The sequence below is a fragment of the Pseudomonas sp. FP1740 genome, from assembly GCF_030687165.1.
In the GTDB taxonomy this organism is placed as follows: domain Bacteria; phylum Pseudomonadota; class Gammaproteobacteria; order Pseudomonadales; family Pseudomonadaceae; genus Aquipseudomonas.
The window spans coordinates 2373293-2430465 of the sequence record NZ_CP117461.1 but is presented as its reverse complement, the minus strand read 5'-3'; the positions used below and the strand labels follow the sequence as shown (position 1 = coordinate 2430465).

At 59.2% G+C, this 57173-nt stretch carries 53 protein-coding genes and 5 tRNA genes (2 of these 58 running past the window's edge); 26 read left to right on the top strand and 32 right to left on the bottom strand.

Going from position 1 to position 57173, the window contains the following annotated elements; all coding sequences use genetic code 11:
• The 7 genes from PSH69_RS10965 to leuC form a co-directional block, all read right to left on the bottom strand.
• Positions 1 to 882 carry the 5' end (the start) of a FimV/HubP family polar landmark protein gene (locus PSH69_RS10965; protein ID WP_305411996.1) on the bottom strand. Its footprint begins 1776 nt before the window's first position, so 882 of the gene's 2658 nt are visible here — the first part of the coding sequence; its start codon is at positions 880 to 882; its stop codon lies beyond the left edge, outside the window.
• Positions 883 to 1090: 208 nt separating this feature from the next.
• Complete coding sequence (locus tag PSH69_RS10960; RefSeq protein WP_305411995.1) at positions 1091 to 2101, bottom strand: aspartate-semialdehyde dehydrogenase; 1011 nt, start codon at positions 2099 to 2101, stop codon at positions 1091 to 1093.
• 132 nt (positions 2102 to 2233) lie between these two features.
• Positions 2234 to 3346, bottom strand: a complete 1113-nt coding sequence (gene asd / locus PSH69_RS10955; RefSeq protein ID WP_007935182.1) for an aspartate-semialdehyde dehydrogenase — start codon at positions 3344 to 3346, stop codon at positions 2234 to 2236.
• A gap of 68 nt (positions 3347 to 3414) precedes the next feature.
• A complete protein-coding gene (gene leuB, locus PSH69_RS10950; RefSeq protein WP_064616990.1) occupies positions 3415 to 4497 on the bottom strand; it encodes a 3-isopropylmalate dehydrogenase in 1083 nt (360 codons plus the stop codon).
• Between the two features lie 51 nt (positions 4498 to 4548).
• Positions 4549 to 5316, bottom strand: a complete 768-nt coding sequence (locus PSH69_RS10945; protein WP_007935188.1) for a class I SAM-dependent methyltransferase — start codon at positions 5314 to 5316, stop codon at positions 4549 to 4551.
• Positions 5317 to 5403: 87 nt separating this feature from the next.
• Positions 5404 to 6048: a 3-isopropylmalate dehydratase small subunit gene (leuD, locus tag PSH69_RS10940; protein ID WP_018928097.1), complete on the bottom strand. Its 645-nt coding sequence runs from the start codon at positions 6046 to 6048 to the stop codon at positions 5404 to 5406.
• Positions 6049 to 6059: 11 nt separating this feature from the next.
• Positions 6060 to 7478 (bottom strand): 3-isopropylmalate dehydratase large subunit, encoded by a 1419-nt coding sequence (leuC, locus tag PSH69_RS10935; RefSeq protein WP_258673278.1) that lies wholly within the window; start codon positions 7476 to 7478, stop codon positions 6060 to 6062.
• Between the two features lie 159 nt (positions 7479 to 7637).
• Here leuC and PSH69_RS10930 point away from each other — a divergent pair, with 159 nt between their 5' ends.
• A complete protein-coding gene (locus PSH69_RS10930) occupies positions 7638 to 8528 on the top strand; it encodes a LysR family transcriptional regulator (RefSeq protein WP_018928099.1) in 891 nt (296 codons plus the stop codon).
• 83 nt (positions 8529 to 8611) lie between these two features.
• Positions 8612 to 11890, top strand: coding sequence for an EAL domain-containing protein (locus tag PSH69_RS10925; protein WP_305411994.1), 3279 nt, complete (start codon positions 8612 to 8614; stop codon positions 11888 to 11890).
• A gap of 254 nt (positions 11891 to 12144) precedes the next feature.
• Here PSH69_RS10925 and PSH69_RS10920 read toward each other — a convergent pair whose 3' ends face one another.
• The 11 genes from PSH69_RS10920 to uvrB form a co-directional block, all read right to left on the bottom strand.
• Positions 12145 to 12591: an Hsp20 family protein gene (locus tag PSH69_RS10920; RefSeq protein WP_019582116.1), complete on the bottom strand. Its 447-nt coding sequence runs from the start codon at positions 12589 to 12591 to the stop codon at positions 12145 to 12147.
• Between the two features lie 132 nt (positions 12592 to 12723).
• Positions 12724 to 13683: a tRNA-dihydrouridine synthase gene (locus PSH69_RS10915; protein ID WP_064616984.1), complete on the bottom strand. Its 960-nt coding sequence runs from the start codon at positions 13681 to 13683 to the stop codon at positions 12724 to 12726.
• A gap of 97 nt (positions 13684 to 13780) precedes the next feature.
• Positions 13781 to 14218, bottom strand: coding sequence for a thioesterase family protein (locus PSH69_RS10910; RefSeq protein ID WP_305411993.1), 438 nt, complete (start codon positions 14216 to 14218; stop codon positions 13781 to 13783).
• Between the two features lie 48 nt (positions 14219 to 14266).
• A complete protein-coding gene (locus tag PSH69_RS10905; RefSeq protein ID WP_305411992.1) occupies positions 14267 to 15100 on the bottom strand; it encodes an alpha/beta fold hydrolase in 834 nt (277 codons plus the stop codon).
• A 31-nt stretch (positions 15101 to 15131) separates the two neighbouring features.
• Positions 15132 to 15671 carry a TetR/AcrR family transcriptional regulator gene (locus PSH69_RS10900; protein WP_019582113.1) on the bottom strand — a complete coding sequence of 180 codons (540 nt, stop codon included), beginning with the start codon at positions 15669 to 15671 and terminating at the stop codon, positions 15132 to 15134.
• A gap of 182 nt (positions 15672 to 15853) precedes the next feature.
• Positions 15854 to 15929, bottom strand: a tRNA-Glu gene (locus PSH69_RS10895).
• An 80-nt stretch (positions 15930 to 16009) separates the two neighbouring features.
• Positions 16010 to 16085, bottom strand: a tRNA-Ala gene (locus PSH69_RS10890).
• A 53-nt stretch (positions 16086 to 16138) separates the two neighbouring features.
• Positions 16139 to 16214: transfer RNA gene (locus PSH69_RS10885), tRNA-Glu, on the bottom strand.
• 79 nt (positions 16215 to 16293) lie between these two features.
• Positions 16294 to 16369 (bottom strand) — tRNA-Ala (locus tag PSH69_RS10880).
• 189 nt (positions 16370 to 16558) lie between these two features.
• Positions 16559 to 18040, bottom strand: a complete 1482-nt coding sequence (gene gltX / locus PSH69_RS10875) for a glutamate--tRNA ligase (RefSeq protein WP_018928106.1) — start codon at positions 18038 to 18040, stop codon at positions 16559 to 16561.
• 189 nt (positions 18041 to 18229) lie between these two features.
• The gene (uvrB, locus tag PSH69_RS10870) at positions 18230 to 20245 is read right to left on the bottom strand and encodes an excinuclease ABC subunit UvrB (RefSeq protein WP_019582112.1); all 2016 of its coding nucleotides are present in this window, start codon (positions 20243 to 20245) and stop codon (positions 18230 to 18232) included.
• A 336-nt stretch (positions 20246 to 20581) separates the two neighbouring features.
• Here uvrB and PSH69_RS10865 point away from each other — a divergent pair, with 336 nt between their 5' ends.
• Both PSH69_RS10865 and PSH69_RS10860 read left to right on the top strand, forming a co-directional pair.
• Positions 20582 to 21778, top strand: coding sequence for an amino acid aminotransferase (locus PSH69_RS10865; protein ID WP_305411991.1), 1197 nt, complete (start codon positions 20582 to 20584; stop codon positions 21776 to 21778).
• Between the two features lie 140 nt (positions 21779 to 21918).
• The gene (locus tag PSH69_RS10860) at positions 21919 to 22119 is read left to right on the top strand and encodes a hypothetical protein (RefSeq protein WP_007935214.1); all 201 of its coding nucleotides are present in this window, start codon (positions 21919 to 21921) and stop codon (positions 22117 to 22119) included.
• On the opposite strand, the gene PSH69_RS10855 is transcribed toward PSH69_RS10860, so the two are convergent.
• Positions 22116 to 22346 (bottom strand): hypothetical protein, encoded by a 231-nt coding sequence (locus PSH69_RS10855; RefSeq protein ID WP_105346689.1) that lies wholly within the window; start codon positions 22344 to 22346, stop codon positions 22116 to 22118. The two genes, PSH69_RS10860 and PSH69_RS10855, sit on opposite strands and share 4 nt — an antisense overlap.
• A gap of 227 nt (positions 22347 to 22573) precedes the next feature.
• On the opposite strand from PSH69_RS10855, the gene PSH69_RS10850 reads away from it, so the two are divergent.
• Positions 22574 to 22649 (top strand) — tRNA-Asn (locus tag PSH69_RS10850).
• 103 nt (positions 22650 to 22752) lie between these two features.
• On the opposite strand, the gene PSH69_RS10845 is transcribed toward PSH69_RS10850, so the two are convergent.
• Positions 22753 to 24270 (bottom strand): nucleobase:cation symporter-2 family protein, encoded by a 1518-nt coding sequence (locus tag PSH69_RS10845; protein ID WP_305411990.1) that lies wholly within the window; start codon positions 24268 to 24270, stop codon positions 22753 to 22755.
• A gap of 254 nt (positions 24271 to 24524) precedes the next feature.
• Between PSH69_RS10845 and PSH69_RS10840 the strand changes: the two genes are divergently transcribed.
• Both PSH69_RS10840 and PSH69_RS10835 read left to right on the top strand, forming a co-directional pair.
• Positions 24525 to 24794, top strand: coding sequence for a BrnT family toxin (locus tag PSH69_RS10840; protein WP_305411989.1), 270 nt, complete (start codon positions 24525 to 24527; stop codon positions 24792 to 24794).
• Positions 24791 to 25135, top strand: coding sequence for a BrnA antitoxin family protein (locus PSH69_RS10835; protein ID WP_305411987.1), 345 nt, complete (start codon positions 24791 to 24793; stop codon positions 25133 to 25135). Before PSH69_RS10840 ends, PSH69_RS10835 begins: the two co-directional genes overlap by 4 nt.
• Before the next feature lie 67 nt (positions 25136 to 25202).
• On the opposite strand, the gene PSH69_RS10830 is transcribed toward PSH69_RS10835, so the two are convergent.
• The 4 genes from PSH69_RS10830 to PSH69_RS10815 form a co-directional block, all read right to left on the bottom strand.
• Positions 25203 to 26042: an arylamine N-acetyltransferase gene (locus tag PSH69_RS10830; RefSeq protein WP_305411985.1), complete on the bottom strand. Its 840-nt coding sequence runs from the start codon at positions 26040 to 26042 to the stop codon at positions 25203 to 25205.
• A gap of 113 nt (positions 26043 to 26155) precedes the next feature.
• Positions 26156 to 26956 (bottom strand): exodeoxyribonuclease III, encoded by an 801-nt coding sequence (gene xth, locus PSH69_RS10825; RefSeq protein ID WP_305411984.1) that lies wholly within the window; start codon positions 26954 to 26956, stop codon positions 26156 to 26158.
• A gap of 84 nt (positions 26957 to 27040) precedes the next feature.
• On the bottom strand, positions 27041 to 29626 hold the full coding sequence (locus PSH69_RS10820; RefSeq protein ID WP_305411983.1) for an EAL domain-containing protein: 2586 nt from the start codon (positions 29624 to 29626) through the stop codon (positions 27041 to 27043).
• Between the two features lie 188 nt (positions 29627 to 29814).
• Positions 29815 to 31386 carry a GGDEF domain-containing protein gene (locus PSH69_RS10815; protein ID WP_305411982.1) on the bottom strand — a complete coding sequence of 524 codons (1572 nt, stop codon included), beginning with the start codon at positions 31384 to 31386 and terminating at the stop codon, positions 29815 to 29817.
• Between the two features lie 192 nt (positions 31387 to 31578).
• Between PSH69_RS10815 and PSH69_RS10810 the strand changes: the two genes are divergently transcribed.
• Positions 31579 to 32061 carry a hypothetical protein gene (locus PSH69_RS10810; protein ID WP_018928117.1) on the top strand — a complete coding sequence of 161 codons (483 nt, stop codon included), beginning with the start codon at positions 31579 to 31581 and terminating at the stop codon, positions 32059 to 32061.
• A 3-nt stretch (positions 32062 to 32064) separates the two neighbouring features.
• Here PSH69_RS10810 and PSH69_RS10805 read toward each other — a convergent pair whose 3' ends face one another.
• Positions 32065 to 33816: a murein L,D-transpeptidase gene (locus PSH69_RS10805; RefSeq protein WP_305411981.1), complete on the bottom strand. Its 1752-nt coding sequence runs from the start codon at positions 33814 to 33816 to the stop codon at positions 32065 to 32067.
• An 81-nt stretch (positions 33817 to 33897) separates the two neighbouring features.
• Between PSH69_RS10805 and PSH69_RS10800 the strand changes: the two genes are divergently transcribed.
• From PSH69_RS10800 to PSH69_RS10760, 9 genes are all read left to right on the top strand, one after another.
• Positions 33898 to 34605 carry a murein L,D-transpeptidase catalytic domain family protein gene (locus tag PSH69_RS10800; RefSeq protein ID WP_018928119.1) on the top strand — a complete coding sequence of 236 codons (708 nt, stop codon included), beginning with the start codon at positions 33898 to 33900 and terminating at the stop codon, positions 34603 to 34605.
• Positions 34606 to 34751: 146 nt separating this feature from the next.
• Positions 34752 to 36584: a copper resistance system multicopper oxidase gene (locus PSH69_RS10795; protein ID WP_305411979.1), complete on the top strand. Its 1833-nt coding sequence runs from the start codon at positions 34752 to 34754 to the stop codon at positions 36582 to 36584.
• A 10-nt stretch (positions 36585 to 36594) separates the two neighbouring features.
• A complete protein-coding gene (locus PSH69_RS10790; RefSeq protein WP_305411978.1) occupies positions 36595 to 37482 on the top strand; it encodes a copper resistance protein B in 888 nt (295 codons plus the stop codon).
• 55 nt (positions 37483 to 37537) lie between these two features.
• On the top strand, positions 37538 to 37921 hold the full coding sequence (gene copC / locus PSH69_RS10785; protein WP_018928122.1) for a copper homeostasis periplasmic binding protein CopC: 384 nt from the start codon (positions 37538 to 37540) through the stop codon (positions 37919 to 37921).
• A gap of 3 nt (positions 37922 to 37924) precedes the next feature.
• Positions 37925 to 38848 carry a copper homeostasis membrane protein CopD gene (gene copD, locus PSH69_RS10780; protein ID WP_305411977.1) on the top strand — a complete coding sequence of 308 codons (924 nt, stop codon included), beginning with the start codon at positions 37925 to 37927 and terminating at the stop codon, positions 38846 to 38848.
• A gap of 154 nt (positions 38849 to 39002) precedes the next feature.
• Positions 39003 to 39344, top strand: coding sequence for a hypothetical protein (locus PSH69_RS10775; RefSeq protein WP_019582098.1), 342 nt, complete (start codon positions 39003 to 39005; stop codon positions 39342 to 39344).
• A 228-nt stretch (positions 39345 to 39572) separates the two neighbouring features.
• Positions 39573 to 39977 carry a hypothetical protein gene (locus PSH69_RS10770; protein WP_305411976.1) on the top strand — a complete coding sequence of 135 codons (405 nt, stop codon included), beginning with the start codon at positions 39573 to 39575 and terminating at the stop codon, positions 39975 to 39977.
• Between the two features lie 94 nt (positions 39978 to 40071).
• Positions 40072 to 40275: a DUF2933 domain-containing protein gene (locus PSH69_RS10765; protein WP_018928127.1), complete on the top strand. Its 204-nt coding sequence runs from the start codon at positions 40072 to 40074 to the stop codon at positions 40273 to 40275.
• A 140-nt stretch (positions 40276 to 40415) separates the two neighbouring features.
• Positions 40416 to 41207: a transporter substrate-binding domain-containing protein gene (locus PSH69_RS10760; protein ID WP_305411974.1), complete on the top strand. Its 792-nt coding sequence runs from the start codon at positions 40416 to 40418 to the stop codon at positions 41205 to 41207.
• A gap of 139 nt (positions 41208 to 41346) precedes the next feature.
• On the opposite strand, the gene PSH69_RS10755 is transcribed toward PSH69_RS10760, so the two are convergent.
• The gene (locus tag PSH69_RS10755; protein ID WP_019582096.1) at positions 41347 to 41544 is read right to left on the bottom strand and encodes a hypothetical protein; all 198 of its coding nucleotides are present in this window, start codon (positions 41542 to 41544) and stop codon (positions 41347 to 41349) included.
• A gap of 506 nt (positions 41545 to 42050) precedes the next feature.
• On the opposite strand from PSH69_RS10755, the gene PSH69_RS10750 reads away from it, so the two are divergent.
• The 4 genes from PSH69_RS10750 (at position 42051) to tal (ending at position 47967) form a co-directional block, all read left to right on the top strand.
• Positions 42051 to 42509, top strand: coding sequence for a hemerythrin domain-containing protein (locus PSH69_RS10750; protein WP_305411973.1), 459 nt, complete (start codon positions 42051 to 42053; stop codon positions 42507 to 42509).
• Between the two features lie 397 nt (positions 42510 to 42906).
• Positions 42907 to 45387, top strand: a complete 2481-nt coding sequence (locus PSH69_RS10745; protein WP_370695238.1) for a hypothetical protein — start codon at positions 42907 to 42909, stop codon at positions 45385 to 45387.
• A gap of 285 nt (positions 45388 to 45672) precedes the next feature.
• On the top strand, positions 45673 to 46683 hold the full coding sequence (gene dusA, locus PSH69_RS10740; RefSeq protein WP_305411970.1) for a tRNA dihydrouridine(20/20a) synthase DusA: 1011 nt from the start codon (positions 45673 to 45675) through the stop codon (positions 46681 to 46683).
• Positions 46684 to 47040: 357 nt separating this feature from the next.
• Positions 47041 to 47967 carry a transaldolase gene (gene tal, locus PSH69_RS10735; RefSeq protein ID WP_019582092.1) on the top strand — a complete coding sequence of 309 codons (927 nt, stop codon included), beginning with the start codon at positions 47041 to 47043 and terminating at the stop codon, positions 47965 to 47967.
• A gap of 142 nt (positions 47968 to 48109) precedes the next feature.
• Here the strand turns inward: tal and rssC are convergent, their stop codons facing one another.
• Together rssC and rssB are read right to left on the bottom strand one after the other, a co-directional pair.
• Positions 48110 to 48592: an anti-sigma factor antagonist RssC gene (rssC, locus tag PSH69_RS10730; protein WP_007935262.1), complete on the bottom strand. Its 483-nt coding sequence runs from the start codon at positions 48590 to 48592 to the stop codon at positions 48110 to 48112.
• Entirely contained in the window at positions 48592 to 49773 is a 1182-nt protein-coding gene (gene rssB, locus PSH69_RS10725; protein ID WP_018928140.1) for a two-component system response regulator RssB, read from the bottom strand. Before rssB ends, rssC begins: the two co-directional genes overlap by 1 nt.
• 276 nt (positions 49774 to 50049) lie before the next feature.
• On the opposite strand from rssB, the gene PSH69_RS10720 reads away from it, so the two are divergent.
• Positions 50050 to 50349 (top strand): PilZ domain-containing protein, encoded by a 300-nt coding sequence (locus PSH69_RS10720; RefSeq protein WP_007935265.1) that lies wholly within the window; start codon positions 50050 to 50052, stop codon positions 50347 to 50349.
• 72 nt (positions 50350 to 50421) lie between these two features.
• On the opposite strand, the gene PSH69_RS10715 is transcribed toward PSH69_RS10720, so the two are convergent.
• Entirely contained in the window at positions 50422 to 51111 is a 690-nt protein-coding gene (locus PSH69_RS10715; RefSeq protein ID WP_305411967.1) for a VacJ family lipoprotein, read from the bottom strand.
• Positions 51112 to 51310: 199 nt separating this feature from the next.
• On the opposite strand from PSH69_RS10715, the gene PSH69_RS10710 reads away from it, so the two are divergent.
• The gene (locus PSH69_RS10710; protein ID WP_305411966.1) at positions 51311 to 51931 is read left to right on the top strand and encodes an HAD family phosphatase; all 621 of its coding nucleotides are present in this window, start codon (positions 51311 to 51313) and stop codon (positions 51929 to 51931) included.
• 109 nt (positions 51932 to 52040) lie between these two features.
• Positions 52041 to 52304, top strand: coding sequence for a DUF4404 family protein (locus PSH69_RS10705; protein WP_019582089.1), 264 nt, complete (start codon positions 52041 to 52043; stop codon positions 52302 to 52304).
• A gap of 85 nt (positions 52305 to 52389) precedes the next feature.
• Here the strand turns inward: PSH69_RS10705 and queF are convergent, their stop codons facing one another.
• Together queF and PSH69_RS10695 are read right to left on the bottom strand one after the other, a co-directional pair.
• Positions 52390 to 53220, bottom strand: coding sequence for an NADPH-dependent 7-cyano-7-deazaguanine reductase QueF (queF, locus tag PSH69_RS10700; protein ID WP_305411965.1), 831 nt, complete (start codon positions 53218 to 53220; stop codon positions 52390 to 52392).
• Between the two features lie 61 nt (positions 53221 to 53281).
• Positions 53282 to 53818, bottom strand: a complete 537-nt coding sequence (locus PSH69_RS10695; RefSeq protein WP_305411964.1) for a cupredoxin family protein — start codon at positions 53816 to 53818, stop codon at positions 53282 to 53284.
• A 154-nt stretch (positions 53819 to 53972) separates the two neighbouring features.
• On the opposite strand from PSH69_RS10695, the gene PSH69_RS10690 reads away from it, so the two are divergent.
• Positions 53973 to 54653, top strand: coding sequence for a heavy metal response regulator transcription factor (locus PSH69_RS10690; RefSeq protein WP_019649412.1), 681 nt, complete (start codon positions 53973 to 53975; stop codon positions 54651 to 54653).
• Positions 54653 to 55999, top strand: coding sequence for a heavy metal sensor histidine kinase (locus PSH69_RS10685; RefSeq protein ID WP_305411963.1), 1347 nt, complete (start codon positions 54653 to 54655; stop codon positions 55997 to 55999). Before PSH69_RS10690 ends, PSH69_RS10685 begins: the two co-directional genes overlap by 1 nt.
• Before the next feature lie 118 nt (positions 56000 to 56117).
• Here the strand turns inward: PSH69_RS10685 and PSH69_RS10680 are convergent, their stop codons facing one another.
• Positions 56118 to 57173 carry the 3' portion of a lipoprotein-releasing ABC transporter permease subunit gene (locus tag PSH69_RS10680; protein WP_018928148.1) on the bottom strand. It continues 189 nt past the right edge of the window, so the window shows 1056 of its 1245 coding nt (coding positions 190-1245); the start codon falls outside the window, past its right edge; it ends in the stop codon at positions 56118 to 56120.

Below are 57173 nucleotides of genomic sequence, written 5' to 3'. Positions count from 1 at the left end.
GGCGGCACCTTTGCCACGGCCCTTGCCGGTGTCGGCAGAGACCAGGCTCAGCTTGTCCGTGGCGACTTGCGACGAAGCGCCGTCACCGCGAGCACGCTTGGTGGCATCGAGTTGCTGCTGCCCGCTTCCGGGCTTCGCCACATAGCGGCGACCGTGGCGCCATGCAGAGTTCTGCGCCGCGACTTCAGCGATGGCCTTGGGTTGCGGCAGGCTGGCGCTTTGCACCTGATCCGGCAGACGCAGCACCTGGCCGGTTTTCAGCCGGTTGATGTTGCCGTCGATAAAGGCATCCGGGTTCAGCGCCTGGATGGCCAGCATGGTTTGCTGGATCGATCCACCGCTACGCGCCTTCGCGGCGATTTCCCATAGGGTATCGCGCGACGTGGTGGTGTATTGCGTCGATTTGGTCGCGCCGGTGACTGGCGCGGTCACCGCCTGGGCTGGCGCCGGTTGCGCGGCGGCATCGGCGGTTTGCGGCGAGAATTTGGACGGATCGAGCAGCACGCTGTAATCACGCAGCAAACGACCGCTTGGCCACATCACCTGAACCAGGAATTTCACCATCGGTTCGGACAGCGGTTTGCTGGAGGTGATGCGCAGGATGCTTTTGCCGCTGGCGTTAAGCACCGGCGTGAAAGTCAGGTCGTTGAGGAACGCCTGACGATCGACACCGGCCTTGGCGAAATCTTCGGGCGAGGCCAGGCTCGGCACCACTTCGGCAGCCGTGAGGTCCTTGACGTCGAGCAACTCGATTTCTGCTACCAGAGGCTGGTTCAGCGTCGATTTCAGGGTCAATTCCCCAAGCCCGAGGGCATGCGCCATACCGGAGGACAGCGCCGAGGCGGCCGCTATTGCTAACACCAGTTTGCGAACTTGAACCATAGCCTCATCCTTTGTTTGAACATTCCTCGGCCAGCGAGAAGGTGTTGATTGCCGCTGCCGTAAGGCGTTGCGCGCGACGGCGAAGGGTCGTCGCGCGCGATCGTTTCATTCATGCGACGAAAGCCCTGCGGGATGGCTCGCCTCAAGCATTCCAGCCAAACATGGTGTTCGGCTGGAACCACTAGAAAAAATTGTTGCCAAGTATCTTTTACAGCAGGTCTTTTATCAACAATTCAGCCACCTGCACAGCATTGAGCGCGGCGCCTTTGCGTACGTTATCTGACGTCAGCCACACGTTAAGTTCCGCCGGGTCGTCGATCCCGCTGCGAACCCGACCAACGTAAACCACGTCCTGCCCTACCGCATCGCCTACCGGAGTCGGGTAATCGCCCGCCTCGACCAGCTCGATACCGGGCGCCGCTTCCAGTGCCGCGTTGACTTTCGCCAGGTCGACAGCGCTCGATGACTGCAAGGTCACGCTATAGCTATCGCCAAAAAACACCGGGGCTTGAATGCAAGTGACGGAAATCTTTAATAAAGGCAGCGACAAGACCTGACGCAGCTCGCGCACCAGACGCTTTTCCAGCAACGTGTGGCCCTGAGCATCGGGCGCACCGACTTGCGCCAACAGGTTAAAAGCCATCTGCCGATCGAAGAAAGCCGGCTCCAGCGGACGCACGTTGAGCAGTTCGGCGGTTTGCCGGGCCAGCTCGCTGACCGCTTCGCGACCCTGGGCCGATACCGCCAGGCAAGCCGTCAGGCTGATGCGTTGCAGGTCGAGCAAGTCGAGCAGCGGCGCCAGCACCACCGCCAGCGCAGTCGCCGAAGGGCTTGGGCTGCTGACCTGGAAGGGCTTTTTCAGGCCGGCAAGAATTGCAGCATTGGCCTCGGGCACCACTTGCGGCGCCTGATCGGCCGGCAACGCGCCGGACAGGTCGATCAGCGAGCAACCGGCGGCCGCAGCGCGCGGGGCGAAACTGAGGGTCACCGCCGGGCCGGCGGCGAAGAACACCAACTGGACTTTGCTGAAGTCGAACTCATCGACTTCGCGCACCCGCACGTTCTTGCCGCGAAACGGCACCGAGTGTCCGGCCGATTCACTGCTCGCCAGCAGGTGCAGATTGCCGACCGGAAAGTCGCGCTCTTCGAGAATCTGGACGAGTGTTTCGCCGACAGTACCGGTGGCGCCGATCACGGCAATATCGAAGGACTGGCTCATGGTTCTACCTCTGGCGAAACGGGGGGAGCGGCACTTTACCGGGTGGTTGGCGGTGAGGCAATTCGCGCCATCGGTGGGCAAAAAAAACCCGCACCTTTTTCAAGGCACGGGTTCTGTCATTGCATCAATCGATCAACGCTCAAGCAGGATCCGCAGCATACGACGCAGCGGCTCGGCCGCGCCCCACAGCAGTTGGTCGCCGACGGTGAAGGCACCGACGAATTGCGAACCCATGTTCAGCTTGCGCAGACGACCGACCGGCACGTTCAGGGTGCCGGTGACTTTCGTCGGGCTCAGCTCCTGCATGCTGATTTCACGGTTGTTCGGCACCAGCTTGACCCAAGGGTTGTGCTGGCTGATCAGCCCTTCGATGTCGGCGATCGGCACGTCTTTGTTCAGCTTGATGGTCAGCGCCTGGCTATGGCAACGCATGGCGCCGATGCGCACGCAGATGCCGTCCACCGGGATCGGGCTCTTGAAGCGACCGAGGATCTTGTTGGTTTCGGCCTGGGCCTTCCACTCTTCACGGCTCTGGCCGTTCGGCAGTTCCTTGTCGATCCACGGGATCAGGCTGCCGGCCAGCGGTACGCCGAAGTTTTCGGTCGGGTACGCGTCGCTGCGCATGGCTTCGGCAACACGGCGGTCGATGTCGAGGATGGCGCTGGCCGGATCGGCCAGTTGATCGGCGACAGCGCCGTGAGTCACACCCATTTGCTTGATCAGCTCACGCATGTGCTGCGCGCCGCCACCGGAGGCCGCCTGATAGGTCATGGCGCTCATCCACTCCACCAGGCCGGCTTCGAACAGGCCGCCCAGGCCCATCAGCATCAGGCTGACGGTGCAGTTGCCGCCGATGTAGTTCTTGGTGCCCGCGTCGAGCTGCTGGTCGATGACCTTGCGGTTCACCGGGTCCAGCACGATCACCGCGTCATCCTGCATGCGCAGGCTGGAAGCGGCGTCGATCCAGTAACCCTGCCAGCCGGCTTCGCGCAGCTTCGGGAACACTTCGCTGGTGTAGTCGCCACCCTGGCAGGTCAGAATCACGTCGAGGGTTTTCAGCTCTTCAATGCTGTAAGCGTCCTTGAGCGGAGCAATGTCCTTGCCCACGGACGGGCCTTGGCCACCGACATTGGAAGTGGTGAAAAACACCGGCTCGATAAGATCGAAATCCTGCTCTTCCAGCATCCGCTGCATGAGCACGGAACCGACCATGCCGCGCCAACCGATCAGACCTACACGTTTCATCGCAACTACACCTTCTTGAAAAGTGGGCCGCTGCTTTCAAGGTTGAAAATTGCAGCGGGCCAGAGAGATTACAGATTCCGCAGCGCGGCGACTACTGCGTCGCCCATTTCCTGCGTACCGACCTTGGTGCAACCAGCCGACCAGATGTCGCCCGTACGCAGGCCCTGATCCAAAACCAGGCTCACGGCCTTCTCGATGGCATCGGCCGCATCCTGCAGATTGAAGCTGTAACGCAGCATCATCGACACCGACAAAATGGTCGCCAACGGGTTGGCTATGCCCTTGCCAGCGATGTCCGGCGCCGAACCGTGGCACGGCTCGTACATGCCTTTGTTGTTGGCATCCAGCGACGCCGACGGCAGCATGCCGATGGAACCGGTGAGCATCGACGCTTCGTCGGAAAGAATGTCGCCGAACAGGTTGTCGGTGACGATCACGTCGAACTGTTTCGGTGCACGCACCAGTTGCATGGCGGCGTTGTCGACGTACATGTGGCTCAGTTCGACGTCCGGGTAGTCCTTGGCCACTTGCTCGACGATTTCACGCCACAGCTGGCTGGAGGCCAGCACGTTGGCCTTGTCCACCGAGCACAGCTTCTTGCCGCGTACGCGGGCCATGTCGAAACCGACACGGGCGATACGGCGGATTTCAGTTTCGCTGTATGGCAGCGTGTCGTAGGCCTGACGCTCGCCGCTCTCCAGTTCGCGCACGCCACGTGGCGCACCGAAGTAGATACCGCCGGTCAGTTCACGGACGATCAGGATGTCCAGGCCGGCAACGATTTCTGCCTTCAGGCTGGAAGCCTCGGCCAGTTGCGGGTACAAGATCGCCGGACGCAGGTTGCCGAACAGGCCCAGTTGCGCACGGATTTTCAGCAGACCGCGCTCAGGGCGGATGTCACGCTCGATGGTGTCCCATTTAGGGCCGCCCACGGCGCCCAGCAGCACAGCATCGGCTGCGCGTGCACGGGCCAGGGTTTCATCGGCCAGCGGCACGCCGTGCTTGTCGATGGCGGCGCCACCGATCACGTCATGGCTCAGTTCGAAGCCCAGGCTGTACTTGTCGTTCGCCAGCTCCAGCACCTTGACCGCTTCGGCCATGATTTCCGGGCCAATACCGTCGCCTGGGAGAATCAGAATCTGCTTGCTCATGCTTTCCTCATGTCATCAGTCGGCGCACTCGCGAGTGCGCCCGGAAAAATTCTATCGTTCAGCCATCAGCACCAGCACATCGGTGCTGAACGAACCATCGGCTTCAATCTCAAAATATTCGCGCACTTCGTTGCCCATCGATTGCTGCAACTCGAGGATCGCCGCGCGCATCACCTGCGGCGTGCGCATGCGCTCGACCCAGGAGGTGTACTCCAGGCGCAACCGTTGACGCGTGGTGCTGCGGGTATGCAACCCCGCTTCGCTGACCTGACGCAACCACTCGCCCGCAGAATAATCGCGCACATGGCTGGTGTCGCGCAGCACTTCGACGCTTTGCAGGTAAGTGTCGAACAACGGGCTGCCCGGCGACAACACATCGATGAACGCCGCCACCCCGCCCGGTTTCAGCACCCGGCGAACTTCGCGCAGGGCCACACCGAGGTCGCTCCAATGGTGCGCCGAATAGCGACTGAAGACGAAGTCGAACTCGCCATCGGCGAACGGCAGACGCTCGGCGGCGCCGTTGACCGTGGTCACATTGCTCAAACCCCGGTCGACAGCGGCGGCGGCGACCACATCGAGCATCTGCTGGGACAGGTCGTAAGCGACGACTTCCTTGACCAGCGAGGCCACATGAAAACTCACATGACCGGCGCCGCAACCCAGGTCCAGTACCCGGGCATCGCCCTGCCCCGCCAGTTCAGCCTGTAGCAGCGCGAACTCGGTGCCTTGAGCGTGTACGGCGCTGCTCAGATAGGCCGAGGCCTGTTCACCGAATTGCTTTTGGACTACCTGGCTGTGCTGGGCGGTGCTGGTCATCGGGACTTCCTTTTTAGGTTTAACCTTGCGCTGTCTGGACCTGCCCGCGAAGAGGCCGGCCCTGATTACATCGATTCCAGATCAATCTCAGGCGTCGCGAAACAACCATGGCTGGCTCGCGCGGTGCTTGGCTTCAAACGTGGCAATCGCCTCGTGATCCTGCAAAGTCAGGCCGATATCGTCCAGGCCATTGAGCAGGCAGTGCTTACGGAAGGCATCGATCTCGAAACTCAGCACTTTGCCGTCCGGACGGGTCACGGTCTGGGCCTGCAAATCGATCTGCAACTGGTAGCCCGGGTTCGCTTCAACCTGCTTGAACAGCTCATCGACTTCAGCGTCGCTCAGGATGATCGGCAGCAAGCCGTTCTTGAAGCTGTTGTTGAAGAAGATGTCGGCGTAGCTCGGCGCGATGATGCTGCGAAAACCGTACTCTTCCAGCGCCCACGGCGCGTGCTCGCGGCTGGAGCCGCAACCGAAGTTCTCGCGGGCCAGCAACACGCTGGCGCCTTGATAACGCTCGGCGTTGAGGACGAAGTCCTTGTTCAGCGGGCGCTTGGAGTTGTCCTGATACGGCTGGCCAACGTCCAGATAACGCCATTCATCGAACAGGTTCGGACCGAAACCGGTGCGTTTGATCGACTTCAAGAACTGCTTCGGGATGATCTGGTCGGTGTCGACGTTGGCACGATCCAAAGGCGCGACAAGACCAGTGTGCTGGGTAAAAGCTTTCATGCTGCGCTCCTTTAGATCAATTCACGGACGTCGACGAAACGACCGTTCACAGCGGCGGCGGCGGCCATGGCCGGGCTGACGAGGTGGGTACGGCCACCGGCGCCCTGACGGCCTTCGAAGTTACGGTTGGAGGTCGACGCGCAATGCTCGCCCGATTCCAAACGGTCCGGGTTCATCGCCAGGCACATCGAGCAGCCAGGCTCACGCCATTCAAAACCGGCCTCGATAAAAATCTTGTCCAGGCCTTCGGATTCAGCCTGAGCCTTCACCAGCCCCGAACCCGGCACCACGATGGCTTGCTTGATGGTCGAAGCCACTTTGCGGCCCTTGGCGATCACCGCGGCGGCGCGCAGGTCTTCGATCCGCGAGTTGGTGCAGGAACCGATGAATACGCGGTCCAGCTGGATGTCGGTGATCGCCTGATTGGCGGTCAAACCCATGTATTTCAAGGCGCGTTCGATGGAATCGCGCTTGACCAGGTCCATTTCCTTGGCCGGATCCGGCACGTTCTGGTCCACGGCCAACACCATCTCAGGCGAGGTGCCCCAGCTGACTTGCGGCTTGATCTGAGAGGCATCGAGCTCGACGACGGTGTCGAACTTGGCATCGGCGTCGGAGACCAGGTCTTTCCAGGCTTCGACGGCCAAATCCCATTCCGCGCCCTTCGGAGCAAATGGACGGCCCTTGACGTAAGCCACGGTTTTTTCGTCGGCGGCCACCAGGCCAACACGGGCACCGGCTTCGATGGACATGTTGCAGATGGTCATGCGGCCTTCAACGGACAAGTCGCGAATCGCGCTACCGGCGAATTCGATGGCGTGGCCATTACCACCGGCGGTGCCGATCTTGCCGATGACGGCGAGGACGATGTCCTTGGCAGTCACGCCGAAAGGCAATTTGCCCTCGACCAACACCAGCATGTTCTTCATTTTCTTGGCGACCAGGCACTGAGTGGCGAGCACGTGCTCGACCTCGGAAGTGCCAATACCGTGAGCCAGGGCACCGAATGCGCCGTGGGTCGAGGTGTGGGAGTCGCCGCAGACCACGGTCATGCCCGGCAAGGTCGCGCCCTGCTCCGGGCCGATGACGTGGACGATGCCTTGGCGGACGTCATTCATCTTGAATTCGACGATGCCGTATTCGTCACAGTTATCGTCGAGGGTCTGAACCTGCAAACGCGAGACCTGGTCGACGATCGCTTCGATGCCGCCCTTGCGCTCCGGGGTGGTCGGTACGTTGTGGTCCGGGGTCGCGATGTTGGCATCGATGCGCCAAGGCTTGCGCCCGGCCAGACGCAGGCCTTCGAAGGCTTGCGGCGAGGTCACTTCGTGGATGATGTGACGATCGATGTAGATCAGCGCAGAGCCATCGTCGCGCTGCTTGACCAAATGCGAATCCCAGAGCTTGTCGTAGAGCGTTTTGCCGGCCATCAGACGGTTTCCTCATCAGCTTGTTTCTATGCCCCGGATCTTGAGTAATTCAATAACCCCTTGGCTTGTGAGGTCGATCCTAGGGGGTTACATTAAATAACTCAAATTCATATTTTTTATGCTTTGCATAACCAACTGGAATGCCACTGAGACCTCATTATGGACCTCGCCAACCTCAACGCTTTTATCGCGATTGCCGAGACTGGAAGCTTCTCCGGCGCCGGCGAACGGCTGCACCTGACGCAACCGGCCATCAGCAAGCGCATCGCCGGGCTGGAGCAGCAATTGAAGGTGCGACTGTTCGATCGACTGGGCCGGGAAGTCGGCCTGACCGAAGCCGGCCGCGCCCTGCTGCCACGGGCCTATCAGATCCTCAATGTACTGGATGACACCCGCCGCGCCCTGACCAACCTGACTGGCGAAGTGACCGGTCGTCTGACATTGGCCACCAGCCATCACATCGGCCTGCATCGCTTGCCGCCCTTATTAAGGGAGTTCACCCGACGTTACCCGCAAGTGGCGCTGGATATTCAGTTCCTCGATTCGGAAGTGGCCTACGAAGAAATCCTCCATGGCCGTGCTGAACTGGCAGTCATCACCCTTGCACCGGAACCTCACACATTGGTCAAGGCCACGCCCGTGTGGGACGACCCGCTGGATTTCGTGGCCGCCCCGGAGCATCCGCTGATCAGCAATGGTGCGGTCAGCCTGGCGGACATTGCCCTGCACCCCGCAGTTTTCCCCGGCGGCAACACCTTTACCCACCACATCGTGCAACGCCTGTTCGAGGCCCAGGGCCTGACGCCGAACATCGCCATGAGCACCAATTATCTGGAAACCATCAAGATGATGGTCTCGATCGGCCTGGCCTGGAGCGTTTTGCCGCGCACCATGCTGGATGAACAAGTGGCGCGCATACCTTTGCCGGGCATACAACTCACTCGCCAGCTAGGCTATATCCTGCACACCGAACGGACGCTGTCGAACGCGGCAAAGGCCTTCATGGCTTTGCTGGATGCACAAATCGATCAGCCAGGGACTCGCGGCTAAGCTGTGCTTCTTCTTTTGTGCTACGCCTATAGAGCCCCAAAACCCTGTGCCTAACGCCCAATTCAGCCCAAGGCCTGTCATCCATGCCCAAATCTGTTGAACGTATGCCGCCAATGCCGCGAATTCAGGCAATTGACCCAAAACGGTCCGAGCAGAGCTGGGAAAGCGCCCCACAGTTGCTCGCGGCCCTCAATGGTGCCCGACTGGGCGCCTGGTATTGGGACATCGAGCGCGGGCAGATCAGCTGGTCACGGGGCACTCAGGCGTTGTTCGGCTTCGATCCCCGGCAACCGTTGCCCGAGGATCTGGAATACCTCGACCTGCTGCCCCAGGAGGATCGGGCGAAAGCCATCCGCGCCTTCAATGCAGTGATCGCCGGCGCTCCGCTGGAGCAGGCCATGCACCACCGCATCCGCTGGCCCGACGGCAGCCTGCACTGGCTGGAAATCAACGGCAGCCTGCTACCGGACAAAAACGGCCGGCCACGAATGATCGGGGTCATCCGTGAAATCACCCACCAGCGCCAGCGTGAACAAGCGCTGAGCAGCTCGGAAAAACGCTTTGCCACGCTGTTTCACCTATGCCCGAACATGGTGCTGCTGACCCGTCAGGAAGACGGCCTGATCAGTGAAGCCAACCAGTATTTCGAAAGCCTGTTCGGCTGGCCGGTGCAAGACGCAATCGGCCGAACCACGCTGGAACTGGGCCTTTGGGTCAACCCGGAGCAACGGGCGGAACTGGTCAAGGCCACCAAGGCCAAAGGTGAGCTGATCAACATGGAGGTGCAATTTCGCGCCAGCAACGGGCAGGTTCACGACGGCATTCTCAGCGCGCAAAAGGTCGAGCTCGAAGGCCAGCCCTATCTGCTGAGCACATTCCTTGACACCACCGAACGCAAAATCGCCGAGCACGCCCTCAAAGACAGCCAGGAACGCCTCGACTTGGCCCTGGATTCGGCGCAACTCGGCACCTGGGACTGGCACATCCCCAGCGGCATGCTTTACGGTTCGGCGCGGGCCGCCCAGCTGCACGGGCTGGAGCCCAAACCCTTCCATGAATCCTTCGATGCGTTTTTCGAAGGTGTACCCGGCGAAGAACGCGACACCATGCGCGACGCTTACCGCAGCTTACGCGAAGGCCCGGCCGGCAATTATCAACTGACCTACCGCGTGCAGCTGCCGGACGGCAGTTCGCGCTACCTGGAAAGCCGCGCCAGACTCTACCGCGATGATGACGGCAATCCCCTGCGCATGGCCGGCACGCTGCTGGACATCACCGAGCAAGTGGAGCGCGAACAGCAACTGATAGCGTCGGAAGAGAAATTCGCCACGTTGTTCCAGGTCAGCCCGGACCCGATCTGCGTCACGCGCCAGGACACCGGCCACTTCATCGAGATCAACTCCAGCTTCACCCAGACGTTCGGCTGGAGCACCACCGACGTCATCGGCCGCACCGCCGACGAAATCGGTCTGTGGGACGCTTCAGCGAAAAGCCTGCAAAGGATCGAGCGGGTCATCCGCGAGCAGGGCCTGAACAATGTGGCGATCATCGTTCAGCACAAGGATGGGCAGTCCCTGACTTGCGTGATCTCCAGCCGCCAGATCAGCGTCGGCGACCAGCCGTGCATCGTCACCACCCTGCGCGACATCACTCAGCAGCAACGCTCGGAAGCAGCGCTCAAGGCCAGCGAGGAGAAGTTCGCCAAGGCTTTCCACTCAAGCCCCGACGCCATCACCATTACCGAGCGCGACACCGGACGCTATCTGGAGGTGAACGACGGCTTCTGCCGCCTGACCGGCTACCGTGCCGATGAAGTGGTGGGTCGCACGGTGTATCAGGTCGGCATCTGGGCCGAAGAGAAACAACGCTCGGCGTTGCTGGCCGAACTACAGATCAAGGGCCGGGTTCACCACCTGGAAATGCTCGGGCGCAACAAGCGCGGCGAGTTGCTGACCGTCGAAGTCTCGGTGGAACCGATCACCCTCAACGAAACCGCCTGCCTGCTGCTGACCGCCCGGGACGTCAGCCTGCTGAAAAATGCCGAAGCGCAGATCCGTCACCTGGCCTACCACGACCCGCTGACCAACCTGCCGAACCGCGCGCTGTTGATGGACCGCCTGGGCCAGCAGATCGCCCTGCTCAAGCGCCACAACTTGCGTGGCGCCCTGATGTTCCTCGACCTCGACCACTTCAAGCACATCAACGACTCCCTCGGCCACCCGGTGGGCGATACGGTGCTGAAAATCATCACCGCGCGCCTTGAAGCCAGCGTACGCATGGAAGACACCGTCGCACGCCTGGGCGGCGATGAGTTCGTGGTGCTGCTCAGTGGCCTGGAAGGCTCGCGCAGCGACGTCAGCGCTCAAGTCCGGGAACTGGCGGATACCTTGCGCGAATTGCTGTCCGAACCGATGTTCCTCGATGGACAGCGCCTGCAAGTGACGCCGAGCATCGGCATCGCGCTGATCCCCGACCACGGCTCGACCCCGACCGACCTGCTCAAGCGCGCCGATATCGCCCTCTATCGCGCCAAGGACTCGGGCCGCAACACCACGCAGATGTATCACAACACCATGCAGAAGGCCGCCAGCGAACGCCTGCGCATGGAGACCGACCTGCGCCTGGCCCTTTCCCGGGGTGAATTCAGCGTGCAATACCAGCCTCAGGTGGACGCCCGCAACAACCGCATTACCGGCGCCGAAGCCCTGGTGCGCTGGCACCATCCGCAACTGGGCGCGCAATCGCCGACCGAGTTCATCAAGGTGCTGGAAGACAGCGGACTGATTCTGGAAGTCGGCACATGGATCCTCGACGAAGCCTGTGCGGCCTTCAAAAGCCTGATCGCCAAAGGCCTGATCGACCCGCTCAATTTCAGCCTGTGCGTGAATATCAGCCCGCGGCAATTCCGTCAGAACGACTTCGTCGAACGCATCGAGCACAGCCTCGGCAGCCACGACCTGCCCTGCTCGTTACTGAAACTGGAAATCACCGAAGGCATCGTCATCCAGAACCTGGACGACACCATCAGCAAAATGCGACGCCTGAAAAAACTCGGCGTGAGCTTTGCCATGGACGATTTCGGTACCGGTTACTCCTCGCTGACCTACCTCAAGCGCCTGCCGGTCGACACCCTGAAAATCGACCAGTCGTTCATCCGCGACGCCACCACCGACCCCAACGATGCCGAAATCATTCGCGCCATCGTCGCCATGGCCCGCAGCCTGGAGCTGGAAGTGATTGCCGAAGGGGTGGAAACCGAGGAGCAACTGGAGTTCTTGCAAGGGCTGGGCTGCCATTTGTATCAGGGGTATTTGCACAGCAGGCCGTTGCTGGTGGAGGAGTTTCAGAAACTGCTCAAATAGACCCGTAGCAGCTCCGCATTCGACTGTAGCAGCTGTCGAGCCTGCGAGGCTGCGTTCGGCTGCGAAGCAGTCGTAATCCAGTCAATACCATTTACCTGAAAGAACGCGGTGGCAGGTTTTGCGACTGCTACGCAGCCGAACGCAGCCTCGCGGGCTCGGCAGCTGCTACAAATAGGTGTAAATCTTATTCAGGACGGGATAACGGACAAAAAAGGGCGCCAGTGGATGGCGCCCTTCTCATTTGCTCTGACCGATTAGTGTTGCAGAGCCGGTTTTTCCGCCCCGTTGATCGGGATGCGTTTGGCTTTCGCTTCTTCCGGGATCACACGCAGCAGGTCGATACTCAACAAACCGTTGCGCAGTTCGGCGGCCTTGATTTCGATGTGGTCCGCCAGACGGAACGACAGTTTGAAGGCGCGCTGTGCGATGCCCTGGTACAGGTAAGTGACGTTTTCGTCCGCGTCACGTTTGCCGCCACTGATGGTCAGTACACCTTTTTCTACTTGCAGGTCCAGGTCGTCTTCCTGGAAACCGGCGGCCGCTACAACAATGCGGTATTGATCATCACCGTATTTTTCAACGTTGTAGGGTGGATAGGTGCTGCCTGGCTCATTGCGCAGGGCGGTTTCGAACAGGTCGTTGAAACGGTCGAAACCTACCGAGGAACGGAACAGTGGGGCCAAGGAAAATGCAGTACTCATGATTCAAATCTCCTGAACATAATCAGCAAGTTTTTTTGTCTCCGCGACCCGAATTCGGCATCGCGTAATCCTTAGATAAGGACCGCTGATTACTTTTCAAGAGATTATTTTCAGATTTTTTTTCAAGCAGATTCAGGCGGCTTCAGACACCTGCAACCCCAGTAAACGCGAGACCTGATCCAGCTCGGTTTCACGACGCAGGACGCCGAACAACTCTACCGCTTCGGGATAATTACGGGTCAGCATTGCCAGCCACTGCTTCAGGCGACCCGGCGATTGGCGTGGTGTCATCTGGGCCTTGGCTTGCAGCCAGAAATCCTGAATCAGCGGCAGCAGCTCGGCCCAGGTCATCTCGACGACCTCCTCACCGGCGCGCGCCGCAGCGATCTGCCTTGCCAGGTCCGGACGCGATACCAAGCCACGACCGAGCATGATGTCTTCGACGCCGCTGATCTCGCGGCAACGGCGCCAGTCCTCGACGCTCCAGATGTCACCGTTGGCGAACACTGGCACCTTGACCACGTCTTGCACCCGCGGGATCCATTCCCAATGGGCTGGCGGCTTGTAGCCATCCGTTTTGGTCCGCGCGTGAACCACGATGTGCGCCGCGCCACCTTCGGCCAGGGCCGTGGCGCAAACCAGCGAGCCATCGGGACTGTCGAAGCCCAGGCGCATTTTGGCGGTTACTGGAATATGCGCTGGCACCGCGCGGCGGACATGTTCGACGATTTCATTGAGCAGCTCAGGCTCTTTGAGCAGAACGGCGCCACCGCGCGACTTATTGACGGTCTTGGCCGGGCAGCCGAAGTTCAGGTCGATGACTTCGGAACCCAATTCGCAGGCCAGTGCAGCGTTTTCCGCCAGACAAACCGGATCGGAGCCAAGCAGTTGCACCCGCAGCGGCACGCCGGAGGCGGTACGGGCGCCGGTCAGCAGTTCCGGGCCGAACTTGTGGTAGTAGGCAGGCGTGAGCAGCTGATCGTTGATCCGAATGAACTCGGTTACACACCAATCGATACCGCCCACACGGGTCAGCACGTCCCGCAGGATGTTGTCGACCAACCCCTCCATGGGCGCCAAAGCAATTTGCATGAAAAACACACTCGACGAAAAACGTGCGGCAGTTTACTGGTTTCGGCGTGCAGAAGGTATTTCGTCAGACCGGGCGCTGGCAAATGTGCGGACTGTGTCAGCTTGGAACTTGCAACGCCGGGCCGTAGCCCTCGATGAATTCCGCCGGCATGCGCTTGGGCTTGCCGGTCGACAGTTCGATGCACACGAACGTGGTCTGCGCCCGCAGCAACGTTGAGTTGTCACTGGGGCGGATCAGCTGGAAGTGTCGGGTCATTCTCAGGCGCTGATCCCAATCGACGATCCAGGTCGCCAGCTGCAGCTCATCGCCCTCGTACGCCGCCGCCAGGTAATCGATCTCGTGCCGCACCACCGCCATCGCCCGGTCCAGCCGCCGATACTCGACCAGGTCCAGACCCAGCCGCTGCGAGTGACGCCAGGCACAGCGCTCGAGCCAGGTCACGTACACCGCGTTGTTCGCGTGGCCCAACCCGTCGATGTCTTCGGCGCCCACTTCCAGATCAATGATAAACGGCGTTGCCCGATCCCAGCCCATGCCCCACTCCCGGTCAGATTATTTCGACCGGGGCAGTGTAACGGAAGCTCAGGCCGATTGGCGCGATTGCAGGCTGCGACCGGCCAGCAGCGAGAGCACGCCATCGATCACCCGCGGATCGGCCAGGACCCGCTGATGACCGCCCTCTTCCAGGCGCAACAAGCGACTGTCGAACCAGGCTTCGTGAATCAATTGGGACTCCTTGACCGAGACAAAGCTGTCGTCCTCGGCATGGACAATCAGGCCAGGCATGTCGAGCTGGTAGTGCGCGACATCCAGCGCAGCGGCGCGCATGCCGACGTCTTTTTCGACCTGACGAATGAACGCCGAACGGGCTTTGGGCGGCAGGCGTACATAGCGCGCAAAACCGTGCAGCACCCCAAGGATTCGCGCCGGGGCGGCGATCGAGACCAGGGTTTCGGTGCGCAAGCCCAACTGCACCGCGAGCATGGCGCTGGCGCCGCCCATCGAGTGACCGATTACCGCTTGCAGCGGCGGTAGTTCAGCAGCTGCTTCAAGCATCGCCCGGGCGAACAGCACCACATTGGCTTCGCGTCCAGGCGAGCGACCGTGAGCCGGGCCGTCCAGGGCGACCACGGTGTAACCGGCATCGACCAGCGCCGTGATCAGCGCGGCAAACTGCGTTGGCCGGCCTTCCCAGCCGTGCATCAACAGCACCGCCGGGCCTTGCCCCCAACGCAGCGCCGAGAGGCCGAAGCGCAAGGTGATCCGCTCGGATTTCGCCAGCAGCGGCAATTCCCAATCACGCGGCGGCAACTCCCGCGGGGTCATGAATGCCAGACGCATCTTGCTCGCCACCAGCTTCGGTGCGAACCAGCCCAAGGTGCCATTAACGCCACGAACCCAGCTCAACGTGTTCATCGCTCATCTCCTCAGGCTGGATGCCTTTAGGTCACAGCACCGCCGATTTGGCGGCGCGCAGCAATCGATCGGACAACTCTCCCGGCCCCAGCGCCCGCGCCAGCGCCAAACCACCCACCATCAAGGCGATGTCGGCCAAGACCTTGTCGATGTCTTCCGGGCTGGCTGCCAACTGCGCGACCATCAATTCAATATGTTCATTCAACGCCACACGAAATTCGTCCGGCAGACGGCCCAGTTCACTGATCGACGCTGGAACCGGGCATGCCTGCTCGGTGGAATCACGGTGTTTGCGCGACAGGTAGAACGCTGCGACCAACGCGCGACGCTCTTCGCCGGTCAACTCGGCATCCATGTCGGCGATCAAGTCACGACGATGGCTGAGCAGCTGCTTGAACGCTTCCAGCATCAACGCGTCCTTGCTCTCGAAGTGCGCGTAGAAACCGCCGACCGTCAGCCCGGCCGCGCCCATCACTTCACCCACGCTCGGCTCGGCCGGACCGCGCTGGATCAGCGCTGCACTGGCAGCCTTGAGGATGCGTTCGCGGGTTTGAGCTTTTTTATCGTTCATCGTTGCCTCCGAATATTACGACTAGAATATTATTCTCATAATAATTTTTCGCAAGTCGTGGATGTGACCGCTGGTCTGAAGAACAGTGTTGGGGAAAAAGGAGATTTGGCCAAACGCCAGACAAACAAAAGGGCCATTCAATAATTGAATGACCCTTAAAAATCCCGCAAAGCGGGTAATCGTGGCGTCCCCTAGGGGACTCGAACCCCTGTTACCGCCGTGAAAGGGCGGTGTCCTAGGCCACTAGACGAAGGGGACACAAACCCTTCTATACAACTGATCAGTGCTGAGAGCTGATCGATTCAAGGCCGGTGTGGCCAGACCTTGAACTGTAAAATTGGTGGAGCTAGACGGGATCGAACCGTCGACCTCTTGCATGCCATGCAAGCGCTCTCCCAGCTGAGCTATAGCCCCGGATTTTTCGCCTCGCGGCGGAGCGACATCTTGCAACATCGCTTCTGTAAAACTGGCGTCCCCTAGGGGACTCGAACCCCTGTTACCGCCGTGAAAGGGCGGTGTCCTAGGCCACTAGACGAAGGGGACGCAAACCCTTCTATACAACTGATCAACGCTGAGTGTTGATCGCTTCAAGGCCGGTGTGGCCAGACCTTGAAGTGTAAATTGGTGGAGCTAGACGGGATCGAACCGTCGACCTCTTGCATGCCATGCAAGCGCTCTCCCAGCTGAGCTATAGCCCCTCATCGCTGAGGACGGGGCGAATCTTAATGGCGCATCGGAAAGCTGTCAAACTTATTTTTCAAAAAATTTAAAATTTTTTGCCGACATAACAATCACTTACCGCCCTCCCCCCGTAAATTCGGGGGAAGCGCCGAAGATCAGGATCAAAAGATCGCGGCCTCCGGCAGTTCCTACAGAGTCAAACGCCGTCAGGCAATCGCGCCCAGAAGCTTTTCCCACTCTTTGTTTTCTTTCTTCGACACGCCGCCCAGCAGGTCAATGGCCTGGCGCAGACGGAAACGGGTCAGGTCCGGACCGAGGATTTCCATCGCATCGAGTACCGATACCGAACTGGCCTGCCCGGTGATCGCGGCAAACATCAGCGGCATGGCGTCACGCAGCTTCAGCTCCAGGGATTCGACCACCGCCTGAATCGTTGCGGTGATGCTGTCCTTCTCCCACTGACGCAGGCTTTCCAGCTTCCACAGGATCAATTGCATCAACTGACGAACCTGATCGCCCGAGAGCTTCTTGGATTCGAACAGTTTAGCGTCCGGATTCACCCCACCCGCGAAGAAGAAGCCGGCCAGCGGTGCGACCTGACTGAAGGTTTCAACCCGGCCCTGCACGTGTGGTGCGATTTTCATCATGTATTCAGGGTTCAGCGCCCACTTCTGCACGCGAGCGGCGAACTCTTCCACCGGCAGGTCACGCAGCCACTGACCGTTGAGCCACGACAGTTTCTCGATGTCGAAAATCGGCCCGCCAAGCGAGACGCGGCTCAAGTCGAAGTTGTCGACCATTTCCTGCAGGGAGAACTTCTCGCGCTCGTCCGGCATCGACCAGCCCATGCGGCCCAGGTAGTTGAGCATCGCTTCCGGCATGAAGCCCATGCGCTCGTAGAACGTCACCGAGGTCGGGTTCTTGCGCTTGGACAGTTTGCTCTTGTCCGGGTTACGCAACAGCGGCATGTAGCACAGCTGCGGCTGTTCCCAGCCGAAGTACTCGTACAGCAGGATCAGTTTCGGTGCCGAAGGCAGCCATTCTTCACCGCGCAGCACGTGGGTGATGCCCATCAGGTGGTCGTCGACCACGTTGGCCAGGAAGTACGTCGGCAGGCCGTCGGTCTTCATCAGCACTTGCATGTCCATGCGATCCCACGGGATCTCGACATCGCCACGCAGCATGTCCGGCACCACGCACACGCCTTCGGTCGGCACTTTCATGCGGATCACGTGGGGTTCGCCGGCAGCCAGGCGGCGCGCGACTTCTTCCTTGGACAGCAACAGCGCACGGCCATCGTAACGCGGGGTCTCACCGCGGGCCATTTGCTCGGCGCGCATCTGGTCCAGTTCTTCGGCGGTGCAGAAGCACGGGAAGGCATGGCCCATGTCGACCAGCTGCTGGCAGTACTTCTGGTAGATATCGCCGCGCTCACTCTGACGGTAAGGACCGTGCGGGCCGCCGACGTCCGGGCCTTCGCTCCAGTCGATACCCAACCAGCGCAGGGCGTCGAAAATCTGCTGTTCGGACTCGCGGGTCGAACGCAGTTGGTCGGTGTCTTCGATCCGCAGGATGAACTCACCGCCATGCTGCTTGGCAAAGCAGTAGTTGAACAAAGCGATGTAAGCGGTACCTACATGGGGGTCCCCGGTAGGCGATGGCGCGATGCGAGTGCGGACGGTGGTCATGGCATGTCTCAAAAAGAATGAAAAGCGAAGATCAAACAAGGGGCGAATGGTAACAGGCGATAGCCGCCCGGCTCCAGTGAGTGCGGGATTTAAGCGCTGCGGGAGCTGCCAAGGCTGCGATCTTTTGACTTTGCCTGTAAAAACAAGATCAAAAGGTCGCAGCCTTCGGCAGCTTCTACAGAGGGAGCGTCAAACCGCGATCAACCGCTCCCGCAGCTTGCCGATTTCGTCGCGCAGCTGCGCCGCGGCTTCGAATTCCAGGTCGCGGGCGAGCTGGTACATCTTCTCTTCCAGCTGACGAATGCGCTTGGTGATCTCGCTCGGCGAGCGCAATTCGGCTTCGTATTTGGCGCTTTCCTCGGCAGCCTTGGCCATGCCTTTGCGCTTCTTGCTGCGCGAACCCGGCACAGTCGCGCCTTCCATAATGTCGGCAACGTCCTTGAACACCCCTTTGGGCGTAATGCCGTTGGCCAGGTTGAAGGCGATCTGCTTGTCGCGACGACGCTCGGTTTCGCCGATTGCCCGCTCCATCGAGCCAGTAATCCGATCCGCATACAGAATCGCCCGGCCATTGAGGTTGCGTGCCGCCCGGCCAATGGTCTGGATCAGCGAGCGCTCGGAGCGCAGGAAGCCCTCCTTGTCCGCATCAAGAATCGCCACCAGCGAGACTTCCGGCATGTCCAGGCCTTCACGCAGCAGGTTGATCCCCACCAGCACATCGAAGGTGCCGAGGCGCAAGTCACGGATGATCTCGACCCGCTCCACAGTGTCGATGTCCGAGTGCAGATAACGCACGCGCACGCCGTGATCGGCCAGGTAATCGGTCAAATCCTCGGACATGCGCTTGGTCAGCGTGGTCACCAGCACCCGCTCTTCCAGGGCTACGCGCTTAGTGATTTCCGAGAGCAAGTCGTCGACCTGAGTCAGCGCCGGACGGATTTCGATCTGCGGGTCCACAAGGCCAGTCGGGCGCACCACTTGCTCGACCACGCGCCCTGCGTGCTCAGCCTCGTAATTGCCCGGCGTGGCCGAGACAAATATTGTCTGCGGGCTAATGCCTTCGAACTCGTCGAAACGCATTGGCCGGTTATCCAGCGCCGATGGCAGGCGGAAGCCATATTCCACCAGAGTTTCCTTACGGGACCGGTCGCCCTTATACATGGCACCGACCTGCGGCACGCTGACGTGGGATTCGTCGATCACCAGCAAGGCGTCGGCTGGCAGGTAGTCAAACAAGGTGGGCGGCGCCTCGCCGGATGCACGGCCCGACAGGTAGCGCGAGTAGTTTTCGATGCCGTTGCAGTAACCCAGCTCCAGAATCATCTCCAGGTCGAAACGAGTGCGTTGCTCCAAGCGTTGGGCTTCCACCAGTTTGTTGTTGGAACGCAGGTATTCCAGGCGCTCCTGCAACTCGACCTTGATCCCCTCGACAGCGTCGAGCAGGGTTTCCCGAGGCGTCACGTAGTGGCTCTTCGGATAGAAGGTGAAGCGCGGCAGCTTGCGGATGACTTCGCCCGTCAACGGATCAAAAGCAGACAGACTCTCCACCTCGTCATCGAACAGCTCGATGCGGATCGCCTCAAAATCGGATTCCGCCGGGTGGATATCAATCACATCGCCGCGCACCCGGAAAGTCGCCCGGGCGAAGTCCACGTCGTTGCGGGTGTATTGCAGGTCGGCCAGGCGACGCAACAGCGCACGCTGGTCGAGCTTGTCGCCGCGATCCACGTGCAACACCATCTTCAAATAGGTTTCCGGGCTGCCCAGACCGTAGATGCACGACACCGTGGTGACGATGATTGCGTCTTTGCGTTCCAGCAGCGCTTTGGTCGCGGACAGGCGCATCTGCTCGATGTGGTCGTTGATCGAGGCGTCCTTCTCGATGAAGGTGTCGGACGACGGCACATAAGCTTCGGGCTGGTAGTAGTCGTAATAGGAGACGAAGTATTCAACGGCGTTGTTCGGGAAGAACGCCTTGAACTCGCCGTACAACTGCGCAGCCAGGGTCTTGTTCGGCGCCAGCACCAGCGTCGGGCGCTGCACTTGGGCGATCACGTTGGCGATGCTGAAGGTCTTGCCCGAACCGGTCACACCGAGCAGCGTCTGGTGCGCCAGCCCGGCCTCGATGCCCTCGACCATCAGACGGATGGCTTCCGGCTGATCGCCGGCGGGCTCGAAGCGGGTGACTAGCTGGAATTCAGACATACATACCTCTGGTTCACTCTTGCCCGGTTAAGCCGGACAGGAACGAGAAAGACCGCAAACGACCGATGTCGCCCGAGGAAAAAACTGGATTGTGCTCAATGTGGAGCCGATTGCCATCCCTTTCAAGGCAAACGTCCTACATCGGGTAAAACCTTTGACGACGCCACTCGACCAACGATCGAAAAATAATTGGAAAAACTTACCGTAAAAGCCGAATCGCCTGTCGCCATCAATCGCTGATGGCCTCTATACTAGCTCCCCGTTTGTGCACCGCTCTAGTGCATTCGGCTGGAGCGCGACACGTCCCTCCACACTCCATTCAGAGCCGCCGCAATAATGAGCCTGTTCTCCGCTGTCGAAATGGCACCACGCGATCCAATCCTGGGCCTCAACGAAGCATTCAATGCCGATACCCGTACCACCAAGGTCAACCTGGGGGTCGGTGTTTACTGCGACGAGCAAGGGCGAATTCCTCTCCTGCGCGCCGTTGTCGAAGCCGAGACGATACGCGCCGCTCAACACGTTTCCCGTGGTTACTTGCCGATCGACGGCATCGCCGCCTACGACCAGGCCGTGCAGAAACTGCTGTTCGGCAATGATTCGCCACTGATCGCTGCTGGCCGGGTCATCACCACCCAGGCCGTCGGCGGTACTGGCGCGCTGAAAATCGGTGCCGATTTCCTCAAGCAACTGCTGCCGAACGCCGTCGTGGCGATCAGCGACCCGAGCTGGGAAAACCACCGCGCACTGTTCGAAACCGCCGGTTTCCCAGTGCAGAACTATCGCTACTATGACGCCGCCACCCACGACGTTAACCGCGCCGGCCTGCTGGAAGACCTGAACGCCCTGCCGTCCGGCTCCATCGTTGTGCTGCACGCTTGCTGCCACAACCCGACTGGCGTCGACTTGAGCCCGGCGGACTGGAAAAACGTGCTGGACGTGGTGAAAGCCAAAGGTCACGTTCCATTCCTCGACATGGCCTACCAGGGCTTTGGCGACGGTATCGATGAAGACGCTGCCGCTGTGCGCCTGTTCGCCGAATCGGACCTGACCTTCTTCGTTTCCAGCTCGTTCTCCAAATCCTTCTCGCTGTACGGCGAGCGCGTTGGCGCCCTGTCGATCGTCAGCGAATCGAAAGAAGAAAGCGCGCGCGTGCTGTCGCAAGTCAAACGCGTGATCCGCACCAACTACTCCAACCCGCCGACCCACGGTGCAAGCATCGTCGCCGCTGTGCTGAACAGCCCGGTATTGCGTGCCCAGTGGGAAGAAGAACTGGCAGAAATGCGTCTGCGGATTCGCGGCATGCGCACCCAGATGGTCGACCTGCTGGCGAAAAACGCTCCACAGCGCGATTTCAGCTTCGTCGGTCGCCAGCGCGGCATGTTCTCCTACTCCGGCCTGACGGTTGAGCAAGTGACCCGTCTGCGCAACGAGTTCGGCATCTACGCCCTGGACACCGGCCGCATCTGCGTTGCCGCGCTGAACCAGAGCAACATCGACGCCGTGACCAAGGCCATCGTTCAGGTGATCTGAGTCGTCGCGTGACATGAAAACGGGAAGCCAAAATGGCTTCCCGTTTTTTATTGGCCTCAGATAAATCTCAAAGCAGCCGCTGCGCCCTTTAAACTCCCACAGGCTTTATGTACACCCGAGAATTCTTGCGAGAACCCCACATGAAAAACGACGACCTACGCGCCGACCGCGACGAGCTGGACCACTTCGTGCCCCGCTCCTCGGCCAAACGCGGTAATAACCTGGTGCTGCAAGTGGCCGCGGGCGTGTTCCTTGGCGGCCTGGCCTTGTGGCTGGTGCAACTGGCCGCCACGATGCTGTATGCCAAGCTGATGCTCGGCACCATCACTTTTGGCGGTTAGGCCAATTCGCTCGCACGCTGGCTGGCCGCGTCGTCATAGGCGACATAAAGCGACTCGGCCACCTGGCTTTTGATCGCCTTGGTGCTTTCCAGGCCCAGGACAAACCCTTCGGCCTTGCCGCCTGCGCGGTTCAGATCGTCAGCGGTGCTGGCCTGAGTAATGGCGTCGAACAGTTTCTCGGCGTGCGGGCCGACACCTTTGGGCAGGCTGATCTGAGCGATGCTCATGGGAACACCCCACTGTTTCGGGGTGTGAAGGCTAGGTGATTCATGGCGCGTACCTTTTCGGCTGAGGGCCGGCAGCGCGTGTCACCACTTCCGGGCAGCCATGGTAGACCTCTCCCGCGCTTCTGGTAACCGCCGATGGCCGATAAACCTCCCTCTGATCCGATGAAAACATCAAATTGCCAACAGAGGCTTGACTTCTCTTTTTGAATCAGTAACATACACGCCATTCCGCGATAGCTCAGTTGGTAGAGCAAGTGACTGTTAATCACTGGGTCCCTGGTTCGAGTCCAGGTCGTGGAGCCAGACAGCAAAATCGAAAAGCCCCTGAATCGAAAGGTTCAGGGGCTTTTTTGTGCTTGCCATAAAGTCAAAAGATCGCAGACCGCAATCTTTTGACTATCTATCTTTAGACATGCTCACTGCTTTTCGCATGCACCGCCCGTAAATCGGCGTGCCCATGGTCCATCTCCACCACCGGAATCTCATTCCCGTCGCAGTCGCGCAGTTTACCTTCGCTGAAGTAATCCCCTTCCCGCAGCGCCGCCAGGTCTTGATAACGCAAGACCCGCTCGGTACCGGCGGCAAACACCGATTGCTGGTCCGAGTTGCCGGCCGTGAGGTGGTTGAAGGTCAGGTTCAGCACGATGGCCATGATCGCCGAGGAGCTGATGCCCGAGTGGAAGATCGTCGAGAACCAGCTGGGAAAGTGGTCGTAGAAGTTCGGGGCGGCGATGGGGATCATGCCGAAACCGATGGAAGTGGCGACGATGATCAGGTTGACGTTGTTGCGGTAGTCGACCTTGGACAGTGTCCGAATGCCGCTGGCGGCGACGGTACCGAACAACACGATGCCGGCGCCGCCGAGCACCGAGGTCGGCACGGCGGCGATGACCCGGCCCATGAATGGCAGCAATCCGAGCACCACCAGAAACACACCACCCGTGGCCACCACGAAGCGGCTCTTGATCCCGGTCACCGCCACCAGTCCGACGTTCTGGGCGAAGGCGCTTTGAGTGAAGGAGCCGAAGATTGGCGCGATCATGCTCGACAGCATATCGGCGCGCAGGCCATTGCCCAGGCGTTTGGAGTCGACCTTGGTGCCGATGATTTCACCAACGGCAAGGATGTCGGCCGAGGTTTCCACCAGGGTCACCATGATCACGATGCACATCGACAGAATCGCGGCGAAGTGGAAGGTCGGCATGCCGAAATGGAACGGCGCCGGAAAGCCGAACATCGGCCCTTGGGTAACGGACGAGAAATCCGCCATGCCGAGGAACACAGCGATGACCGTGCCGATAACCATCGCCAGGAGGATCGACAAACGGGAAATGGTCGCGCTGCCGATCTTGCTCAATAGCAACACCAGCACCAGCGTCACCGCCGCCAGACCGATGTTCGCCATGCTGCCGAAATCCGGCGCATGGCTGTTGCCACCCATGGCCCAGCGCGCGGCCACCGGCATCAGCGTCAAGCCGATAGTGGTGATCACAATGCCGGTCACCAGCGGTGGAAAGAACTTGGTAATCCTTGAGAACACCGGCGTGATCAGCAAACCGATCAACGACGCGGCAATCACCGCCCCGAGAATTGACTGAAAGCCGCCCTCCCCGCCACTGCTGACAATCGCGACCATGGTCGCAACGCCGGAGAACGACACGCCCTGCACCAGCGGCAACTGACAGCCGAAAAACGGCAAACCCAGGGTTTGCAGCAATGTCGCCAGCCCCCCTGCAAACAATGAAGCAGCAATCAACAAACCGATGTCCGCCGGCGAGAGCCCGGCCGCCTGACCGATGATCAAAGGCACCGCGACGATACCGCCGTACATGGTCAGAACGTGTTGCAGGCCATAAGCCATATTCGCGCCGATCCCAAGGTTTTCGTCCTCGGGCCGTTGGTGTGAAACATGGGGCGTTTTCATGGTTGGGGGATTCCCTGGTTTTTGTTATGCGCACACTGTATTCAATACTCAGGACAAATGTCCATAGAGTTGTATACAACCAGCCAGTCAGATTATGGACACTTGTCCACGCCACCCTTTGGCCATAGCGCCTCCAGCCCCAAACGTCTTGAAATACATCCCTGCGCCCCTATCCCTCCTCACCGCTAATCTTTTGCTTTCCAAGCGACCGCCGACACGGACGCCTCCTCGCTTATACATATAAAGTATGCATAATGAAGTCATTCGAAATTCAGTATCACAGGGCAAAGAACGCGGCCAACAAACTAAAACATCAAGGCATCAGCCTCGCAGAGACAGAACCGGTGTTTTATGACGAACGAGCCCTGACTTTTCAGGACGACCATCATGATGAGCAGCGGTGGATCATCATGGGGCTGGATGCCAAAGGTCGCTTGCCGGTCGTTGCGTACACCTATCGCGACCCGAATTTCGTGCGAATCATTTCCGCACGCGTCGCCACTATTTGGAGGCTTGAACGATGAGAGACGAATACGACTTCAGCAACGCCAAGCGTGGAGCAATTGCCACAAGCAAAGGCAAGACCCGAATCACCATCATGCTCGACGATGTCGTCATAGAGGCTGCACGCGCTCTGGCAGAAAACGAGGGATATGGCTACCAGACTGTGATCAACAATACTTTGCGCCAGGTGTTGCTCAGCGATAAAGACAAAGTGGCGAAGCCCGATCAGAGCACCACTGGAGCAAACGTCGGGCATTTCAAAAAAGGCATAACCGCCTCGGAGCTGAAAAGCCTGGAGAAAAAATTGTCGGAGGCCCTCAGCGAAATCCATCGCGTGATGGAGCTTGAAGTTCGTTCCTAGGCACAAACCGCTTGAGTCGGCCAAATAAAAAAGGGCGGACTGATCAGATCCACCCTTCGCGTAATGCTCAGTTTGCCTGCGGCACCGGCTCGATCAACCGTTCCAGCACCGGCTTCAACGCCTCCTTCGCTGGCACCCGAATGTCGAACTCACGTTCCAGCAACCCGATCAACTCATCCACATCCGTCACCTGCCGCCGCTCGCTCTCGCTGCCCATGCGGTGAATGGCAAAACTGCCATTGTTCAGCGTGCGTCGCCATCCCTCCCCCGTCCGCGCCACCATCAATTGTTTGACGAAGGGCGATTCGGGATGAGTCGAGACATACCAGTTGCCGAGGGTGTAATCGATGTCTTCCTGACGTTGCAGGTCGAAGATGTACATCGCCCGCCATTCACCGCCGACGTTGGCACGCAGGGTGTAGCCGTCTGCATGCTGTTCGATGCGATAGGGTTCGTGGGGAGTGAGCTGTTCGTCCTCGGTGTCGAGGATCAGCGGTGCGGTGGGCACCATGCCGCCGAAGCCGACGTCGGTGATGTAACGCACGCCGTCAAGGCTCACCTGGCTCAAGCGGTGAGTGCGTGCAGTCCACGCGCCTTCGGGCTGGTTCATGACCACGCGGCCGGTGATGCCGCGCGCCTCGAAACCCAGCGTCTGCAGCAAAGCCAGGAACAGGTTGTTGAGTTCGTAGCAGTAGCCACCGCGACCGTCGTGTAACACTTTCTGCTCGATGGATGGCAGGTCGATGAGCACCGGTTGTCCCAACAATGTGGTGAGGTTTTCGAACGGGAACGCACCGGTGTGCCGCAGTTGCAGTTGACGCAGGGTTTCCAGGGTCGGCGCCGGGGGCGCGTCGAAGCCCAGGCGTTGCAGGTACAGCGCAAGATTTGTCAGTCGTGGTTCGCTCATCGCTCAATCCTTATGCATGGAGCCCGCGGATCGCTCCGCCGATGGCCGCCATGTATAAGGGAAAAAGCGCTCGGGCCGATAATTGATTTCGCCAATCGCCGCACGCGCCGAAACTATCGCCGTTTGCGTGAACCCAATCGAATCCACGTCGGCGCGTGATCGCTGGCATGAGACTCGTTACGAACCCAGGCGTCGACGCCGGCCTCTTGCAGATAAGGACTCGCTGCCTGATTGAGCAGTAGATGATCGATGCGCAGCCCGGAGTTTTTCTGCCAGTGCTGCCGGAAATAGTCCCAGAAGGTGTAGATCCGCTCCTCCGGGTACAGATGACGCAGTGAGTCGGTCCAACCCTGATCCAGCAGACGCTGATAACACGCACGACTCTCGGGTTGCAGCAGCGCGTCCTTGAGCCAGGAGCGTGGGTTGTAGATGTCCATATCGGTGGGCACCACGTTGTAGTCGCCGGCCAGCACCACCGGATGGTCGCTGCCTTGCAGGTCCTTGGCGTACGAGATCAGCCGCTCGAACCACGCCAGTTTGTAATCGAACTTCGGCCCTGGCTGCGGATTGCCGTTGGGCAAGTACAGACAACCCACCAGAACCCCGTGCACGGCCGCTTCGATGTAGCGGCTATGGGTATCGCTGTCATCGCCCGGCAAACCGCGCCGACTCTCCAGCGGTTGCGCATCGCGCGCCAGAATCGCCACCCCGTTCCACGCCGCCTGGCCTTGCCAGATAGCGCCATAACCGGCCGCCTCCAGATCGGCGGCAGGGAATGCCCCGTCCACCGATTTGAGTTCCTGCAGGCAGGCGATGTCTGGCTGCTCCCGCGCCAGCCACGCCAGTAGATTCGGCAGGCGTGCACGCATGCCGTTGACGTTGACGTTGAAGGTGGCGATTTTCAGGTTGTTCATGGTCCGACGCTCGCAACGGATGGGCGGTATCCAATTGTGACCGGGGGGCGCCACGGCAGTTGCCGTGGCGTACGTAACAGACGACTAAAGGTGCGCGCCCTGCTGTGCAAAGTCTTCCTGCGAGACCTTGAGCAACGGCAGAAGTGCATACCTGTCCACCGGACGACTGAGGTAAAAACCCTGCACTTCATGACACTGATCCGAGATCAGGAAGTCCAGTTGCTCCAGCGTCTCGACACCTTCTGCAGTGACGGTCAGGCCCATCGCCTTGCCCAGGTTGATGATCGCCTGCACCACCGCACGATCATTGCTGCCGCTGCTCATGGACGAAATAAAGCGTTTGTCGATCTTGATCCCGTCGAACGGATACGTGCGCAAGTAACCCAGCGAGGAATAACCGGTGCCGAAGTCGTCCATGTTCAGGCGCACGCCCAACTCCTTGAGTGCATTCATGGTCGCCAGGGCACCATCGACGTCGATGAGCATCACGTTTTCAGTGATCTCCAGCTCCAGCCGACTGGCGGGCAAGCGGGTCTGGATCAACGCTTCGCGCACGTCCTCGATCACATCGCTACGGGCGAATTGAACCGGCGACAGGTTGACCGACACCATCATTGCACCGGGCCAGGTCAGAGCCGTCTCGCACGCCTCGCGCAGCACCCAGCGGCCCAATGGCACGATCAGATCGGTTTGCTCGGCCAGCGGGATAAACGCGTCGGGGCTCAACAAGCCTTGCACTGGATGCTGCCAGCGCAGCAGCGCTTCGACCGAGACGATGCGCTTGCCATCGACGTGATAACGCGGCTGGTAATGCATCACGAATTCGTTGTTCTTGATCGCCCGACGCAGGTCGGTTTCCAGTTGCCGGCGATGCTGGATCTGATCGTTCATGTGCGCGGCAAAATAGCACCAGGTCTTCTTGCCATCGGATTTGGCCTGATACAACGCGATATCGGCACACCGAATCAGCTCCTGTGGAATATGCCCCTGGCGCCGACTCAAGGCGATACCGATGCTCGCGCCGATGTGCAGCGAGTGATGGTCGTAGTGAATCGGCTGATGCAGGCTGTCGAGCAAGCGCTCGCAAAACCGGTCGATTTCCGCGTGGCTGTCCATGCCATGGAGCACCAGCACGAACTCGTCGCCACCCAGTCGGGCGACCAGATCAATTTCTCGTGTGCTCTCGCGCAAACGGGTGGCGACTTCCAGCAATACTGCATCGCCGGCCGGGTGGCCGAGGGAATCGTTGATCGGCTTGAAGTTATCCAGGTCGATCATCAACAACGTCAGCGCCGTCGACTGCTCTTTCAGTGCCAGCGCCTCATCGAGAAAACGCGCCAGTTTGTTGCGGTTCGGCAGGCCGGTCAGGGCATCGTGCAACGACAGATGCTGGATCTGCGCATGGGCGGCGACTTCGTCGGTGATGTCGCTGGCCGTTCCGCGATAGCCCAGCACTGCGCCCTTGCGCTGGATCGGCCGTGCCGACACCCGACAGACCCGCTGTTGCCCCGATTGATCGCGGTAGGAACAGCGCAAATGGCTGACGGCTTGCTCTTCATCGAGTTTGTTCAGCCACAGCGACAACGGCGTCGTATCGCAATTGAGCAATTGCCCGATGTTCTGTCCCAGCCACTGCTGATCGGAGAACCCGGTGACGGTGCTGAAGCGTCCCGACAGATAAGTGATGCAATGCTGGTCGTCGATTTCCCAGATCCAGTCGGACGCGGCCTCGGCTACCGCACGAAAACGCTCTTCACTGGCCTCCAGTGCCTGGTTCGACAAATCGAGGCTGGTGTAACTGGCATCCACATGCCCGGACGTGCGCAGGACATAGCGAAAGAAATAAGCGGTCAACAACGCCAGAACCAGCAGCGCCCCGCCCAGTGGCGGCAGCAGTGACCAGAGCAATTGATGACCCGGCCGCTGGAGCCGGGAGACCAGACTGTAACCGGTGCCAGCGAGGGCAATAGCGGGCTGACCGGGAGCGATGACGTTGTCGGGCGTCAGGCTCAAGTCGTGCAAACCGTAATCGACGCTCAAGGCGCTGAGCTTTTCAGGGTTCAGCTGGTCAACGTATATAAGCACCGAAGTGCTTTTGGGATCGACCGCCGGGCGTTCGTCATTGGGCACAATCGCGGCGGCCGACAGCAGCGCGGGTTTGCCCTCGAACAAGGTGTAGTGGCTGACGGGTTTGATGAGGTTCTCCTGACCCTGAACCTCGTCAATGAGCGTCGCCATCGAGGTCGACAGATAGGCCGCCGCCTCGTCCTGCACCTGAAGGCCACGCACCACGGCGTATTTTGTTCGCTGGGGATCGACCACGAAAACACCCTCGTAGTGGTCCATGGTGAACAGGGTCTTACCCAGGTTCTGCTCGACGTAGGCCCATTGCACATCGACCTCGCCGTTCAGGTGATCATAGGCCGACGTCCAGTTGGCATAACTGGCAATGTAGTTTTTCGTGGCGGTAATGCGGTTTTCCAGCGCGCGCTGGGTATAAAACGTGGTCTTGGCCAGGTCCTCGGCATCGAGCCGCCCGGCAATACTGAACAGGGCGATCAGCGCGATCAGCACCCCAACCACAAACAACAGACCGACCACCAACATCAGGTTGCGGGTAATCGGGGTATGGCGCGCAGGTGCAGCGGTGGTAACGGCAGACAAATCCATGCACTTGATCCTGTCAATCGATTGCTCGATCGGAATGAGACCGGTGGGCCGGTCGGTCAGGTGTGACAGCCAGGCTCTCTGCACTGACCATAGCAGGCATGCCCGATCATCGCTCCTGGATAACGCAAGTCATTGCCGCACTTGAAGAACCGGTCACAAGAACCATTGCCCATCGATGGCCGCAAGCGTCATCGATCCGAGCGCATCAGCGCCTCGACGCCCCCTTCCATCGACAACACCGCCGAGCGATTTCGCCCTGAGTGCTTGGCCTGGTACAGCGCCGCATCCGCACGCTTGATCAACACTTCGGTGCTGTCGTGCGCCGTCGGCACAAACGAATAACAGCCAAGACTGACCGTCAGATAGCCCGTGGGCGAACCGCTGTGGGTGATGTTTTTGTCCATGACGCTGCGGCGGATTTGCTCGGCGATCGTCAGTGCTCCATGAATGTCGGTGTCCGGCAGCAACACCGCGAACTCTTCACCGCCGTAGCGCACCGCCAGATCGGCTTTGCGGTGACAGCAACTCTTCAGGGCCCGCGCCACTTCAGCCAGGCAATGGTCCCCGGCCACATGACCGTAAGTGTCGTTGTAGCGCTTGAAGTAATCGATATCGAGCATGATCAGGCCCAGCGAGCTCGACCGCCGGGCACCGCGCCCGAACTCTTTCTCCAGCGCCCGTTCGAACAAGCGGCGGTTGGCCAACCCGGTCAGGCTGTCGTGGGTGGCGATCAGCTCCAGGGTTTTCTGCGCCTCGCGCAAATCCGCCTCGATGCGCTCGCCCGCGCGAACCTGATGAATGAACACCCAACCGAACAACCCCACGCCGAGGACAACCAGAGCGACGATCACTCCGGATTGAATCGCCGTGTCGTACCAGTCCTTGAGGACTGCGTCTTTGGAGGATGCCGCCGCGACCACCACCGGATAGGCATCGAGCTGACGGTAGCCATACAGCCGAGGGATGCCATCCACCACTGAGTCGATCATGGCGTTGCCGGACGTGGCGTTGGGCAAGAGTTTCTGAAAAATCTCGCCCTTAGCCAATGACGTACCGATCTGCGATTCCACAAACGGCCGCCGCGCCAGCAGTGTTCCATCGGTCAATGCCAAAAACATCGCGCCGTTGTCGTCGAGGCTGAAGCTTTTGAAGAACTGATCGAAGTACGACATCTTGATCCCGGCCAGCAACACACCCTGGAAATGACCGCTCTGATCGTTAATCCGCCTGGAAACCGGAATGATCCACTCGCCATTTTCCCGACTACGAATTGCCGGGCCGATGTGCGCCAGGGTTGAGATGTTTTGCTGGTGAAACCTGAAATACTCGCGATCCGCCACACCAGCCCCGCGGGGTAGATCCTCGAACGACGTCACGGCCCATTGCCCCTGCCTGTCGAACAGAAATATCCCGTGCAACTGATGCAGCGCCTGCACCCGCCGGGCGAAGGTTTTCTGCAGGCGTGGCGTCTGGGCAGCGTCGAAACCTTCAGCTTGAATCCAGTCCACCAGACTGGTCAGTACCAGATCGGCCTTCATGAACGTGTCTTCGGCCTGCTGTGCCATGGCCCGGGTCAGGTTCGACGACGACACCTCGGCCAACGCGAGGTCGTGCCGACGCGACTGCTCCAGTTGCAGGTAAAGCAGCCCACAGAGACAGAGGCATACTGCCGCAATGAACAGCACCGCAGCCTTGAGCAAAGGCAGTCGCTTCAAGGCACCGCCGGACGCGTGCTGCGGATCGTGAATGGAGATAGGCAAAAGTGAGTCCTGGAAGGGTAAGACATGGGCGACGGCCCAAAGCCCTTATTTTTTTGAGCGTAGTCTACGGGGTTGTGCGGGATAAACAGAGGATTGAGGGATAAAAGGTTGTGTTTTAATCCCATGACGCAAGGCAAAACCACATGACCTTGAAGGAGCTACGATTAACTGACATCACGACAGGAAATCGAAATGAGTAAGGTAGACGAGCTCGCCGCGAAGCTTAAACAATCCCGGCAAACCAGTGCCGACGCGACCATCGCCGATCAAGCCATCGACAGCTGGCCTGCCCAGGTCTACGAGCTGTATCACCAGATCGAAGCCTGGCTGCAACCACTGATCGAGGTGGGCCTGAAGCTGCGACGCAATTCCACTCATGTGTTCGAGAGTGCGCCGGACGGTGCGACTTACGATTACGCCATCGACCAACTACTGATCGAAGGCAACCACCACGGCATCACCTTCGATCCCGTCGCGCGCTTCACCGTCGACGGGGCCGGGCGGATCGAAATCCACTCGACAGGCAAGGAACTCGCCTTGTTACGAACCGTGAACGAACACGGCGAGACGCAGTGGTGGCTCCAGGCGAGCGAACAATCCGGACAACAACCGGATGCGATCGCGCTGACGGAACACAATTTGCTGCTGGCCGTGCAGGAAGGCTTGGGGCTTTAAGGCCTACAAATTGCTCTGCTCCGCCGCTACCGAGGGAGGCGCCGCTCGCCTCCCGTCCAGCGCCGGCGGCTCCGAAGTCCGATTCAACGCCCGCAGTACCGGGGAGTCATAGCCATACACATCGGGCTTGAATGTCACGCGTCCATCAAGACTCAGGTCCACCGTCCAGTAGGCCAACAGCACCGGCACTTTCACCGGGAGCCTGATGTTCTCTGTCTTGCCGTTGGCTAACTGTTTTTGAATCCCTTCGCTGTTCCAGTGAACCGGATCGTTGAACAACAGCTCCACCAATTGCAGCGGGTTTTCTACCCGAATACAACCGGAGCTGGTCGCGCGGTTGGATTTGGCGAACAACTCGCGATGCGGCGTGTCATGCAGATAAATCGAATACTCGTTGGGAAAACGAATCACCACTTGCCCCAAGGAGTTATCCGAGCCCGCATCCTGGCGCAAGGTAAGGCCGCGCGGGTTGTCCCAATCGACAGTGGACGGATCAAGCACATTGCCATCTCGATCGATCACGCGAATCCGGCTTGCCTCAAGGTAACCAGGATTGTCGCGAATCTTCGGTAGCATGTCCTTGAGCAGAATCGTCGGTGGCACGGTCCAGGTGGGGTTGAACGTGACGTAGGTGATCGCGGATTGAAAAATCGGCGTACTGCGAAACGGCTTACCGACCTGCACCCGTGAGCGCCAGATCGGTTTGCCATCGCGATAGAACGCGACTTTATACCCGGCGATGTCGACCACGACGAAGGTGCCCTGAAGCTTGTACAGCAGCCATCGCGCCCGCTCCATGTTCACCCGCACCTGATCGATTCGCGCCTCGACCGGTACATTCAGCTCCGCGAGCGTCGCCGGCCCCGCTACGCCGTCCGCCCCGAGGTATTGCTCGGTCTGAAACTTCTTCACCGCCGCAGTGACGGTGTCGTCGTAGTCGGTGCGAGCAGTTCCTTGCGCGGCGAGATAGCCGCCCGCCGCCAAACGCGTACGCAATAGAGCGACCGAGGCGTCGTCCATGCCGGGCCTGAGCGTCTGCCCTTCCGGGATCTTTGGCCAGCCACCCCGATCACGAACCTTGCGCAGTTGCGCCAGGCCATGGCGCAACGTGCCGTAAACCGCTTCTTGGGGCGGCGCCTGGGCGAAGGCGCGCGCAATGTCATGGCTGTCGAGGGCGGCAAAAAATTTATTGACGTCCTCCCGAGGATCGACGCCAGCGGGGTCGAAGTTCCAGTGGATGTCCAACCGCGAAGGGTCGACCTTGCCGCGCCGCAACTGCAGTAGCGCCGTGATGAACGTTCGGGTGGCGGAGATATCAAAGGCTGCCCGTTGCCCGGGGGTTGGGGAGGTTGTCTGCATCAACGTGCGGGCCTCGGCCAACTCGGCGATCCGGAAATCCGCGGGGTTCAGGCCATCGGCCTGGGTATCACCCAAGCTTTTCAACAACTGGGCGACATCGTCATCGTCCGTCCAGGCGGCGCGATAGCCACGATGGCTATAAAAATCCAGCACGACTCGGTTCACATCGACCCGTTGATGACGCGGCGAGGTGAGCAGCGGCGGAAACGCCGAACTCAATGGCGCCAACTCCGCCTGAATCGCTTGGCCAACATAATCGCCAGGTGCCGCTTCAGCCACAGTGCTAACGGGAGATACCGGCTCAATCGGCGAAGTTTGCGCGATCGCCGTGCCGCTTATCAGAAAGCCCATAAAAAACATGCGGCTTATGACGAATAACCTTGTTAACTGCGCCATGGATAATCCTTAATCTTCCGTTTTCAACCGGCTAGCGTCGTGCGCGCTGCTAGACTCGAAATATTCAGATGAGACTTGCATATGGCCCCACACCGCTTTGGCTGCTTAATGACGGCCCTGCTGCTGACTGCTTTTTTTTCATTACCGGCAGCCTACGCCGATTCGCTTGAAGCTGCCTTGGTCAAAGCGGCTCCCGATGCCAACGCCAAAGTCATTGCCCTGGCCGTTCGCGCCTCCCAATGCAGCCGGGCCCAAGGCACGTCCCCGGTGCAGAGACTCGCAGTGATCGATTATTCCCTGCCCTCGACCGTGCAACGTCTTTGGGTATTCGACCTTAAACAACGCAAATTGTTGTTCCATGAACTCGTCGCCCACGGTCGCAACAGTGGCGAGAACATGGCCAGCCAATTCTCCAATCAGAATGCCAGTTACGCCACCAGCCTGGGCTTGTACCGTACCCAATCCAGCTATGTCGGGCAGAACGGTTATTCCCTGCGCATGGAAGGTCTGGAACCGGGTTTTAACGACAACGCCTTCGAACGGGCGATCGTCATTCACGGCGCGCCTTACGTCAGCCCTGCCCTGGCGCGGGCCAATGGCCGGATTGGCAGAAGTCTCGGCTGCCCTGCGGTGAGGCCTGCGATTGCACATCGGCTGATCGACTCGATGAAGGATGGGCAGTTGTTATTTTCTTACTACCCGGATCAGCGTTGGTTGAAGTCTTCTTCGTATATCAATTGCGGTAACGCCACCGTGGCGGATTCGTCCAGGTCCAATAGCAGTCCTTGAACACCGCGTGAAACTGTCAAAACTGTAATCTTGGCCTCAGCCTGCTGAAAGGCACCGCCCGTTAGCCTCCTCCCCATTGAGTTCTCTTCCTTCCGCTCAGGATGGACCTGAGGGCTTCATCAGGCTGACGGACGGGATAAAACGGCATGCATTCCAACACCTCAAGACGCACCTTTGTGAAGGGCCTGGCCGCTGGCGGGGTGCTCGCTGGCCTCGGGCTGTGGCGCACGCCAGTCTGGGCGGTCACCAGCCCCGGCCAACCGAATGTGCTGGCCGGTACCGACTTCGACCTGTTCATTGGCGAATCCCCGGTCAACATCACCGGCAACCCTCGAACCGCGATGACCATCAACGGCGGCATTCCCGGCCCCCTGCTGCGCTGGCGCGAAGGCGACACCGTCACGCTGCGGGTGAAAAACAAACTCAAGGACAGCACGTCCATTCACTGGCACGGCATTTTGCTGCCGGCCAACATGGATGGCGTGCCGGGCCTGAGTTTTCACGGGATCGAACCGGACGGCATGTACGTCTACCAGTTCAAGGTCCGGCAGAACGGCACTTACTGGTACCACAGCCATTCGGGCTTTCAGGAACAGTCCGGAGTTTATGGGCCGTTGGTGATCGACGCCAAGGAGCCGGAGCCGTTCCAATACGACCGCGATTACGTGGTGATGCTCACCGACTGGACCGACGAAGACGCCGTCGGCCTGATGAAAAAACTCAAGAAACAATCGGACTACTACAACTACAACAAACGCACTGTGGGCGACTTCATCCACGACGTCAGCGAGAAAGGCTGGGGGTCGACGGTGGCCGATCGCAAGATGTGGGCCGAGATGAAGATGAACCCCACCGACCTGGCGGACGTCAGCGGTGCCACTTACACCTACTTGATGAACGGCCAGGCGCCGAACATGAACTGGACTGGCCTATTCCGCCCCGGCGAAAAGCTGCGCCTGCGTTTTATCAACGGCTCGTCCATGACCTACTTCGACGTGCGCATCCCGGGTTTGAAAATGACCGTGGTCGCGGCGGATGGCCAACACATCAAACCGGTGAGCGTCGACGAGTTCCGCATCGCGGTGGCAGAGACGTTCGATGTAATTGTCGAGCCGACCCAGGACGCCTACACCCTGTTTGCCCAATCGATGGACCGAACGGGTTATGCGCGAGGCACCCTGGCGGTGAAGGCCGGGTTGTCGGCGCCGATTCCAGCGCTGGATCCGCGACCGCTGCTGACCATGGATGACATGGGCATGGGCGGCATGGATCACGGCAGCATGGGCGGTGACATGGCGGGAATGGACCACGGTGCCATGCAAGGCATGAACGGTGGTGACATGCAGGGCATGGACGGCGGCGACATGCAGGGCATGGACGGCGGCAACATGCAGGGCACGAACAGCATGGCCGGCATGGATCACAGCAGCATGGCCATGGGTGGCATGGCCGGAATGCAATCCCATCCCGACACGGAAAAAGACAACCCGCTGGTGGACATGCAAGCCATGAGCACCACGCCAAAACTCGACGACCCGGGCATCGGCCTGCGCAATAACGGCCGCCGTGTGCTGACCTACTCCGACCTGCGCAGCACCTTCGAAGACCCGGACGGCCGCGAGCCCGGCCGCACCATCGAGCTGCACCTGACCGGCCACATGGAGAAGTTCGCCTGGTCGTTCAACGGCGTGAAGTTCTCTGATGCCGAACCCGTGCGACTCAAGTACGGCGAGCGGGTTCGAGTGGTGCTGGTCAACGACACGATGATGACTCACCCCATTCATTTGCACGGCATGTGGAGCGACCTCGAAGACGAGAACGGCCAGTTCATGGTGCGCAAACACACCATCGACATGCCGCCAGGATCAAAGCGCAGCTATCGGGTCACCGCCGATGCGCTCGGCCGCTGGGCCTACCACTGCCATCTCCTGTACCACATGGAAATGGGCATGTTCCGTGAAGTTCGCGTGGAAGAATAAGGCGCTACCCATGACCAGACTCACTCCGATCACTTTGACCCTCGTCACCATGGGCCTGACGCTCTCTTCGGCCATGGCCGCCACCGACAACATGCAGGGCATGGACCATAGCCAGATGCCGGGCATGGATCACAGCCAGATGCAGAGCGAGGATTACGGGCAAATGCAGCCCGCCGCGCCGACCCAAAGCCGCACGCCGATCCCGGCATTGACCGACGCCGACCGTGCCGCCGTTTTCGTCAGCCCCGCCGGCCATGACATGCACGACAGTGCCCTCAACTATTACTTCCTCGCCGACAAACTCGAATGGCAGGACGCCGATAACGGCAGCGCATTGGCGTGGGATCTGTCTGGCTGGATCGGCGGCGACGTTGATCGCCTGTGGTTGCGCTCCGAAGGCGAACGCGTCAATGGCAAAACCGAAGATGCCGAAGTCCAGGCCCTCTGGGGTCACGCGATCAGCCCATGGTGGGATGTGGTGACCGGCGTGCGCCAGGATTTCAAACCTGGCGCCCCGCAAACCTGGGCTGCGTTCGGTGTGCAAGGCATGGCCCTGTACAACTTCGAAACCGAGGCCACCGCTTTCATCGGCGAAGGCGGCCAGACCGCCGCACGACTGGAAGGCGACTACGACATCCTGCTCACCAATCGGCTGATTCTGCAGCCGACCGCCGAGCTTAACGTCTACGGCAAAAACGACCCGCAACGGGGCATCGGTTCCGGGTTGTCCAACACCGAAGCCGGGCTGCGCCTGCGCTATGAAATCCGCCGGGAATTCGCGCCCTACATCGGCGTGACCTGGAACCGAACCTACGGCAAAACCGCCGATTACGCCAGGGACGAAGGCGAGGACCGCAGCGAAGCCCGACTGGTCGTCGGCGTTCGGCTTTGGTTCTAAACACTTCAACTCAAAAACCTAAAAACCAACCGCTTAAAGCGGTAAGAGGCCTTGCATGCGCACCATCAAAACCACCGCTGTCGCCATCGCACTTTCCACCGGGCTGCTCATGAGCGCACTGGCTCAAGCCCACCCGAAACTGCTCTCCTCCACCCCAACCGAAGGCGCGGACGGCGCAGCGCCCAGCAACATCGAACTGCACTTCTCCGAAAACCTCATGACCCAATTCTCCGGCGCCAAACTGGTCATGACCGAAATGCCCGGCATGGCCCATTCCCCCATGCCGATGAAAGCCAAAGTCTCCGGCGGCAGCGACCCGAAAACCATGGTCATCACCCCGCTCTCGCCCTTGCCCACCGGCAGCTACAAAGTCGAATGGCGCGCCGTGTCTTCGGACACTCACCCGATCACCGGCAACGTTACGTTCAAAGTGAAGTGATTGATGAGCGACTCGGTCGGCATTGCCCTGCGGTTTGCGTTGTATGTGGATTTGATGCTGTTGTTCGGGGTGGCGCTTTTTGGGCTGTACAGCCTTAAAGGGCAGGAGCGGATGTCCGGGGCGGTGTTGCCATTCCGGTCGATGCTGGCGGGGACGGCAGTGCTGGGCGCGGTGTTGTCTGTCGCCAGCATGGTGATGATGGCGAGCGCCATGAGCGGTGAAACGGACTTCGCCGAGCTGCGTCCGCACATCGAGATGATGCTGTTTGAGACGGATGTCGGCTTGGCTTGGGGGGTTCGCATTGTTGCGCTGGTGATCGCTGGCTTAGCGGTGATGCTCCGTGCGCCTGGTTTCAGTTTATGGGTCGCAGCTTTTGCCGGTGCTGTTGCCCTCGCCAGCCTGGCCTGGAGCGGACATGGGGCGATGGATGAAGGCAATCGTCGCTTTTGGCATTTCACGGTGGACATTCTGCACCTGCTGGCAGCGGGGGCCTGGCTTGGAGCATTACTGGCGTTTGCGTTGATGGCGAAGATCAACGCCCTGCAAACCGAAGCGCGCCTCAGGTTGCTGGCCCGCGCGGTTAACCGGTTTGAGGCGATTGGCGCGGCCATCGTCGTGGTCATCACCGCGACGGGAGTCGTGAATTATCTGTTCATCGTTGGGCCGAAGCTGGACGAGGTGTTTCTCAGCACTTACGGGATTCTGCTGTTCATCAAAGTGGTGCTGTTTGCCGGCATGCTGGTGCTCGCCGCGTTGAACCGGTTTCACCTCGGGCCGTTTCTGGAGCGCTCGTTGCGGGACGGGCAATACACGGTCGCCGCCAATGCGTTGCGGCGCAGCGTGGTGGTGGAACTGGCGGCGGCGGTGTTGATCGTGGGATTGGTGGCTTGGCTCGGAACGCTGAGTCCGGAAATGGGTGCCCAGTAGGGAAATGAAAGCATCCGATGACCGGCCAGAGCAGTCAGTGGACAGGGTGAGGGTCCTTTACTAGCGTCTAACCACACTAGATTTCAAGCCAGAGGGTTCAACACCCAAGCGCCAAGGTGAAAAAAGCGGCGCAATTATCGAAAGGAGTTCGAAAATGGCTGAAGTAATGAAAGTGGTGGATGTCGACTTAAAAATACTTAAATCAAACCCACCGCAGCTACACATATCGGCAATTGGCCTGGTGAATTCTGGTGGATGGACAAACCCGAGACTGGAGCCGCGGGTTTACATTCAATTCCCACCAGACGGCATTCAGGACTTCGATTTTGTTGCTGATCCGCCCCAAGGAGCCGCTATTCAGGTCATCCTTCCCATCGACGCATCAAAACTTTGGAAAGACCCGCCACTCGATAAACTCAAGGGAGTAAGAGTGCACTCTGCTAGCAACTCGATTGAAGCGCATCTTAAGAGTTCGAAGTCCGTGGCTTGTGGATAAACAACTCATGTAGAGGGATACGTGTCGGGCCTTGCCTGACACGTACCATCCCATTGGGATCTCACCTTGGAAGCACAACAAACCTCTTTGGGCGTCGTTTGATATGGATCAACAACGCCCTGCGACCGCGGCGTAAGTTCAAGATCACTCCCTCTAACGGGAACACAACATACCCTGGTCCGCAGCCATCCGACGCTGCCGACCCGCGTTATCAATGTGGAGATCGCCATGCACATCTACGTCAAGTCCCTCCTGGCCGCACTGGTCATGTGCAGCCCATTGCTGACGCTGGCTGCCGAATACCCCGAAACGGCACCCGCCGCCCCCACCGAGGACGCAACCCAAGCCACGCCCATGCAAGACAAGGCCATGAGCGAACAGATGAAGAAAATGCAGGCGGCCCACGACAAAATGATCGCCGCCAAAACCCCGGCCGAACGCCGGGCGGCCATGCAGGAAGCCATGACTACGATGAGAACAAGCCTCGGCATGCTGCACGACAATTGCAGAGGTATGGGGATGGGCATGGGCATGTCCGGTGGCAAGGGCAGCTCGGATACAGCGATGATGGACATGATGATGAAAATGATGGATCAGCAATCCAGGATGATGAAGATGCCGATGGGCCAATAAGCATCGCGCCATAGCCCCCGTCGCAGGCGGTTGGCATTGGCCGGCATGGCCGGACGAAACCCCGCAACATTTTCGTCAGAACGGAGCGCGTCACATGAACCACTCAAACCCCTCGACACCTCCAGCCACCTCGTTCTGGCGCAGCAAACCCGGCATCGCACTGGGTATGCTGCTGGTGATCGGACTGTTCTACCTGGCCCGCGAGCATTACGGCCATATCTACCCCCTTCTGCCCTACCTGATTCTATTACTGTGCCCGCTGATGCACCTGTTCGGGCATCACCACGGCAGACACTGACCCATGCAGCGCCATCTCGATCATCAAGCACATTGAACCAGGGCCGGGGAGCATCGCATTCAGCGTGGATGACAGCCAAGAAGCGGTTTCACTACACTGATCCATCCTTGCCCCCACTCCATCACAAAAGCCCGATAACCATGAAAACCATAAAAAGCACATTGCTGCTCAGTGGCCTGCTGGCTCTATCCTGCGGCGCTCAGGCAGAGCAAAGCCCTTCGCACCTGGACACCGTCCTGCAACAAGGCCAACTGCGCGTTTGCACCACAGGCGACTACAAACCCTATACCTTCAAAGGTGAAGACGGCGAATACTCGGGCATCGACATCGCCATGGCCCGCACGCTGGCCGACAGCCTGGGCGCGAAGGTCGAGTGGGTCCAGACCACCTGGAAAACCCTGATGCCCGACATGCTCGCGGGCAAATGCGACATCGGCGTCGGCGGCATCTCCGTCACCCTGGAACGCCAGAAAAAAGCCTTCTTCAGCACCACCCTGGATGTCGACGGCAAAATCCCGCTGGTGCGCTGCGAAGATCAGGCGAAATACCAGACCCTCGAACAAATCAACCAGCCTTCGGTTCGCCTGGTCGAACCGGCCGGCGGCACCAACGAAGCCTTCGTCCACGCCTTCCTGCCCAAGGCGCAATTACAGTTGCACGACAACGTGACCATCTTCCAGCAGCTGCTGGACAAGAAGGCTGACGTGATGATCACCGATGCGTCGGAAGCGCTGTATCAGCAGAAACTCAAACCGGGGTTGTGCGCGGTCAACCCGACGCAATACATGCAGTACGGCGAGAAGGCATATCTGCTGCCACGGGATGACATCAGCTGGAAGATGTATGTCGATCAGTGGCTGCATCTGGCCAAGGTGACGGGGAACTACCAGAAAATTCTGGGTCAGTGGATAGCGACACCAGAAGCCAAATAGCCCGCTAGTTGCCGCGACACATCCCCTGTAGCAGCTGGCGCAGCCTGCGTCCGGCTGCGCAGCAGTCGTAAAATCAGAGCACACGGTTCATCAGGTAAATCACGCAACGGCGGAAACACCCAAGCCGTTGCGTCATTCCTTAGTCGTGCAGCAAGCCCGAGCTGTACTCATTAAAGCTGTTGCCGATCGCGCTACCACCAAAGTTCACCTTATTGGGGTTATGGCCATCGAATTGTTGGCAGCCTTCTGAAAAGCAGGAACTGGTGCTCACACCCGAACAGGCGCTCAAGAGCAAAGCACCGGTGATCAACATGGCTTTGAAGAGGTTCGAGATCATTTTTCTGTTTCCTGTGGGCTGGAGGCGTGGCTACACCGAGCTTAGGTGGTCATCCTATGCCACACGGATACCAAACTTGATGAAACATTGCTGAGCGACAGCATTGGTTCAGCATCCTTGTTTTCTCTGAAGCGACCCGCCTGCTCAATGGCGGCTTTGTGCGGGAGACCTTCGGGTCTGCCGGGTTCCTGGTTTCCCGGTCTTGCAGACCCGCGCCTAGCTGCCACCGCATCGATTTGGGCGCTGCTTTCTCATTCCGTTTTCGCGGGCGGAGATCCGGCAGATCAGATAGTGCATATAAACATACACTCGATATTTCAATTTTTTCCAAAGGCCGAAAAATTCCCGGGGTGGGAGCTTTGTGCTCGCCTATACTAAAAAGATTAAACAGTGTCAGCGAGTGCGCTTAACAAGATATTGAAATTATTGAAATTTAGGCGTCTTTTGGAGTTACTGGTTAAAAAACATATTTCTGTGATGATCTGGTGTCGTGACGAGGATTTGACATGAACATTTTGTTGAAAGAACTTCTAACCTATCATCACGAAGTGTCTATGAAAATTACTCAGATCAAAGAGTTGCTGAGGAAAATCAGACATGAACCCGATGGAACTGATGACTGCAAGCTGTTGTTCACGATGCTGGAAGCCTTGCATGGTGATGCAGAGCGACACCACCATGAAAATGAAGAACTTATTCGGCTGGCCTTGCTAGAGACTGAGGCGCCGATCCACCAACGGGTCAAGGATATCGAGCGAGATCATGAGGCATTTGGGCGCATTGCTGGACAGTTGAAGATGCTGAAGGATACAACTCACGAAACGAGAGTAATTGCTGACACTATCGATGACTTCATCAAAAAATATTACGATCACATGGACGCTGAGGAGAATATTTTCTTTCCGGCGGCAGATAAGTGGCTGTCAGACGACCAGTGGCAGGAAATCAAGCATCAATGGCATTAATTGGAGCTCGCCGCATACGTTAAAAATTAGCTACTACTTAGTACTGACCTCACTAAGTAATTACGCGCACACCACGTATTAACTTACAGAGATGTCCGTATATCGATGGCTCTTTGTTGCAAGTCACTCAACCCCTTCCGTTCCTGTTTTCACTCGCTCTCAACTACCTCCGCTAGACTCACCTGAGCCCCGCAAGCCCAATCCTGATAAACTCCCCACCTCCCAGCCTCACCCATTCCAGAAACGCCAATGCCACCAATCACCGCCACACTCGCCCTGCTCTCCCGCCGCTTCTGCGTCGCCCCATTTTGCGTCGGTCAGGCTGGTCGTTGGTAACTCAGCCTCTCTCTTTTACGCAAACACGCTTATTTGAAATCGCCCATTTATTCTCGAGGTAATGGTGACTCACTCTTCGGATCAACGTACTGACGAAAAAAGCCTGCCTCGATTGTTGCTCGATCTACTTTGGCAAATCGCCGTACTGTTGATCCCGATTTTTCTCGTGGCGGTATTACCGCTGCTGTGGGCGCTCGGTGTCGTACTGGGTTGTGCTGCCTTGATGTGGCTGACGGCACGGGCCGGTTGGCAACGAACCGGTCGGGGGGCTGCCCGGGTCATGACCTCTGCCGCACTAGGCCTGGGTTTTAATCTGGGCAGGGCTTTGCCGGCGTACTGGGATATTGCGGGGGCAGCGGCTGTGATGTTCTTCGGGCTGGCTTGCGTCAGTCACTTGGAAAGACGTTTTGGCCTGGTCGATAAAACACAGGCCAAGTCGTCACCGCTATCGCCTGGTCAGTCTTCAGGTGGCGCCAGTGCCTGGGGTGGGGACGAACCTCAGCAAACTCCCGAGGGCGAGCCCATCAGGGTGTTCAACTACAGCGAAATCGCCATGGGCGGGCCCGTCCTGTGCGATTACCTGTTTCCCGATGGGGTGCTGCTCCAGGGCCTTGGGTCGTCGGCTCGCTTCTCGAATGACGGACGTTATTTCGCCGCGCCTTTACCCTCGCGCCAAGCCTGGGGATTGGTGATTCTGGATCGACAGTTGCGTCAGCTTTACCAGTGTTCGTGTGATGAATTTTGGGAACTGGATGCCTTTAACGACGGCATCCTGAGTGGGCGTTACAGTCCGCTGGTCGACAACAGCGCACGGGAGATCAGCCTGGAGCAACTGCTGACGACGGCTGAAAAGATCAGCCTGGTGCCCGTTGTTGACCTTTGGGTTGAGCCTGGAGCCTGGCAAAAAAAACTTGCGCTCGAAACGTTCCGGCATACGTCCCCCGATGGTCAGCAATGTTTGGACGCCTGCCTGGCGCTGCCGGCCAGCCTGCGCGAATTGCCACAGCCTTGCGCCCCGCTGATGAGCCCGGAATACAGCGTAAGCATAAACGGTGAGCCCACTTCGTTGCTGATCAGAGCCGATACCTCAATCATCTGGAATCACGATAGTCGCTCGTTCGCTTGCCATGCACGGATGGATGATGAGCAACCGCAAGCCCTCGAATACTGGCTCTGGCACGTAGACCGCGGCTGGCAAGCATTGCCTTGTCCGTGGCTATCCGCCGACAGCGAACCTTCCGTGGGTTGGAGCGACCCCCTGGAGCTGGATGACCACTACCTGCGGCTATCGTCCTACTTCGACTACCCGCAGCCTGATCGCGGTCGCTATGGTTATGGCTTGTACAGCATACACAGCGACTGTGAGTCTCAGGTGGGCCATGATCCGAACGGCCGGGTGCAGGTTGCGCAGCGGCACCTGACTCGCGTGCGGTTGGCCGTGCCTCTGGTGGGTGATGGACAGCGAGGCGCGACGATGGTCGAGTCGGCACCATTGACTGGGGATACGCGGGCTCAATTTAGCTGGCGGCAAGACAACAGCCTGGGGCTCGGGGGTTATACCTGCAGGATTGGGGGCTGGGAGTTACCGGGCGTTTGGCTGCTCGATCATCGAGTTTCAGACACTGGACGTTACATCGCATTAATACCGTTCGCCCTGCCGCCCGCCACAGCTGGTCACGTGGTGGTGGTCGACGCACAGGAACGACAATTGATGAACAGCCCTCCTCTGTTGGTCGCACGATTGTTGGACTTTCGTGGGCCAAGACTGAGCCTGGCAGTGATTCGAGGTCGCCTGGATCAGGATCGGCAAAGCAGTCCATTGCAGCGCTTTGATCAATCGCCACCCGAGGCGGACGATGCCGCTGCATTTTGCCAGTATCGACAGGACTCGCGGCTTTACTACGAGTGGTGTGAGCTCAATGTCAGCCAACAAGGCCTGAGCGCCCTCCCGGATTGCCGCCTTGTTAAACAGCCACAGTCTGCAATCGCCGATGGAAACTTTGTCCAGCCAGCACCGATGGATAAAGATGCCGCTTGGCTGTTCGGTTGTGAAACCGAATACGCCGACAGTTGGCTACGCGTCCAGAGCCCACGCCTGGGCGGGCATTTGCTGACGGCGTCCGGTTGCGCCATCAGCCATCTCGCGCCCTCGATGATCTGGTCCGAGGATGCACGTTATCTCGCGCTGACTCGACTCCATACCAACGTCGACGATGACCACGGAGGTCGCTTGGCATGGCAGATCTTGCTGTTGGATGTCCAGGAGCGAACCTTGAGGCATTCACCTCAGTGGATCCACAATCGACTACAGTTTGAAGGTTTTAATGCCAATGTCTTGAAGGTGCGTCTATTTCTGCGCGACTGGGAAGCCGAGGATGAAAGAGACCGAGGCTCAATCAGCGCAATGAAGTTGAGCGACCTGCTGGCACTCCCCGCCGAGTCCCTGTGCCCGCACGCAGGACTCTGGCTGACGAAGGATCAACTTTGTCACTCCGAAGCGTGGCAAGCATTGGATACATCGGCTTTACGCCATTGGCGCTAGTCACGTTTATCACTGGCGCTGGCATGGCGCGCGAATAGAGACGAAGCCGACTGAGGCATGTTCGGTTGAGTCACGTTAGATGTCGGGCCTGAGCTTAATCTTGCCTGACAATATCGGAACAGGCGTATCTGTGCCGTGTAACTGGTGCCGCCGTCGGTGCGCTTGCTTGCTCTGATCGTGGCCATAGTCAACTGGTACAATTGTTAAAGGGGTTGGTACATTGTATCAACGCCCCTCAAAACGCCCATTTACCCCCTAAAACCGGCTTTGAACACGTAGAGCGAAATGGTACAGAAATCAGCTACATACCCAGTAAATTCAAGCTCTACAGTGTCTAGACGCTTTAGCGTTGCGCCGATGATGGATTGGACCGACCGCCACTGCCGCTTCTTCCTGCGCCTGCTCTCCAAGCACGCCCTGCTTTACACCGAAATGGTCACCACCGGCGCGCTCCTCAACGGCGATCACGAGCGCTTCCTGCGTCACAACGAAGCCGAGCACCCGCTCGCCCTGCAGCTCGGCGGCAGTGTTCCGCTGGATCTGGCCGCCTGCGCCCGCATGGCCCAGGAGCACGGTTACGACGAGGTAAACCTGAACGTCGGCTGCCCGAGTGATCGGGTGCAGAACAACATGATCGGTGCGTGCCTGATGGGGCATCCGCAGTTGGTGGCCGATTGTGTGAAGGCGATGCGTGATGCGGTGTCGATTCCGGTGACGGTGAAGCATCGGATCGGGATTAATGGGCGGGACAGTTACGAGGAGTTGTGTGATTTCGTTGGCACGGTTCGGGATGCCGGGTGCACGAGTTTTACCGTGCATGCGCGGATTGCGATTCTGGAGGGGTTGTCGCCGAAGGAGAACCGCGACATTCCGCCTCTGCGCTATGACGTGGCGGCGCGGTTAAAGGCGGATTTTCCGGAGCTGGAGATTATTCTCAACGGCGGGATCAAGACGCTGGAGGCCTGTCACGAGCATTTGCAGACGTTCGACGGTGTGATGCTGGGCCGTGAGGCGTATCACAATCCTTATGTGATGGCTGAGGTGGATCAGCAGCTGTTCGGCAGCACGGCGCCGGTGATTACTCGCGCCGAGGCGCTGGCGCAGTTGCGGCCTTATATTGCCGAGCATCTGCTGGCGGGTGGCGCGATGCATCACATCACTCGGCATGTGCTGGGTCTGGGCACCGGGTTTCCGGGGGCACGCAAGTTTCGGCAGTTGTTGTCGGTGGATATTCACAAGGCTAAAGAGCCGTTGGCGTTGCTGGATCAGGCGGCAGAGTTGTTGGAGGGACGTTAATCCCTCGTCACTCACTTGCAGGTTTCGCGCGCCGGTGTCCGCGCTCTGTCTCGTTAGAAAATGGCCGCTTTGAAATGGCGGCCGTCACTTGTTCGGCCCGAGCGCTCAAAGGTCTAATTCGCAAGCTGGTCAAATCGGTAAGCATTGAGGACATGACCCAGGCCTGCTCAGCACGCTAACCGTCACCTCCATTGAACCTGCCCTCCATTTCAGCATCGTATCTACCGAGACCATACCCCGCCTTTCAAACATCTGTTTTCAGGATGTTGCCACTGGGGCCTTCGATACGCACATGCACCCTTGAGTGGCTGTCAGCGCTCGGGTAATGTCATTAGACCCATAGGACAGAGCACGCCCATGACTTCCAAGCTGGAACAACTCAAACAAATGACCACCGTGGTTGCCGACACTGGCGACTTCGAAGCAATCGCTCGCGTTAAACCCGTGGACGCCACCACCAACCCTTCCCTGCTGCTCAAAGCAGCGGCCATTCCCGGTTATGCCGAGTTGCTGAACGCTTGCGTCAGCGACTGCAAGGGCGATGTGGGCCTGGCCAGTGACCGTTTTGGTGTGGCGGTAGGACAAGAGATTCTGAAGGTGATTCCTGGCCGTATTTCCACTGAAGTGGATGCGCGCCTATCGTTCGACACTGACGCCGTGCTAAAGCGTGCGCACCGTCTGATCGACTTGTACGAGAAAGCCGGCGTTGGCCGCGACCGCGTGCTGATCAAGATCGCTTCGACCTGGGAAGGCATCCGCGCTGCCGAGAAGCTGGAAAAGGAAGGCATCCAGACCAACCTGACCTTGCTGTTCTCTTTCGCTCAGGCGGCGGCATGTGCTGACGCTGGGGTTTTCCTGATTTCGCCGTTCGTGGGCCGTATCTACGACTGGTACAAGAAGGCCACCGGCAACGACTACACCGGCGCGGATGATCCGGGCGTGCAGTCGGTGACGCGCATCTACAACTACTACAAGGCCAATGACTACAAAACCGTAGTGATGGGTGCCAGCTTCCGTAATCTGAATCAGATCGAGCAGTTGGCCGGTTGTGATCGGTTGACCATCAGCCCTGATCTGCTGGAGAAACTGGCGGCAGATACCGGCAAGCTGGAGCGCAAATTGGTGCCGGGGCATGCGGGTGAAGCGCGTCTGAGCTTGAATGAAGCGCAGTTCCGTTGGTTGTCCAACGAGGATGCGATGGCGACCGAGAAGCTGGCTGAGGGCATTCGTCAGTTTGCTCGGGACCAGGAGAAGCTTGAGGCGTTGTTGCAGGCCAAGCTGTGATTTGAGTTAGCTGGATGCAAAAAGGGCGAACCATGGGTTCGCCCTTTTTTTTGCGTTGAATTCGGGTAATGGGCTTAGCGCTGGAAGATGTGGTGATTGTTAGGGCGCCTTCGCGGGCAAGCCCGCCCCCACAGGGAATTAATCAGTGACGCTCCAGCGCGTTCACCAGGTCATGAAACGCCTCACGGTTGGAGTCGTTCAGGCCCATGAGGATTTTGTGTGCTTCGAGGACTTTGATCCGCACCACTTCTTCGGACTGGTCCTGGTCTGGCAGGTCGGTCAGGCATTCAGGGCATGGGATCGGGCGGTCAACGATGTTGAACACTTGCTCGAAGCCCATGGACTGCAGCAGACGGGTGATGTCTTCGTGGGTGGTGACGACAGTCGGCAACAGGCCGACTTTTTGCCGCGACAGGATCGACAGCTTGGCCAGCAGGCCCAGGGTGGTGCTGTCGATGCTACGGGTTTCGGTCAGGTCGATCACGATGGCGTTGAAGTTCAACGCAGTGAAGATCCGCTCAATAGTCGCATCCAACGCCGAACACAGGGTCAGGCGAACTTCACCGACGAACTTCAGGACGAAGGTGCCGTCCTGCTCGGCGAACTGGATTCTACCGGTACTCATTAAAGATTCCTGCTCAACACCAACAGGGCGATATCATCCGGCATCTCCCCTAGCGTGGCCAATCCAAAAACCTGGCGCAGACCATCCAGGCTGCCGCCCGCCGCTTTGACCCGTTGAGGCAAAGCAGCTTCTTTATCTTTGAGTGTGGGTTCTGGCAAAAGGTCCAGAATGCCATCAGACATCAGCGTCAGGCTGAATACCGGCGGCAGCTCCAGTACGTGGTCTTCGTAGGTGGCTTCATTGAAGAGGCCCACCGGCAGACCACGCCCTTCCAGGTAACGAACACTGTCTGGCGTGTACAACACGGGCAACGGCAGATGACCGCCGATGCTATAGGTCAACAAACCTGTCTCCTCGTCGATGACTCCACCGACCATTGTGACGTGTTTACCCAGCTTACAACTGATCAGGCCCCGGTTGATATGACCAAGGACTTCTGAAGGCTTGAATTCCGGCAATGTGCCGTTGCGCTTGGATTCAAACAGCAAGCGCGTGGTCATGAACTTCAGCAGCACGGTGACGAAGGCTGAAGAGGCGCCATGACCGGAAACGTCCGCCAGGTAGAACGCTACCCGACGCTCGTCGACCCGAAAGTAGTCGACGAAATCGCCCGACAGGTACAGCGACGGGATGATCTGGTGCGCAAACTGGAACTCGTTGATGGTCCAGGGGCTCACCGGCAGCATGTTCATCTGCACCTGGCGACCGGCGTTCTGGTCTTCCTGGAGCAGGTTCAGGCTGGCTTCGAGCTCGCGGTTGGCCTTTTCCAGCTTCTCGCGGTAGCGCTGGTTTTCCAGCAGCAGACGCGCACGATCCAGGGCACGGCGCACGGAGTGCTCGAGTACGGCGAGATCTTCGAGAGGCTTGATCAGGTAGTCCGCTGCGCCCAGGCGCAGGGCCTCGACGGCGTCGTTCATCACGCCGGCGCCCGAAACCACGATTACCGGGGTTTGCGGCGACAGTTCGGTGACCTGGCGAATGAGTTCGAGTCCGCCCATCTGCGGCATGCGCAGATCGCAGATGACCAAGTCGGGCTTGTCTTGCTCGAATACCTGAAGACCCTGCTGGCCATTGCTGGCCTGCAGGACACTGAAACCACTGTCTTCCAAGTAGGCCGCGAGGCTCGCACGCACTACTTCGTCATCATCGATTATCAGCAGCGTGGCACTGGTTTTTGGCATGTGGGCAAACGGCGCCAGAATTAGGTTGGCGTAGCAGGCTGGGCATTTGGCCCTGCACACACTACTGGATTCGCTTTCTAGCCTCTCTGCTGCACCGTTTTCGAGCGTTTGCCCTACTCACTGTTCCACCAGAGGTGCCCTTCTAAGGCGCAGACGGTACTCCCATCCGCGAGGCGTTTCAAGCTCACGCCGATGGTCGCTTGACGTCTTTACTTGTCAAATCACCGAGAGTTATAAGAACAGGCAAAACCGTAACCCAAAGGAAGGATCGAGCCCATGAGCCAAACCGATCGGGACTACAGCGAAAAGCGCGATTTCATCCGCATGCGGGTTGATGCCGATGTGTCGCTGATTCATGAAGGCGATGAGGTGCAAGCCGTCTGCATCGACCTTTCCAGCAGTGGTATGCAGCTGGAGGCGCCCCGCTCATTCAAGGTCGGTGACCGGCTCAGCGTGCGGATCGATTCCGATCACGCAGCCCTCAAAGGCCTTGAGGCCGACACCGAGGTGGTATGGGTGAAAGCACAGGACGGTGGCGGCCAGAAACTCGGGCTTACAATCCTGAAGATGAAATAGCCCTGACTTCACCCGCAAGCCAAACGAAAGAAGGCGGCCAATTGGCCGCCCTCTTCGTTTTACCGGTCGCGATTAAAAATCGTCTTCGACCTTACCGTCCTTGACTTTGAATTCGCGGTTTTGCAGGTATGCATTGCGAATAAAGGTGTATTTGTCGCCAGTGACCAGTTTCTCGGCCGACAACAGGCTGGCGCGAGTGTCGACGATGTTCAGGCCGTAAATCGAGTTACGTACCGGTATATCGTTGATGTAAGGGTACGGACCGGTATAGCCATCGACATACTTGGAAGGCGTATCACGCAAGGTGCTTGGACCCAGCAGCGGCAGCATCACGTAAGGGCCGCTGCCCACGCCCCAGTAACCGAGGGTCTGGCCGAAGTCTTCGTCGTTGCGGTGCAGGCCCATCTTGGTGCCCACGTCGAAGAAGCCCAACACACCGAAGGTGGTGTTGAAGATCAAACGCGCGGTGTCGACGCCAGCCGCGGCGGGCTTGGCCTGCAACACGTCGTTGGCGAGGTTGGTCACATCGCCGACGTTGCGGAACATGTTGTGGATGCCGTCTTCCAGGAACTGCGGTGTGACGAACTGGTAGCCCTGAGCCAACGGCTTCAGTGCGTAGGTGTCGACAAAGTCGTTGAATTTGTAGATCGGGCGGTTGATGCTTTCCCAAGGGTCTTCTTCCGTGGCGGCCTGAGCCGCAAACGGAACCAACAATACACTGGCACACATACAAAGCTGAGCGAGTCGATTGCTCCAGCGCATAAGAAACTCCTTGGATTGTACTGACGCGGGCGCTTGGCCCAGGCGCAAAGACCGCTAGTATATGACGGAAAACCCGGTTTAGGCAGCATCGTGCACGAGGGTCTACGAACGACGCCTCCTGACGGCGAGCGATTCACATCCGTGTCACTCGATTGTCATCGTCCATGAATAGCCTTGTCGCTATTTCAGGGACGTTTCCATGCCGCACGCCGAAGTCTTGCCCCTTGCCGCACCGAATCTGACCGCCGTGCTGTTCGGCCTCAGTGGTTGCCTGGTGGATTTCGGCGCGCGCACGCGTCAGCACGGCACCGTTTCTGACGAGCATGCCGAGGTCACGCCCGGCGCTTTGGAAAGCTTGTCCAGCTTGCAGCGACAACGGATTCCCTGCGCCTGGCTTGATGAACTCCCCCCTGCCCTCAGCCATTCCCTGGCCGTCGCACTTCCGGCCTGGATCAAATCTTTGCAACACTCCGAAACAATCAATCCATGGCCGGCCCCGAATGCCTGCTGGCAAGCCTTGATGGCGTTGAATGTCGAGCGCCTGGACGGTTGCGTGCTGGTCAGCGGCGAGCCGCGACTGCTGCAATCGGGCCTGAACGCCGGGCTGTGGACCATCGGTCTGGCGTCGTGCGGTTCGCTATGCGGGCTCGCGCCGAATGAATGGCAAGCCTTGAGCCAGAAGGAACGGGAACACTTGCGCGGCAAGGCGACGGTGCAGTTGTTCGGCCTGGGCGTGCATTCGGTGATCGATCATCTGGGCGAGCTCGATACCTGCCTGGCCGATATCAGCCTGCGTCGGCTCAAAGGTGAAAAGCCCTGACTGAGATCATGCAGGTTGCCCGGGAGTGGATTAATCTAAAGGTCAGCCATAGACCTTTGGCGTGCTGCTGCGGTCTATGCCAGTGCCTATCGAGAAAAGGAAGAACGCCATGCCTGCCCGCGAACTGCAAGATCAGCTCAATAAACTGCGCGAGCAATTGGAACAGAATCCGCCACTGACCGAAGCCGAGCGCGAAGACCTGCATGCGCTGATGCAACAGATCCAACTGGAGCTTGAGCTGGAAACCAAAACCCAGGACACCAACCTCGCCGACAGTGTGAACCTGGCAGTCGATCGCTTCGAAGTCGAACATCCCGCCCTTGCCGGCACCTTGCGTAACATCATGCAAGCCTTGGTCAGCATGGGGATCTGAACCCATCAGATGCAAAAAAGCCCCGCTATCGATAGCGGGGCTTTTTCATATCCGGGATTTGCAAATGCAATCCCGCACTGGCTCTTTATTGTCGGACCAAGCGATGGTTCGGCAGTTGCACCTCTTCGGTGCTGCGATACGGGTTGATGTCCAATCCACCACGACGCACATACCGCGCGTACACCGTCAATTTCTCCGGCTTCAGCAACCGCTGCAGGTCGAGGAAGATCCGCTCTACGCACTGCTCATGGAAGTCCGAGTGCTGGCGGAAGCTCACGATGTATTCCAGCAAACTCGTGTGATCCAGCGCCGCGCCACGATACTCCACCACCACGCTGCCCCAGTCCGGCTGACTGGTGACCGGGCAGTTGGATTTGAGCAAATGGCTGTGCACGCACTCTTCAACGATGCGCGACTCATCGCAACGCAGCAGTTCCGGACGCGGATGCTCATAGTTGCTGACACTGATGTCCAGGTCATCGATGTACACGCCCGGCAACGCCACGACGCCTTCCGCCTCTACCTCTTTCAGGCTGCGAACCCGCACGCCCACCGGCTTGCCGGCAGCGGCCGAGAGATCTTTCACCAGCGTCGCTTCAAGGCTGGCGGTGTCGGCAAATGGCGTCTGGTTCAGCGAGTTGAGGTACAGCTTGAACGACTTCGACTCGATGATGTTCGGCGAATCTGCCGGGATGCTGAATTCGCCGATCGCCACCACAGGCTTGCCGGACGGCAACAGCCACGACAGCTCGAAGCAGTTCCAGAAGTCCACGCCCTTGTACGGCAGGGTTTGCGCGGTCAGGCCCAACTCGGCCCATTTCGCGGCGCGCGGGATCGGGAACAGCAAGGACGGCGTGTAGGTGGCGATGTATTCGCTGGATTTGCCCAGCGGCGAATGTTCGGCTGCGGGATGCATGGCGGAAACCTGACTGAAGAATCAGCGGATTCTACCAGCCTTTGCTCCCGCCTTTGAGTGCTTACTGACTGACTGTCAGTTTGCCGACCATACCGGCCTGGTAATGGCCGGGGATGTTGCAGGCAAATTCCAGGTTAGTGGCCTTGGTGAAGGTCCAGGTCAGCTCGGCGGTTTTACCCGGCTCCACCAACACACTGTTGGGGTCGTCATGCTTCATGCCGTGATCCATGGCGCCATGATCCATTCCGGCCATGGAACCGTGGTCCATGGCCTTCATGCCTGTAGGCATCAGCATGCCGCTTTGCTGCATCTGGAGCATTTCCTGCTGATGCCTGGCATGCATCTGTGCATCGCCGAGGTTGAATTCATGCAGCAACTGGCCTTTATTCACCAGTACGAGGCGCACGGTTTCCCCGGCCTTGATATCGAGGGTCTTGGGGCTGAAGGTCATATCGCCCATTACCACTTCAACGCTGCGGGTGGCCTGGGCGGCCGAGGCCGGTTGACCGAAATCGTAGGCCTGCGCCGGTGAGGCTTCCAGCCCTAAACTCAGAGTCAGCAAACAAGCGGCCAGCGCCAGACGCTTTTGCAAAAACATAGTCGCACTCCAACAAGATGAGGTTCAGCTTGTGGGAAACTCTACCCCGTCGGCTCTGCCAGATACCTGACAGGCAGATTACAACTTTGTCAGGTTGGCCTGTCTCCTCGCCGCCCACGGTATAACGCACCTGTTCAAACTGCCCGAGTCGCCCATGAAACTGCTGATCGTCGAAGACCAACCGAAAACCGGCCAATACCTGCGCCAGGGCCTGACCGAGGCCGGCTTCAATACTGAACTGGTGGCAGACGGCACCACTGGCCAGCAACTGGCCTTGAGCGGCGATTACGCCTTGTTGATTCTCGATGTGATGCTGCCTGGCCGCGATGGTTGGCAGATTCTGCAAGCAGTGCGCGGTGCAGGCCTGGACACCCCGGTATTGTTTCTTACAGCGCGGGACGCCGTGGAGGACCGAGTCCACGGCCTGGAACTGGGCGCCGACGACTACCTGGTCAAACCTTTCGCCTTCTCCGAACTGCTGGCCCGGGTTCGCAGCCTGCTGCGTCGCGGCAGCGCCACGCCCCAGGAAACCAGCCTGCAACTGGCCGATTTGCGCCTGGACCTGATCCGTCGCCGGGTCGAGCGTAACGGTCAGCGCATCGACCTGACTGCCAAGGAATTCGCCCTGCTGGAAATGCTCCTGCGGCGCCAGGGCGAAGTTCTGCCCAAGTCGCTGATCGCGTCCCAGGTGTGGGACATGAATTTCGACAGCGACACCAACGTCATCGAAGTGGCGATCCGCCGTTTGCGCCTGAAGATCGACGACGATTTCCCGAACAAGTTGATTCACACCGTGCGCGGCATGGGTTACGTCCTTGAAGAGCGCCCCGCCTGATGCGCCGGCTTTCATTAAGCAACCGCCTGGCACTGCTGTTTGCCGCCTGCACTGCGGTGGTGTCGTTGTTCGCCGGGGTGTTGTTCAGCCGCGCCAGCGAGGCGCACTTTGTCGAGTTGGACCAGCAGTTGCTGGATGACAAACTGATTGGTTTACGCCGGGCGCTGGATGACATTCAGGCCGGCGACGCCGAAGCCAGGCTGGCCGATGAATTGAGCCGACAGGCCGATCTTTCGCTGCGCATCATTAGCAGTGACGGCCAACGCATGTACGACAGCTCGCCCAGCGTGCCCAAAGATTTACCGCGCAAGCGTGGCCTGTCGACAGTGAGCGACGACGGCACCGATTACCGCGTCCTGAATGCGCCGCTGTTCCTCGACAAACCCGACTCACCGCAACTGACCTTGTTGCTGGACATCACCCATCACCAACACTTTCTGCAGCGCATGCAGCACCTGATCTGGCTGACGGTCGGCCTCTCGGCCCTGGCTACCGCCCTGCTCGGTGCCTGGGCGGCGCGCAGTGGTTTGCGTCCGTTGCTGCGCATGAGCGCGGTCGCCAGCGGCGTGTCGGCGCAATCACTCAACGCCCGTCTGCCGGAAGCAGACATGCCGCCGGAACTCGCGGAAATGGCCCACAGCTTCAACGCCATGCTCGGACGCCTCGATGACTCTTTTCAGCGGCTCTCGGCCTTCTCCGCCGACATCGCCCATGAACTGCGCACACCGCTGTCGAACCTGCTGACCCACACCCAAGTCACCCTCACCCGCCCTCGCCCCCTTGAGGATTACCGCGAAGCGCTGCACAGCAACCTCGAAGAACTGCAATGGATGGCGCAACTGGTCAACGACATGTTGTACCTGGCCAAGGCTGACCACGGTTTGCTGATGCCCAAGCGTGAACCGCTGGACCTGGCGGAAGAAGCGGATGTGCTGCTGGAGTTTTTCGCGCCGCTGGCCGAGGACGCCCGGGTGAAGTTGAGTCGTGACGGCCACGCGAGCATGCAGGGCGATCGCAGCATGTTGCGCCGGGCACTGTCCAATTTGCTGGACAATGCGTTGCGGTTTACCCCGGCCGGTGGTGAGGTGCGGGTAAAGATTGTCGAGCAACCGGCAGGCTTGAGCCTGACCGTTGAAAACAGTGGTGAAGGGATTTCCGAGGACCTGTTGCCGCGTTTGTTTGACCGTTTTTACCGGGCAGACCCCGCGCGCCGTGAAGGCAGCAGTGAGCATGCGGGATTGGGATTGGCGATCACCCAGTCGATCATCCGCGCCCATGGCGGGCAGATTCGTTGCGAATCGGCTCAGGGGTGGACGCGATTTGTGATTGAGTTGCCACGAACCTGATCGTTCCCACGCTCTGCGTGGGAATGCAGCCAGTGACGCTCTGCGTCACACCAAGAGCCGAACGCAGAGCGTACGTTGAGGCATTCCCACGCGGAGCGTGGGAACGATCATTGGGGGCTTACGAATACCGCAACGCGGTAGCCGGCTCGACTTTCGCCGCCCGCCACGCCGGATAAACCGTCGCCAGAAAACTCATGATGAAACCGGCGGAACAGATCAACAGCACATCAGCGCCCTGCAATTCGGACGGCAAGTTGCTGACGAAGTACACATCGGAACTGAAGATGTGCTGCCCGCTGACCCGCTCCATCCAGCCCACCAGTTCACTGACGTTCAACGCCGCGATCACGCCCAGCACGCCACCGATCAAAGTGCCGACAATCCCGATCACCGTGCCCTGCACCATGAAGATCGCCATGATCTGCCGCGGTGTGGCGCCGATGGTGCGCAGGATCGCGATGTCCGCGCCCTTGTCGTTCACCACCATGATCAGGGTGGCGATGATGTTGAACGCCGCCACGGCGACGATCATCAGCAACAACAGGCCGATCATGGTTTTTTCCATCTTCATCGCGCTGAACAGACTGCCCTGGGTGTGGGTCCAGTCGTCAGCCTTGTAGGCGGCGCCCAGACCGGTCGCGATGTCGCTCGAGACTTGCGGCGCGGCGTACAGATCCTTCACCGCCAAGCGCACGCTCTGCACCTGATTCGGTTGCCAGTGCTGCATTTGCGCGGCGTCGGCCATGTGGATCAGCGCCATCGAACCGTCCAGTTCGGCGCCGACCTTGAACACGCCCACCACGTTCAGTCGCTGCATGCGCGGGGTGATGCCACCCGGTGCATTGCTGACTTCCGGCACGATCAGGGTGATCTTGTCGCCGACGTTCAAGCGAAAGCGCCGCGCGGTGATCTCGCCGATCACCACGCCGAACTCGCCCGGCTTCAAGGCATCGAGACGCCCCTGAACAATGTGCTTGGCAACGATCGAGACCTTGCTTTCCAGCGCCGGATCGACCCCGCTGACCTGGATCGGCTGCATGGTGCCCTTGTAGGACAGCATGCCTTCCATCTCGGTGAATGGCACGGCGGCGGTGACTTCAGGATTCTTCATCGCCGCGGCGGCCACCGGCTGCCAATCGTCGATAGGGTTCACGCCGACGATGGTCGCGTGGGG

Coding starts and splice junctions, on each gene's coding strand:
- PSH69_RS10910 (WP_305411993.1), bottom strand. CDS start 14,218: ATGGGCTGGGATCGGGCAACGCCGTTTATCATTGATCTGGAAGTGGGC.
- leuC (WP_258673278.1), bottom strand. CDS start 7,478: ATGGCCGGCAAAACGCTCTACGACAAGCTCTGGGATTCGCATTTGGTC.
- PSH69_RS10770 (WP_305411976.1), top strand. CDS start 39,573: ATGCACATCTACGTCAAGTCCCTCCTGGCCGCACTGGTCATGTGCAGC.
- PSH69_RS10715 (WP_305411967.1), bottom strand. CDS start 51,111: ATGCGCTGGAGCAATCGACTCGCTCAGCTTTGTATGTGTGCCAGTGTA.
- PSH69_RS10820 (WP_305411983.1), bottom strand. CDS start 29,626: ATGGATTTGTCTGCCGTTACCACCGCTGCACCTGCGCGCCATACCCCG.
- rssB (WP_018928140.1), bottom strand. CDS start 49,773: ATGCCAAAAACCAGTGCCACGCTGCTGATAATCGATGATGACGAAGTA.
- PSH69_RS10710 (WP_305411966.1), top strand. CDS start 51,311: ATGCCGCACGCCGAAGTCTTGCCCCTTGCCGCACCGAATCTGACCGCC.
- PSH69_RS10930 (WP_018928099.1), top strand. CDS start 7,638: ATGGACCTCGCCAACCTCAACGCTTTTATCGCGATTGCCGAGACTGGA.
- PSH69_RS10960 (WP_305411995.1), bottom strand. CDS start 2,101: ATGAGCCAGTCCTTCGATATTGCCGTGATCGGCGCCACCGGTACTGTC.
- PSH69_RS10795 (WP_305411979.1), top strand. CDS start 34,752: ATGCATTCCAACACCTCAAGACGCACCTTTGTGAAGGGCCTGGCCGCT.
- PSH69_RS10915 (WP_064616984.1), bottom strand. CDS start 13,683: ATGCAAATTGCTTTGGCGCCCATGGAGGGGTTGGTCGACAACATCCTG.
- copD (WP_305411977.1), top strand. CDS start 37,925: ATGAGCGACTCGGTCGGCATTGCCCTGCGGTTTGCGTTGTATGTGGAT.
- xth (WP_305411984.1), bottom strand. CDS start 26,956: ATGAACAACCTGAAAATCGCCACCTTCAACGTCAACGTCAACGGCATG.
- PSH69_RS10705 (WP_019582089.1), top strand. CDS start 52,041: ATGCCTGCCCGCGAACTGCAAGATCAGCTCAATAAACTGCGCGAGCAA.
- PSH69_RS10905 (WP_305411992.1), bottom strand. CDS start 15,100: ATGAACACGTTGAGCTGGGTTCGTGGCGTTAATGGCACCTTGGGCTGG.
- PSH69_RS10920 (WP_019582116.1), bottom strand. CDS start 12,591: ATGAGTACTGCATTTTCCTTGGCCCCACTGTTCCGTTCCTCGGTAGGT.
- PSH69_RS10695 (WP_305411964.1), bottom strand. CDS start 53,818: ATGTTTTTGCAAAAGCGTCTGGCGCTGGCCGCTTGTTTGCTGACTCTG.
- PSH69_RS10745 (WP_370695238.1), top strand. CDS start 42,907: ATGGTGACTCACTCTTCGGATCAACGTACTGACGAAAAAAGCCTGCCT.
- PSH69_RS10800 (WP_018928119.1), top strand. CDS start 33,898: ATGGCCCCACACCGCTTTGGCTGCTTAATGACGGCCCTGCTGCTGACT.
- PSH69_RS10810 (WP_018928117.1), top strand. CDS start 31,579: ATGAGTAAGGTAGACGAGCTCGCCGCGAAGCTTAAACAATCCCGGCAA.
- PSH69_RS10835 (WP_305411987.1), top strand. CDS start 24,791: ATGAGAGACGAATACGACTTCAGCAACGCCAAGCGTGGAGCAATTGCC.
- asd (WP_007935182.1), bottom strand. CDS start 3,346: ATGAAACGTGTAGGTCTGATCGGTTGGCGCGGCATGGTCGGTTCCGTG.
- PSH69_RS10840 (WP_305411989.1), top strand. CDS start 24,525: ATGAAGTCATTCGAAATTCAGTATCACAGGGCAAAGAACGCGGCCAAC.
- rssC (WP_007935262.1), bottom strand. CDS start 48,592: ATGAGTACCGGTAGAATCCAGTTCGCCGAGCAGGACGGCACCTTCGTC.
- leuD (WP_018928097.1), bottom strand. CDS start 6,048: ATGAAAGCTTTTACCCAGCACACTGGTCTTGTCGCGCCTTTGGATCGT.
- leuB (WP_064616990.1), bottom strand. CDS start 4,497: ATGAGCAAGCAGATTCTGATTCTCCCAGGCGACGGTATTGGCCCGGAA.
- PSH69_RS10805 (WP_305411981.1), bottom strand. CDS start 33,816: ATGGCGCAGTTAACAAGGTTATTCGTCATAAGCCGCATGTTTTTTATG.
- PSH69_RS10925 (WP_305411994.1), top strand. CDS start 8,612: ATGCCCAAATCTGTTGAACGTATGCCGCCAATGCCGCGAATTCAGGCA.
- PSH69_RS10865 (WP_305411991.1), top strand. CDS start 20,582: ATGAGCCTGTTCTCCGCTGTCGAAATGGCACCACGCGATCCAATCCTG.
- PSH69_RS10945 (WP_007935188.1), bottom strand. CDS start 5,316: ATGACCAGCACCGCCCAGCACAGCCAGGTAGTCCAAAAGCAATTCGGT.
- PSH69_RS10845 (WP_305411990.1), bottom strand. CDS start 24,270: ATGAAAACGCCCCATGTTTCACACCAACGGCCCGAGGACGAAAACCTT.
- PSH69_RS10760 (WP_305411974.1), top strand. CDS start 40,416: ATGAAAACCATAAAAAGCACATTGCTGCTCAGTGGCCTGCTGGCTCTA.
- copC (WP_018928122.1), top strand. CDS start 37,538: ATGCGCACCATCAAAACCACCGCTGTCGCCATCGCACTTTCCACCGGG.
- tal (WP_019582092.1), top strand. CDS start 47,041: ATGACTTCCAAGCTGGAACAACTCAAACAAATGACCACCGTGGTTGCC.
- PSH69_RS10755 (WP_019582096.1), bottom strand. CDS start 41,544: ATGATCTCGAACCTCTTCAAAGCCATGTTGATCACCGGTGCTTTGCTC.
- PSH69_RS10775 (WP_019582098.1), top strand. CDS start 39,003: ATGGCTGAAGTAATGAAAGTGGTGGATGTCGACTTAAAAATACTTAAA.
- queF (WP_305411965.1), bottom strand. CDS start 53,220: ATGCATCCCGCAGCCGAACATTCGCCGCTGGGCAAATCCAGCGAATAC.
- PSH69_RS10690 (WP_019649412.1), top strand. CDS start 53,973: ATGAAACTGCTGATCGTCGAAGACCAACCGAAAACCGGCCAATACCTG.
- PSH69_RS10750 (WP_305411973.1), top strand. CDS start 42,051: ATGAACATTTTGTTGAAAGAACTTCTAACCTATCATCACGAAGTGTCT.
- PSH69_RS10860 (WP_007935214.1), top strand. CDS start 21,919: ATGAAAAACGACGACCTACGCGCCGACCGCGACGAGCTGGACCACTTC.
- PSH69_RS10720 (WP_007935265.1), top strand. CDS start 50,050: ATGAGCCAAACCGATCGGGACTACAGCGAAAAGCGCGATTTCATCCGC.
- PSH69_RS10685 (WP_305411963.1), top strand. CDS start 54,653: ATGCGCCGGCTTTCATTAAGCAACCGCCTGGCACTGCTGTTTGCCGCC.
- PSH69_RS10855 (WP_105346689.1), bottom strand. CDS start 22,346: ATGAGCATCGCTCAGATCAGCCTGCCCAAAGGTGTCGGCCCGCACGCC.
- PSH69_RS10830 (WP_305411985.1), bottom strand. CDS start 26,042: ATGAGCGAACCACGACTGACAAATCTTGCGCTGTACCTGCAACGCCTG.
- PSH69_RS10765 (WP_018928127.1), top strand. CDS start 40,072: ATGAACCACTCAAACCCCTCGACACCTCCAGCCACCTCGTTCTGGCGC.
- dusA (WP_305411970.1), top strand. CDS start 45,673: ATGGTACAGAAATCAGCTACATACCCAGTAAATTCAAGCTCTACAGTG.
- PSH69_RS10790 (WP_305411978.1), top strand. CDS start 36,595: ATGACCAGACTCACTCCGATCACTTTGACCCTCGTCACCATGGGCCTG.
- PSH69_RS10900 (WP_019582113.1), bottom strand. CDS start 15,671: ATGAACGATAAAAAAGCTCAAACCCGCGAACGCATCCTCAAGGCTGCC.
- uvrB (WP_019582112.1), bottom strand. CDS start 20,245: ATGTCTGAATTCCAGCTAGTCACCCGCTTCGAGCCCGCCGGCGATCAG.
- gltX (WP_018928106.1), bottom strand. CDS start 18,040: ATGACCACCGTCCGCACTCGCATCGCGCCATCGCCTACCGGGGACCCC.